Origin of the sequence: Arthrobacter sp. UYCu712, from assembly GCF_040547005.1 — a bacterium.
Classification (GTDB): domain Bacteria; phylum Actinomycetota; class Actinomycetes; order Actinomycetales; family Micrococcaceae; genus Arthrobacter.
In genome coordinates this window covers 1-57174 of sequence record NZ_JBEPOZ010000009.1, presented here as the reverse complement: position 1 = coordinate 57174, position 57174 = coordinate 1, and the positions used below count along the sequence as shown (strand labels likewise).

The 57174-nt window shown below is 67.9% G+C and carries 49 protein-coding genes and 4 pseudogenes (1 of these 53 only partly in view); 39 read left to right on the top strand and 14 right to left on the bottom strand.

Features of this window, described 5'->3' with window-relative positions; all coding sequences use genetic code 11:
- The 5 genes from ABIB51_RS10960 to ABIB51_RS10940 all read left to right on the top strand — a co-directional run.
- Nucleotides 1-553, top strand: the 3' end of a protein-coding gene (locus ABIB51_RS10960) for a CCA tRNA nucleotidyltransferase (RefSeq protein WP_354187968.1). 944 nt of this gene lie to the left of the window's left edge; the window shows 553 of its 1497 coding nt (coding positions 945-1497); its start codon lies beyond the left edge, outside the window; it ends in the stop codon at nt 551-553.
- Nucleotides 554-1138, top strand: a complete 585-nt coding sequence (locus ABIB51_RS10955; RefSeq protein ID WP_354187967.1) for a histidine phosphatase family protein — start codon at nt 554-556, stop codon at nt 1136-1138. It abuts the gene before it with no gap.
- Nucleotides 1139-1723: 585 nt separating this feature from the next.
- On the top strand, nt 1724-1960 hold the full coding sequence (locus ABIB51_RS10950; protein WP_354187966.1) for a hypothetical protein: 237 nt from the start codon (nt 1724-1726) through the stop codon (nt 1958-1960).
- A 257-nt stretch (nt 1961-2217) separates the two neighbouring features.
- Nucleotides 2218-3687, top strand: coding sequence for a glycosyltransferase family 87 protein (locus tag ABIB51_RS10945; RefSeq protein WP_354187965.1), 1470 nt, complete (start codon nt 2218-2220; stop codon nt 3685-3687).
- A complete protein-coding gene (locus tag ABIB51_RS10940; RefSeq protein ID WP_354187964.1) occupies nt 3680-5119 on the top strand; it encodes a phytoene desaturase family protein in 1440 nt (479 codons plus the stop codon). The genes ABIB51_RS10945 and ABIB51_RS10940 overlap by 8 nt, the downstream gene beginning before the upstream one ends.
- Here the strand turns inward: ABIB51_RS10940 and ABIB51_RS10935 are convergent.
- Both ABIB51_RS10935 and ABIB51_RS10930 read right to left on the bottom strand, forming a co-directional pair.
- Nucleotides 5116-5838 carry an ABC transporter ATP-binding protein gene (locus tag ABIB51_RS10935; RefSeq protein ID WP_354187963.1) on the bottom strand — a complete coding sequence of 241 codons (723 nt, stop codon included), beginning with the start codon at nt 5836-5838 and terminating at the stop codon, nt 5116-5118. The genes ABIB51_RS10940 and ABIB51_RS10935 overlap by 4 nt on opposite strands.
- A 42-nt stretch (nt 5839-5880) precedes the next feature.
- A complete protein-coding gene (locus tag ABIB51_RS10930; RefSeq protein WP_354187962.1) occupies nt 5881-6993 on the bottom strand; it encodes an ABC transporter permease in 1113 nt (370 codons plus the stop codon).
- Between the two features lie 185 nt (nt 6994-7178).
- On the opposite strand from ABIB51_RS10930, the gene ABIB51_RS10925 reads away from it, so the two are divergent.
- The 3 genes from ABIB51_RS10925 to ABIB51_RS10915 all read left to right on the top strand — a co-directional run bounded on the left by ABIB51_RS10925 (nt 7179) and on the right by ABIB51_RS10915 (nt 11298).
- The gene (locus tag ABIB51_RS10925) at nt 7179-8543 is read left to right on the top strand and encodes a sensor histidine kinase (protein ID WP_354188058.1); all 1365 of its coding nucleotides are present in this window, start codon (nt 7179-7181) and stop codon (nt 8541-8543) included.
- Complete coding sequence (locus ABIB51_RS10920; protein WP_354187961.1) at nt 8540-9196, top strand: response regulator; 657 nt, start codon at nt 8540-8542, stop codon at nt 9194-9196. Before ABIB51_RS10925 ends, ABIB51_RS10920 begins: the two co-directional genes overlap by 4 nt.
- A gap of 119 nt (nt 9197-9315) precedes the next feature.
- Nucleotides 9316-11298 carry a penicillin-binding transpeptidase domain-containing protein gene (locus ABIB51_RS10915; RefSeq protein ID WP_354187960.1) on the top strand — a complete coding sequence of 661 codons (1983 nt, stop codon included), beginning with the start codon at nt 9316-9318 and terminating at the stop codon, nt 11296-11298.
- A 102-nt stretch (nt 11299-11400) separates the two neighbouring features.
- Here ABIB51_RS10915 and ABIB51_RS10910 read toward each other — a convergent pair whose 3' ends face one another.
- Together ABIB51_RS10910 and ABIB51_RS10905 are read right to left on the bottom strand one after the other, a co-directional pair.
- Complete coding sequence (locus ABIB51_RS10910; protein WP_354187959.1) at nt 11401-12777, bottom strand: aspartate aminotransferase family protein; 1377 nt, start codon at nt 12775-12777, stop codon at nt 11401-11403.
- 27 nt (nt 12778-12804) lie between these two features.
- Entirely contained in the window at nt 12805-14292 is a 1488-nt protein-coding gene (locus ABIB51_RS10905) for a CoA-acylating methylmalonate-semialdehyde dehydrogenase (protein WP_354187958.1), read from the bottom strand.
- 111 nt (nt 14293-14403) lie between these two features.
- On the opposite strand from ABIB51_RS10905, the gene ABIB51_RS10900 reads away from it, so the two are divergent.
- The 16 genes from ABIB51_RS10900 to ABIB51_RS10825 all read left to right on the top strand — a co-directional run bounded on the left by ABIB51_RS10900 (nt 14404) and on the right by ABIB51_RS10825 (nt 35236).
- Nucleotides 14404-16068: a PucR family transcriptional regulator gene (locus ABIB51_RS10900; RefSeq protein ID WP_354187957.1), complete on the top strand. Its 1665-nt coding sequence runs from the start codon at nt 14404-14406 to the stop codon at nt 16066-16068.
- 35 nt (nt 16069-16103) lie between these two features.
- Nucleotides 16104-17021 carry a LysR family transcriptional regulator gene (locus ABIB51_RS10895; protein ID WP_354187956.1) on the top strand — a complete coding sequence of 306 codons (918 nt, stop codon included), beginning with the start codon at nt 16104-16106 and terminating at the stop codon, nt 17019-17021.
- Between the two features lie 379 nt (nt 17022-17400).
- Nucleotides 17401-18771: an MFS transporter gene (locus tag ABIB51_RS10890; protein ID WP_354187955.1), complete on the top strand. Its 1371-nt coding sequence runs from the start codon at nt 17401-17403 to the stop codon at nt 18769-18771.
- A gap of 45 nt (nt 18772-18816) precedes the next feature.
- Nucleotides 18817-20082, top strand: coding sequence for a M20 family metallo-hydrolase (locus tag ABIB51_RS10885; RefSeq protein WP_354187954.1), 1266 nt, complete (start codon nt 18817-18819; stop codon nt 20080-20082).
- On the top strand, nt 20079-21518 hold the full coding sequence (locus ABIB51_RS10880) for an amidase (protein WP_354187953.1): 1440 nt from the start codon (nt 20079-20081) through the stop codon (nt 21516-21518). Before ABIB51_RS10885 ends, ABIB51_RS10880 begins: the two co-directional genes overlap by 4 nt.
- Nucleotides 21519-21563: 45 nt before the next feature.
- Entirely contained in the window at nt 21564-23246 is a 1683-nt protein-coding gene (locus ABIB51_RS10875) for an ABC-F family ATP-binding cassette domain-containing protein (RefSeq protein WP_354187952.1), read from the top strand.
- Between the two features lie 130 nt (nt 23247-23376).
- Complete coding sequence (locus ABIB51_RS10870; RefSeq protein WP_354187951.1) at nt 23377-24147, top strand: DeoR/GlpR family DNA-binding transcription regulator; 771 nt, start codon at nt 23377-23379, stop codon at nt 24145-24147.
- Nucleotides 24144-25331: an MFS transporter gene (locus ABIB51_RS10865; RefSeq protein ID WP_354187950.1), complete on the top strand. Its 1188-nt coding sequence runs from the start codon at nt 24144-24146 to the stop codon at nt 25329-25331. Before ABIB51_RS10870 ends, ABIB51_RS10865 begins: the two co-directional genes overlap by 4 nt.
- A gap of 16 nt (nt 25332-25347) precedes the next feature.
- Nucleotides 25348-26844 carry a bifunctional phosphatase PAP2/diacylglycerol kinase family protein gene (locus ABIB51_RS10860; protein ID WP_354187949.1) on the top strand — a complete coding sequence of 499 codons (1497 nt, stop codon included), beginning with the start codon at nt 25348-25350 and terminating at the stop codon, nt 26842-26844.
- A gap of 154 nt (nt 26845-26998) precedes the next feature.
- Nucleotides 26999-27943, top strand: coding sequence for an ABC transporter ATP-binding protein (locus ABIB51_RS10855; protein WP_354187948.1), 945 nt, complete (start codon nt 26999-27001; stop codon nt 27941-27943).
- Between the two features lie 3 nt (nt 27944-27946).
- The gene (locus ABIB51_RS10850; protein ID WP_354187947.1) at nt 27947-28855 is read left to right on the top strand and encodes an ABC transporter permease; all 909 of its coding nucleotides are present in this window, start codon (nt 27947-27949) and stop codon (nt 28853-28855) included.
- A gap of 31 nt (nt 28856-28886) precedes the next feature.
- Nucleotides 28887-30170, top strand: coding sequence for a sensor histidine kinase (locus tag ABIB51_RS10845; RefSeq protein WP_354187946.1), 1284 nt, complete (start codon nt 28887-28889; stop codon nt 30168-30170).
- Nucleotides 30171-30184: 14 nt separating this feature from the next.
- A complete protein-coding gene (locus ABIB51_RS10840) occupies nt 30185-30973 on the top strand; it encodes a response regulator (RefSeq protein ID WP_354187945.1) in 789 nt (262 codons plus the stop codon).
- A 238-nt stretch (nt 30974-31211) separates the two neighbouring features.
- Nucleotides 31212-32633 carry an amino acid permease gene (locus ABIB51_RS10835; RefSeq protein WP_354187944.1) on the top strand — a complete coding sequence of 474 codons (1422 nt, stop codon included), beginning with the start codon at nt 31212-31214 and terminating at the stop codon, nt 32631-32633.
- Nucleotides 32634-32913: 280 nt separating this feature from the next.
- The gene (locus tag ABIB51_RS10830; RefSeq protein ID WP_354187943.1) at nt 32914-33813 is read left to right on the top strand and encodes an intradiol ring-cleavage dioxygenase; all 900 of its coding nucleotides are present in this window, start codon (nt 32914-32916) and stop codon (nt 33811-33813) included.
- Between the two features lie 109 nt (nt 33814-33922).
- The gene (locus ABIB51_RS10825) at nt 33923-35236 is read left to right on the top strand and encodes a M18 family aminopeptidase (protein WP_354187942.1); all 1314 of its coding nucleotides are present in this window, start codon (nt 33923-33925) and stop codon (nt 35234-35236) included.
- Here the strand turns inward: ABIB51_RS10825 and ABIB51_RS10820 are convergent.
- Nucleotides 35233-35919: a DUF1345 domain-containing protein gene (locus ABIB51_RS10820; RefSeq protein ID WP_354187941.1), complete on the bottom strand. Its 687-nt coding sequence runs from the start codon at nt 35917-35919 to the stop codon at nt 35233-35235. The genes ABIB51_RS10825 and ABIB51_RS10820 overlap by 4 nt on opposite strands.
- 279 nt (nt 35920-36198) lie before the next feature.
- Between ABIB51_RS10820 and rpsF the strand changes: the two genes are divergently transcribed.
- The 4 genes from rpsF to rplI all read left to right on the top strand — a co-directional run bounded on the left by rpsF (nt 36199) and on the right by rplI (nt 37982).
- Nucleotides 36199-36504 (top strand): 30S ribosomal protein S6, encoded by a 306-nt coding sequence (gene rpsF, locus ABIB51_RS10815; RefSeq protein WP_232084085.1) that lies wholly within the window; start codon nt 36199-36201, stop codon nt 36502-36504.
- A 55-nt stretch (nt 36505-36559) separates the two neighbouring features.
- Complete coding sequence (locus ABIB51_RS10810; protein WP_354187940.1) at nt 36560-37147, top strand: single-stranded DNA-binding protein; 588 nt, start codon at nt 36560-36562, stop codon at nt 37145-37147.
- A gap of 125 nt (nt 37148-37272) precedes the next feature.
- The gene (gene rpsR / locus ABIB51_RS10805) at nt 37273-37512 is read left to right on the top strand and encodes a 30S ribosomal protein S18 (RefSeq protein ID WP_003800144.1); all 240 of its coding nucleotides are present in this window, start codon (nt 37273-37275) and stop codon (nt 37510-37512) included.
- A gap of 17 nt (nt 37513-37529) precedes the next feature.
- Complete coding sequence (gene rplI / locus ABIB51_RS10800) at nt 37530-37982, top strand: 50S ribosomal protein L9 (RefSeq protein ID WP_354187939.1); 453 nt, start codon at nt 37530-37532, stop codon at nt 37980-37982.
- 121 nt (nt 37983-38103) lie between these two features.
- Here rplI and ABIB51_RS10795 read toward each other — a convergent pair whose 3' ends face one another.
- Nucleotides 38104-38529: a DUF1801 domain-containing protein gene (locus ABIB51_RS10795; protein WP_354187938.1), complete on the bottom strand. Its 426-nt coding sequence runs from the start codon at nt 38527-38529 to the stop codon at nt 38104-38106.
- A gap of 66 nt (nt 38530-38595) precedes the next feature.
- On the opposite strand from ABIB51_RS10795, the pseudogene ABIB51_RS10790 reads away from it, so the two are divergent.
- The 4 genes and pseudogenes from ABIB51_RS10790 to ABIB51_RS10775 all read left to right on the top strand — a co-directional run.
- Nucleotides 38596-39337 (top strand): annotated as a pseudogene (locus tag ABIB51_RS10790) (PhzF family phenazine biosynthesis protein).
- A 267-nt stretch (nt 39338-39604) separates the two neighbouring features.
- A complete protein-coding gene (locus ABIB51_RS10785) occupies nt 39605-40231 on the top strand; it encodes an FMN reductase (RefSeq protein WP_354187937.1) in 627 nt (208 codons plus the stop codon).
- Nucleotides 40232-40537: 306 nt separating this feature from the next.
- Nucleotides 40538-41743 (top strand): annotated as a pseudogene (locus ABIB51_RS10780) (IS110 family RNA-guided transposase).
- Nucleotides 41744-42424: 681 nt separating this feature from the next.
- Nucleotides 42425-42694, top strand: a pseudogene (locus ABIB51_RS10775) (IS110 family transposase); the annotation flags it as partial.
- Nucleotides 42695-43030: 336 nt separating this feature from the next.
- Here the strand turns inward: ABIB51_RS10775 and ABIB51_RS10770 are convergent.
- From ABIB51_RS10770 to ABIB51_RS10760, 3 genes are read right to left on the bottom strand one after another with little or no spacing between them, the layout of a single operon-like run.
- Nucleotides 43031-44134 (bottom strand): glycoside hydrolase family 26 protein, encoded by a 1104-nt coding sequence (locus ABIB51_RS10770; RefSeq protein WP_354187936.1) that lies wholly within the window; start codon nt 44132-44134, stop codon nt 43031-43033.
- Between the two features lie 42 nt (nt 44135-44176).
- Nucleotides 44177-44515 (bottom strand): hypothetical protein, encoded by a 339-nt coding sequence (locus tag ABIB51_RS10765; protein WP_354187935.1) that lies wholly within the window; start codon nt 44513-44515, stop codon nt 44177-44179.
- 3 nt (nt 44516-44518) lie between these two features.
- Nucleotides 44519-45946, bottom strand: a complete 1428-nt coding sequence (locus tag ABIB51_RS10760; RefSeq protein ID WP_354187934.1) for a glycosyltransferase family 2 protein — start codon at nt 45944-45946, stop codon at nt 44519-44521.
- A 1034-nt stretch (nt 45947-46980) separates the two neighbouring features.
- Here ABIB51_RS10760 and ABIB51_RS10755 point away from each other — a divergent pair.
- Complete coding sequence (locus tag ABIB51_RS10755; protein ID WP_354187933.1) at nt 46981-47409, top strand: hypothetical protein; 429 nt, start codon at nt 46981-46983, stop codon at nt 47407-47409.
- A gap of 84 nt (nt 47410-47493) precedes the next feature.
- Nucleotides 47494-47846: pseudogene (locus tag ABIB51_RS10750) on the top strand (TFIIB-type zinc ribbon-containing protein).
- A 48-nt stretch (nt 47847-47894) separates the two neighbouring features.
- Here ABIB51_RS10750 and ABIB51_RS10745 read toward each other — a convergent pair.
- Nucleotides 47895-48467 carry a hypothetical protein gene (locus tag ABIB51_RS10745; protein ID WP_354187932.1) on the bottom strand — a complete coding sequence of 191 codons (573 nt, stop codon included), beginning with the start codon at nt 48465-48467 and terminating at the stop codon, nt 47895-47897.
- 3 nt (nt 48468-48470) lie between these two features.
- Nucleotides 48471-48938, bottom strand: coding sequence for a hypothetical protein (locus tag ABIB51_RS10740; protein ID WP_354187931.1), 468 nt, complete (start codon nt 48936-48938; stop codon nt 48471-48473).
- 649 nt (nt 48939-49587) lie between these two features.
- Between ABIB51_RS10740 and dnaB the strand changes: the two genes are divergently transcribed.
- A complete protein-coding gene (dnaB, locus tag ABIB51_RS10735; RefSeq protein WP_354187930.1) occupies nt 49588-50970 on the top strand; it encodes a replicative DNA helicase in 1383 nt (460 codons plus the stop codon).
- On the opposite strand, the gene ABIB51_RS10730 is transcribed toward dnaB, so the two are convergent.
- Together ABIB51_RS10730 and ABIB51_RS10725 are read right to left on the bottom strand one after the other, a co-directional pair.
- Complete coding sequence (locus tag ABIB51_RS10730; RefSeq protein ID WP_354187929.1) at nt 50967-51980, bottom strand: acyl-CoA thioesterase; 1014 nt, start codon at nt 51978-51980, stop codon at nt 50967-50969. The genes dnaB and ABIB51_RS10730 overlap by 4 nt on opposite strands.
- A gap of 145 nt (nt 51981-52125) precedes the next feature.
- Complete coding sequence (locus ABIB51_RS10725) at nt 52126-52560, bottom strand: DoxX family protein (RefSeq protein WP_354187928.1); 435 nt, start codon at nt 52558-52560, stop codon at nt 52126-52128.
- 149 nt (nt 52561-52709) lie between these two features.
- Between ABIB51_RS10725 and ABIB51_RS10720 the strand changes: the two genes are divergently transcribed.
- The 3 genes from ABIB51_RS10720 to ABIB51_RS10710 all read left to right on the top strand — a co-directional run bounded on the left by ABIB51_RS10720 (nt 52710) and on the right by ABIB51_RS10710 (nt 55167).
- Nucleotides 52710-54065, top strand: a complete 1356-nt coding sequence (locus tag ABIB51_RS10720) for an MATE family efflux transporter (RefSeq protein ID WP_354187927.1) — start codon at nt 52710-52712, stop codon at nt 54063-54065.
- Nucleotides 54066-54132: 67 nt separating this feature from the next.
- On the top strand, nt 54133-54726 hold the full coding sequence (locus tag ABIB51_RS10715; protein WP_354187926.1) for a hypothetical protein: 594 nt from the start codon (nt 54133-54135) through the stop codon (nt 54724-54726).
- 84 nt (nt 54727-54810) lie between these two features.
- Nucleotides 54811-55167: a hypothetical protein gene (locus ABIB51_RS10710; protein ID WP_354187925.1), complete on the top strand. Its 357-nt coding sequence runs from the start codon at nt 54811-54813 to the stop codon at nt 55165-55167.
- A gap of 52 nt (nt 55168-55219) precedes the next feature.
- On the opposite strand, the gene ABIB51_RS10705 is transcribed toward ABIB51_RS10710, so the two are convergent.
- Nucleotides 55220-55762: a CGNR zinc finger domain-containing protein gene (locus ABIB51_RS10705; protein ID WP_354187924.1), complete on the bottom strand. Its 543-nt coding sequence runs from the start codon at nt 55760-55762 to the stop codon at nt 55220-55222.
- Between the two features lie 192 nt (nt 55763-55954).
- Here ABIB51_RS10705 and ABIB51_RS10700 point away from each other — a divergent pair, with 192 nt between their 5' ends.
- Nucleotides 55955-56914 (top strand): EamA family transporter, encoded by a 960-nt coding sequence (locus tag ABIB51_RS10700; RefSeq protein WP_354188057.1) that lies wholly within the window; start codon nt 55955-55957, stop codon nt 56912-56914.
- Nucleotides 56915-57174: the final 260 nt, after the last annotated feature.

Below are 57174 nucleotides of genomic sequence, written 5' to 3'. Positions count from 1 at the left end.
CCGGCACCACGACATGGTGGGCTCGAAGCTGACGTCAAAACGCATGAAGGCGCTCCGCTTCGACAACGACACGACCAAGGCGGTGGCCCGCCTTGTCGAGCTGCACATGCGGTTCTACGGCTACGGGGAGGCCGGCTGGAGCGACTCTGCCGTCCGCCGTTACGTCACCGACGCGGGACCCCTGCTGGAGCGGCTGCACCGGCTCACCCGCTCCGACGTGACCACCCGCAACCAGCGCAAGGCGGAGCGGCTGTCCTTCGCCTACGACGACCTGGAAGCCCGGATCGCGGCGCTGCGGGAGCAGGAATCCCTCGAGGCCGTCCGTCCCGATCTGGACGGCGGTCAGATCATGGCGCTGCTGGGACTCAAACCCGGCCCCGTAGTGGGCCGGGCGTACAAGTTCCTGCTCGAGGAACGGATGGACCACGGCCCCCTGGACCCAGGCGTGGCCGAGGCCAAACTCCGCGAGTGGTGGGCCGGGCAGCCGGAGTCCACCCAAGGCGATGCCGGCACCGGTCCCGGCGTCGAACCGTCCACTACTGAGGAGTCCTAAGTGATTGCACCGTCGAACGGCCCGCGCCCGCAGTTGTGGATCCTGAGGCACGGTGAAACCGAGTGGTCCAAGAGCGGGCAATACACCGGCCTCACCGACCTTCCCCTCACGGTGGAAGGCGAACAGCAGGCGGTCGAGGCGCGTAAGGTGCTGGACCCCGTCGACTTCGACCTGGTGCTGACCTCCCCCCTGCGCCGGGCACGCCGGACGGCGGAGCTGGCCGGCTTCCCGAACGCCGAACAGGAACCGCTGGCGGTGGAGTGGGATTACGGCGATTACGAGGGCATCAGTTCGGATCTCATCCGCAAGGACAACCCGGCGTACCTGATCTGGACGGACGGCGTGCCGAACGGTGAATCGCTTGACGACGTCGCTGCCCGCGCGGACAAGATTGTGGCCCGCGTGCTCGAATCCGGCCTGGACAACGTGCTGATTGTGGCCCACGGCCACTTCTCCCGGATCCTGACGGCCCGATGGCTGGGACTGGATGCCCACGAAGGGCGGCATTTCGTGCTGGGGACGGCGAAAGTCTGCACCCTGGGCTGGGACAAGAAGACTCCCGCCGTCGTCCGCTGGGGCCTATAAACACGGTTTAGAAAAGAAGTTCAGGAAAGTTTATGAATTCGGTAGTCAACTGCTGCATTCATAGTGTATTTTTATTTTGACCCCAGGGCGATTTGCCTTCGGTCACGGCGCGCGTCGCCCGGCCAGTCAGCCGGAGCCACGGCAGGACAGAAAAGGAGGTTGGGAAAATGAATACTTTGACTAGCGGATGGATGTCTATTGGCACCGCCACCCCGGCCTCTGTCGCTGATCCGCGCCCAAATTTCGGCCTGACTGTCTCCTGACCCCTCCGCCCCCGGCCTAGTGTCTTTGACCTAGGGCCCGGAGCCGAGACGATACCGGACCTCCGTTCCACGGAGGTCGCTGACAGCTGGCCGAGCAGGCGGAACCACGCGGTTGCGCAGCCTCCCCATAGTTCGGAACCCAGCTTCTTGTTGGGGCTGCGGCGCTCTCGCGTCAAGGGGCCTTTCTTCGCTTTTGCGAATCCACTGAATTGCTTCGGGCATTTCCATGCCCAATGAGGCCTTTTCTTCCTCAATTTACAGAGGCCTTAATTGGCGTGCCCAATTCCCTTTCCATTTCCACAAAATCCACGAAAGGTCCACCGTGACTATTGCCGGCACCACCCCAGCCCGTCCCCACGGCGCGAAACCCCAGACCACCAACCAGCGCAGCATCAGGCACCGACGGGAGGTGACCACCATGATGCAGAAGCTCCAGGGACTCCTGTCCTTCAGCCGGAAGCCGGCCCCGCGGCAGACGACGCTGTTCAACGGCCCACTCCTTGACCAGAAGCGCGAGGACGTATTCGTCGCTTTGCACCGGATGGGCAACCTCCGCTGACACCAGGTACTTCCGGTCCGCCGCCCGCCAGGGACGCCGGACCACGATCACGAAGGACCAGGCCAGTCGACGGAGGACCTGATGTGTGACATCGGAACTGATCCCCAGGGAGCCCACGCGGCGACGCGTGGGCTCCCCCCATTTAGCCGCAAGACTTTTAGCCGCAGGAGTGACGGCGATGGGCCGCGTGGACCCCCGGTACACCGTGGCAAGGAGGCTCGGCGTGATCAGGGTGCGGCCCCGGTAAGCTCGGAGGCATGCAGGAGACAAAGCCGCCGGAACACCGCAAGCGGGTCCGACTGGTGATCCCGAGTCGCAGCGACCTGTTGCTGAGAAACTTCACGGAGCTCATCGGCGGTCCCATGGGCCACCGGGCGGCCCCGGGAGTGGTCCCGCCGGGATTCTTCACCGTGGAACGCGTCCTGATCATGCTCACCGTGCTGGCAGCCCTGCTGGGGATCCTCCTCAAGTCCTACTGCCGGGGCAACGGCTGGGAAACGCCGGGGCAGTTCTACTCCACCTGCTACTCGGATTTCCCCGAACTCTTCAGGAACCGCGGCCTCGGCAACGGCGCCTTCCCGTTCCTGACCAAGGAAACGTTCTTCGAATACCCCGTGCTGATGGGACTCGTCGCCGGCGCGACGGCGCTCCTGGTCCCCGGCGAGGGCATCACCAGCGACCGCGTCCTGGCCTACTTCGATGTCAACGCCGCCCTGATCGTGGTCGCCTGGATGGTCACGGTGCTGGCCACGGCCCGGATGACCCGGCGCCGGCCCTGGGACGCGGCCATGGTGGCAGTCGCCCCGGGCATCATCCTGGCGGGCACCATCAACTGGGACATGTGGGCCGTTGCGCTGCTGGCCCTCGGCATGTACTTCTTCTCCCGCAACAAGCTGGTGCTCGCGGGAATCTTCATCGGCCTGGGCACCGCAACCAAGCTCTACCCCATGCTGATCCTCGGCGCCATCCTGCTGCTTGCCCTCCGCACGGGACGCTTCCGTGCCCTGTTGGTCACCGCCGTGTCCGCCGCGGCAGCGTGGCTGGCCGTCAACCTGCCGGTCGCGGCCCTCAACCCGGAAGGCTGGAAGTACTTCTACCAGTTCACCCAGGAGCGGCCGGCCGGCTACAGCTCGCCCTGGTTTGCCTACAACCTCGTGGCCGGCAGGCTGGGCTGGCTTCCGCTGGAGGCCGAAGCCATCAACACTTTGGCCCTGAACCTCTTTGTCCTGGCCTGCGTCCTGATCGGCATACTGGCCATGGCCGCACCCCGGCGGCCCCGCCTGGCGCAGCTGGCATTCCTCATCGTGGCGGCATTCATCCTGACCAACAAGGTGTACTCCCCGCAGTTCGTCCTGTGGCTCATTCCGCTGCTGGCCCTCGCCCGCCCGCGGTGGCGGGACTTCCTGATCTGGCAGACAATCGAGGGCCTGCACTGGGCCGCCATCTGGATGTATCTTGGGCAGGTGACGAGCGGCGGAGTGTCCCAGCACAACATCGACATGCCGTACTACGTCCTGGCCGTGGTGTTCCATATGCTCGCTACCGCGTACCTGATGGCACGGGTGGCCTGGGACATCTTGGACCCCGGCTATGACATCATCCGGCGCCACGACATGGACGACCCGCACGGCGGGCCCTTCGACCATGCTCCGGACTGGCTGCGGCTCGACCCGCTCCGGCCCTTGGCATCCGTGCTGCCCTGGCGGAAAGCCGCAGCGGATGCCTGACGTCGCCGTCGTCGGCTCGGGCCCCAACGGACTCGCCGCTGCCGTCACCCTGGCCCGGGCCGGACTCAAGGTGCACGTCTACGAGGCGGCCGTTAGCGCGGGCGGCGGCCTGCGCACGGCGGAACTGATGGAACCGGGACACTTTCACGACGTCTGTTCCGCGGTGCACCCGATGGTGCTGGCCTCCCCCTTCTTCCGGCAGTTCGGGCTGGCCCGGCGGGTCCGTCTGGAGGTACCGGAGATTTCGTACGGAACCCCGCTCGACGGCGGCCGCGCGGCCCTGGCCTACCGCTCGCTTGACCGGACCGCGGCCGGGCTGGGACGGGACGGCGACGCCTTCCGCAGGCTCATGGCCCCACTCGTGGACCGTGTGGAGGGCATCGCGGACCTCACCCTGAACCAGTTGCTGCGGGTGCCGCGCGACCCCGTCGCGGCCGGGCTGTTCGGACTCCGCACCCTGGAACAGGGTTCCCCGCTGTGGGGGGCAAGGTTCCGCGAAGACCTCGCGCCCGCACTGCTGACCGGTGTTGCGGCCCATGCCGTCTCGCCGCTGCCCGCGCTTGCCGCGGCGGGCGCCGGGCTCATGCTGGGGGCGCTGGCGCATGCCGACGGCTGGCCGGTACCGATCGGCGGATCCGCGGCCATCGCCGACGCCATGGTGGCCGACCTCGAGGCCCACGGCGGAGTGGTGGAAACGGAGGCCCGGATCGGCTCCCTGGCGGACCTCCCGCCCGTCCGTGCCACACTGCTGGACATCGCCCCGGCCGGCCTGCTCCGGCTGGCGGAGGGGCGACTCCCCGGCAAGTACCGGAGCGCGCTCGAGGCATTCCGCTTCGGGAACGGTGCCTGCAAGGTCGACTTCATCCTTTCCGGACCGGTGCCTTGGGCCGCTCCCGGGCTCGCGGACGCCGGCACCGTGCACGTTGGCGGCACGCGGGCCGAAATGGCCGAGGCGGAAAACCTCGTGGCAGCGGGTCGACATCCCGAGCGGCCCTACGTGCTGGTCTCCCAGCCGTCCCGCTTCGATGCCGGACGCGCCCCGGCCGGCGGGCACATCCTGTGGAGCTACTGCCACGTCCCTGCCGGCTCCACGGTGGACATGGGTGAGGCCGTCATGGCCCAGCTGGAGCGCTTTGCCCCCGGATTCCGGGACCTCGTGGTCCGCTACCGGGTGACGACAGCCGCCGGTTTGGCCGAGTACAACGAAAACTACGTCGGCGGCGACTTCGGTGCCGGCCTGATGGATCTCCGGGGACTGCTCCGGCGTCCCGTCGCCGGCCCCGTGCCGTGGCGGACCCCGCTCCGCGGTGTGTACCTCTGCTCCTCCTCCACACCCCCGGGCCCCGGCGTCACCGGCATGCCCGGATTCCACGCCGCAAGATATGCCTTGAAGGACATATTCGGCCTGCCCGTGCCGCCCCTCGGGACTTAGGGCTGCGGAGCCTGACCTGAGGCCAGCGCCGGGCTGACAGGCTGCGCGGCGGAGAGCCTGCCATCGAGCATGCCGGCGACCATGTCCGTCAGCGGGACGAAGCCGGTGTCGTGGGTGACCATCACCGTCCCCACCGAAAATTCGTCCGTGACCCGGCGCAGCAGCCGCACGATTGCCTCGCTCCGTTCCTGGTCCAGGGCTGCCGTCGGTTCGTCCACCAGCAGCACGGCCGGGTCCCCCATCAGGGCCCGGGCGATATTGACCCGCTGCCTCTGCCCGCCGGAAAGCTGGTGGGGCCGTTTGCCGGCCGCCGGGGCCAGTCCGACGAGGTCCAGCAGTGCGGCGGCGCGGCGGGCAGCCTCCCGCGCCGGCTTGCCACGCAGGTGCTCCCCGATTACCAGCTGCTCCAGGGCTGTCAGGGAAGGCAGCAGGTTGGGCTGCTGGAAGATGATGCCGATCTTGTCCCGGCGCAGGGTTGTGCGGCCGTTCTCGGAGAGTCCGCCGGCGTCGATCCCGTCGACCAGCACGAGGCCCGCCGTGGGCCTGACGAGCGTGGCGGCGACGGCCAGAAGGGAGGACTTTCCCGATCCGGAGGGGCCCACAAGGGTCAGGAATTCCCCGGAGCCGACTTTGAGGTTCACGTCGTCGAGGGCCTTGAGGGTGCCGCCGCCGTCGGGGTACTCGAGCGTGACGTTGACGAGGTTTAGAGCGGTGTTCACAATGTATGCCTTTCAGGGAATGTTTAGTTCGGGTGCCGGAAGTCAGTTGCCGCCGAGGGCCAGGAGCGGATCGACCCTGGTGATGCTGCGGACAGCCAGCGCGGCCCCGGCCAGCCCGAGCACCACGATTCCCGCAACCGGCAGGAGGGTGGTCTGCGGGGTCAGCAGGAACGGGGCAACCCTGGCCGCGAGGAACCCGCCGGCAATACCGGCCGCACCGCCGGCCGCGGCCCCGGCGAGCAGCACGATGGAGGCCTGCACCATGGCGTCCTTGAGGACGTAGCGGGAGGATCCGCCGAGCGCCTTGAGGACCGCGACGTCCCGGGTGCGCTGGACGGTCCACACCGTCAGGAAGGCCACGATGACCAGGGCAGAGATCCCGTACAGGAAGGCCTGCATGAGCAGCAGGGAGCCGTTCTCGCTTTTGTAGGAGCCTAGGGCCTGGAAGGAACCGTCGCGGCTGGCGCTGACCGTCCCGGCGGCCTGGTTGGCGGCGTCGACGTCGGGCTCCTGTCCGCCGCCGGAGGTCACGGCGATGACAGTCGCGGCGGCCTCGTTGCCGGTGATGTGGGCCAGCTTCCTCCAGTCGGCGAGGGTGGTCCAGACGACGCCGGTATGGGAGTACCACTGGTCCGGAACGACGGCGGACACTGTCAATTCGGTGCCGCCCACGGCGGCGCGGCTTCCCACCTGCAGGTCAAGCTCCTGGGCGAGGCTGGTGCCGATCACGACCGTTCCCTCGGCAGCCGGGGCGGGCGACAGGGCTGTCCCGGCGGAACCCTCGGGGGGCTCCGTCCCGAAGACTGCCACGCTGGCCGTCCCGGAGGCAGTGCCGGAGGGGCCAACCGCCTGGAAACGGCTCTGGCTGATGCCCAGCAGTTCGGCGTGCGCAATGCCGTCCCGGGCGGCCCACTCCGACAATTGTCCGCGGGTGACCTCTGACTCGGTGAACGACGCCTTGGCGTTCTCGCCGGCGGGCGCCCCGAAGACGATCTGGTCCGCGGGCAGGGCGGCGAGGGCCGACGTCGACTGGTTGCCGAGCCCGGCGGTGAGCCCGGAGAGCAGCACCAGCAGCAGGGTGATGAGCGCGACGACTCCGCCCATCAGGGCGAAGCGGCCTTTGGCGAAGCGGAGATCGCGGAGAGCGAGGTACATGGAGTCCCTTTCAACGGGTTGTGGCCTTGATTCAAGCCTCCCGCCGCGGCGCCGAGCCGGCATCGCCTGCGTGGCTGAGCCTGCCGGGCGGCGTGGTTGACCCGGGGGTCAACCAAATGGTTGATAGTGGCGCGGCGGCAGGGATTTCGGCCGGCACCGGCCTGGCCCGGCACTACGCTGAAAGCATGGATGGCAAGGCTCACGGCACACCGGCAGGGACCGCCGCGGCAGGCACAACGGGTGCTGCCGTGATTCTGCGCGTCCTCCGGGTGTGCCTTCACAGCGGATTCGCCGTGCTGCTGCTCGTCGCCGTTGTGCGGCTGCTCGGAGCAGGGCCCGGGTCCGGGGACGTGGACTGGCCGGCCCTGGGCCTGGCGCCGGTTCTCGCCGCCGTCTACGTCCTGGGTACCGTCCTGGAAAAACACCACTCCGCGGATCCGTCCCGGTTCGATCCGCGGCCCTATTCAGCCTGGTGGCTGGGCGCTGTGTGCCTGCTCTGGCTGCTGCTGATCTGGGCCAGCGCCGACTTCGTGTGGCTGGCCTTCCCGCTCTTCTTCCTGCAGCTGCATGTGCTGCCGCTGCGGCTGGCGCTGCCGGCGATCGCCCTGAGCACCCTGCTGGTCATCGTGGCGCTGTGGTTCCACAACGCCGGAGCGGATGGCGGCGCCCTGCAGCTTCCGATGGTGCTGGGGCCGGCCTTCGGGGCCGCCTTTGCCGTGGTCACCGGCCTGGCCTACCGGGCGCTCTATCTAGAGGCCGAAAACCAGCGGCTCGCCGCCGAGGAACTGCGCCGCACCCGCGCCGAACTGGCCCGCAGCCAGCACGACGCCGGCGCGCTGGCCGAGCGGGCACGGCTGGCCCGCGAAATCCACGACACGCTTGCCCAGGGCTTCTCCAGCATCGTGCTGATGGGCCGCTCCGCGGAAAAGGCCCTTGACGACGCGGATACGGCCCGGGCCAGGGACCGGCTCCGGACAGTCCAGGAGACGGCCTCGGCCAACCTGGCCGAGGCCCGGAACTTTGTCCGCGGCCTGCAGCCCCCCGCCCTGGCCGAGAGCTCAGCGGAGAACTCAGCTGAGAACCCTGAGGAGAACCCGCCCGAGGACCCCCTGGTGAACAGCCTGCGCCGACTCTGCGAAAAGACCGAAACCGAGGCAGCCGCCCGCGGCGCCCGCCTCCGCTGCCGCTTCGACCTGGAGGGAGCCCCGGTGGAACTGCCCAACCCCTACCGGACCACCCTGCTGCGGGCGGCACAGGCAAGCCTCGCGAACGTGTGGGTGCACGCCCGGGCGGGCACCGCCGTCGTGACCCTGTCCTTCCTGGGCAGCGAAGTCGCGATGGACATTTACGACGACGGCGCGGGCTTCGAACCCTCGGCGGTCACAGACCCCGCCGGACGCCCCGACGGCTCGGGCTACGGGCTGAAGTCCCTCCAGGAACGGGTGGCCGCGCTGGCCGGCAGCCTCGACATCGAGTCCGCGCCCGGCGAGGGAACGGTGGTGGCCATCCGGCTCCCGCTCGGGGACTCCCCGGCAAGGAATGAACCGTGACCGATGTCCGCGTGCTGCTGGTCGATGACCACCCGGTGGTGCGGGCCGGGCTGAGGGCCATGCTGAGCGAATTTGAGGGCATCACCGTCGTCGCCGAGGCGGCCGACGGCGGCGCGGCCCTGGCCGAGCTGTCCCGGCTCCATACCCTCGGCGAGCCGGTCGACGTCGTGCTCATGGATCTGCAGATGGGCACCGGCATGGACGGTGTCACCGCGACCGGCAGAATCAAGGCCGGCGGGGCCGGAGAGCCCGCCCCGCCGGTGCTCATCCTCACCACCTACGATTCCGATGCCGATATCCTCGCCGCGGTGGAAGCCGGAGCCAGCGGCTACATGCTCAAGGACGCGCCGCCGGAACAGATCCGCCAGGCTGTCTTCTCCGCAGCGGCGGGCCAGACGGCGCTGGCACCCGAGGTGGCCGCCCGGCTGATGGGCCGGATCCGCAATCCCGGACCCGCCCTCTCCGCCCGCGAGATCCAGTTGCTGGAACTGCTCGCCACCGGTCTGGGCAACCGGGCCATCGCCAAGCAGCTGTTCATTTCCGAGGCAACGGTCAAGACCCATCTGGTGCACATCTACGGCAAACTCGGGGTGGACAACCGCACCGCCGCGATTTCCGTGGCCGCGCAGCGCAGGATCATCCGGCGCTTCTGAGCGGCAACCGGGTCATGCGCCGCTGCGCTTCGTCCCGGTGGCCTGGACCGGTGCACATCGTGTCGGCCGCGGGCCCGTGTGACTCGGGCAATGTCGGCGGCTCGGGGCATAATGGCGCGGTGGGGAACTCTTCGAAACTTTCACTTGTCCTTGTTGGTCTAATTCTCGGCGCCGCCCTGGTGGGCTGCGACGACGGCCGCGCCGGCGCGCAGGATGCCGCGAAACAGCTCGCGTCCGCCGTTGCGGCGCTCGACGTCGGCTCGGTCGCCTTCGACGGGAAGGACTCCGGCGCCGCGAACGAGCAGCTCCAGGAGGTGTTCAAGGCACTGGCACCGGACAAGCCTTCGGTGGAGGCGGGCGAGCTGACGCTGGACTCGGGGACGGCCACGGTGCCGCTGAACTACCGCTGGACCGTCGGCCCGGAAGAGTGGAAGTACACCGTGTACGCCCAGTTCAAGAAGTCGGGCGACAAGTGGCTGACCGTCTGGAACCCTGCGATGCTGGTGCCCGAACTGGCCGAAGGGGAAGTGCTCAGCATGGCGGCCGAATCACCGCAGCGCGCTGCCATCCTGGGCGCCGGCGACGTCCCCCTGGTGACTTACCGGCCGGTGGTGAACGTCGGCATCGACAAGCCCCTGCTGGGCACGGGAGACGCAGCGGAGGCGGCCACCAGGATGGCCGAGCTCGTGGGCGTCGACCCGGCCGCCTATGCGCAGCAGGTGGAGGCATCCGGACCCCGAGCGTTCGTTGCCGCCATCACCCTGCGCGCGGACGGCCGCACCATCACCGACGAACAGATTGCCGCGATTCCCGGTGGCCGGGCCGTCGCGGACTCGCTCCCGCTGGCACCCACCCGCACCTTTGCGCGTGCCCTGCTGGGCACGGCGGCCGCTGCCAGCGCGGAGCAGATCGAAAAGTCCGATGGAACGCTGAAACCTGGTGACACCACCGGTACAGGCGGCCTCCAGCAGCAGTACGATGCCCAGTTGCGGGGCACCGATTCGACCGTGATCCGCGCCCAGAAGGCAGGGCTCACCGCCGAAGAACTCAAGGCGGCGTCCCCCGACTCGCGCCGGATCCTGTTCCAGGTCCAGGGGAAACCGGGAACGCCCCTGCAGACCACCCTGGATGTGAACCTCCAACAGCTGGCCGAGGATGTCCTGGCCAAGGTGGGGCCGGCATCGGCGATCGTCGCACTCCGACCGTCCACCGGCGCCGTCCTCGCGGCCGCGTCCGGTCCCGGCAGCAACGGATACGACACGGCCATGCTGGGACAGTACGCCCCTGGCTCGATCTTCAAGATCGTGGACTCGCTGGCCATGATCCGCAACGACATGACCCCGGAATCCATGGTCAATTGCCCCGAGACGCTCACCGTGGACGGCCGGACATTTAAGAACGCCGAAGGCTACCCGGCGTCCTCGCTGGGTTCGGTGAGCCTCCGGGACGCCTTCGCGCACTCCTGCAACACGGCCTTCATCAGCGCCCGGGACGCCGTCAGCCAGGCGCAGCTCGAAAGTGCCGCCACGTCGCTGGGCGTCGCCGTCGAAGCTCCCGCCCTGGGCGCCGCCGCGTTCCTCGGTTCTGTCCCCGGCGAGGCCGCGGGCACCGAACATGCGGCCTCGATGATCGGCCAGGGCAAGGTGCTGTTGTCCCCGCTGTCGGCGGCAGTCATGGCCGGCTCGGTCGCCAAGGGCGCCCCCGTGTCCCCGCAGCTGGTGTTGAACCCGAACGCCGGCGGTGCGGACCCGGCAGCCACGCCGTCGCCGACGGCGGCCGGGACCACACCGACTGTGTCGGCCGAGCCGCCCGCGAAGTCCTCCGGAGCACCGGTCACCGCAGCGGAAGCGGGAGCGCTCGGGAACATGATGCGCGCCGTCGTGACCTCAGGCCATGCCGGCTTCCTCGCCGCGGTGCCCGGCGCCCCGGTCGGCGCCAAGACCGGTACCGCCGAATTCGGCAAGGACGACCCGCCCAAGACCCATGCATGGATCGTGGCGGTGCACGGCGACCTCGCCGTTGCCGTGTTCGTCGAGGACGGCGGGCTCGGCGCCACCACCTCCGGTCCGCTGCTGAAGGAGTTCCTCACCGCCGCGGGCTGACGCTCCTGCCGCAGGCTGATGACGGCGGTTCCCGAGACAAAAGGACGCTCCCTCTCACCAGAGAGGGAGCGTCCGTCTATTTCGTGGGACGGGCGGGCCTGCTCAGGCCGCGAATCCGTCGGCGATGGTGAGTACTTCGTCCAGGATGCCGAGCCCGGCCCGGGCATCTTCCACGCTGGTGTTGCAGGGCGGGACCACATGGATGCGGTTGAAGTTGGCGAAGGGCAGGAGGCCGCGCGACTTGCAGGCTGCCACCAGCTGGTTCATCTCCGGACTGGAGCTGCCATAGGGAGCCAGGGGTTCGCGCGTTGCGCGGTCCTTGACCAGCTCGATGGCCCAGAACACGCCCGTGCCGCGCACTTCACCGACCGAGACGTGGTTTTCGGCGAAGCCGGCGAGGGCCGGACCGATCACGTCCGCGCCGAGGAACGCCGCGTGTTCCACGATCTTCTCGTCCGCCATGGCGTTGATCGTGGCAACGGCTGCCGCGGTCGCGAGCGGGTGGCCGGAGTAGGTCAGTCCGCCCGGGTAGACCCGCTGTCCGAATGTTGCCGCGATCTCGGGGCTGATGGCCACGCCCCCGAGCGGGACGTATCCGGAGTTCACGCCCTTGGCGAAGGTCAGCAGGTCCGGGACGACGTCGAAGTGCTCGACGGCGAACCACTTGCCGGTCCTGCCGAAGCCGGCCATCACCTCGTCGGCGATGAGGACGATGCCGTGCCGCGTGCATAGTTCCCGCACGCCCTGCAGATACCCCGGCGGCGGCATGTAGATGCCGGCGGTCCCGGGAATGGATTCCAGGATCAGTGCCGCAATGGTGGACGGGCCCTCGAAGCTGACCATCTGCTCCAGGTGCTCGAGCGCCCGCTGGCTTTCCTCTTCCTGCGTCGTGGAGTGGAAAGCCGTGCGGTACAGGTACGGCGGGAAAAAGTGGACCGTGCCGCTGCTGCCGTTGTCGCTGGCCCAGCGGCGCGGGTCGCCCGTGAGGTTGACGGCGAGCTGCGTCCCGCCATGGTACGAGCGGTAGGCCGAGAGGACCTTGTGCCGGCCGGTGTGCAGCCGCGCCATCCGGACGGCGTGCTCATTGGCGTCGGCGCCCCCGTTGGTGAAGAAAATCTTGTCCAGTTCGCCGGGCGTCCGTTCGGCAATCAGGCGCGCTGCCTCCGAGCGGGCGTCGTTGACGTAGCTCGGCGCGATGGTGCACAGCTTGGTGGCCTGGGCCGCGATTGCGGAGACGACGGCGGGGTGCTGGTGGCCGATGTTGGTGTTGACCAGCTGGGACGAGAAGTCCAGATACTTGTTCCCCTCACCGTCCCAGACGTGCGATCCGGCGGCCGCGGTGATCACCATGGGGTCCAGGAGGTCCTGGGCGGACCAGGAGTGGAAGACGTGCTTTCGGTCCAGTTCGTAGGCGCGCCGGGCGCCGTCGGCGGCCTCCTGCCGCTGCGGGAGGGTTTCGTTTTCAAGGGTCGAGGTCATGTCAGCTTCCTTTCGGATCCGGGGGGCTCAGGCGTTCTGCGGGAAGCCGAGGTTGATGCCGCCGTGGCTGGGGTCCAGCCAGCGGGAGGTGACCGCCTTGCCGCGGGTGAAGAAGCCGACTCCCTCGGTGCCGTGGGCGTGGGTGTCCCCGAACAGTGAGTTCTTCCAGCCGCCGAAGGAGTAGTAGGCCATGGGGACCGGGACGGGGACGTTGATGCCCACCATGCCCACCTCCACTTCGTTCTCGAAGCGCCGCGCCGCGCCGCCGTCGTTGGTGAAGATGGCGGTGCCGTTCCCGTACGGGTTGTCGTTGATCAGCTTGAGCGCCTCGTCGTAGCTGTCCACGCGGAGCACGGACAGGACCGGGCCGAAGATCTCATCCTGATAAATGGACATGTCCGGTGTCACCTTGTCGAACAGCGTGGGTCCGACGAAGAAGCCGTCACCTTCCGCGTCGGCCGCGATCCCTCGCCCGTCCACCACCAGGGTGGCACCGGCAGCCTCGCCGGCGTCGATGTAGCCGGCAACCTTGTCCCGGTGCTGGGCCGTCACCAGCGGGCCCATGTCGCAGCCGCGCAGCCCGTCGCCGGTGCGCAGGGAAGCCGCGCGCCGGGCGATCTTGTCCACCAGTTCATCAGCGATCTCGCCCACCGCGAGCAGGGCCGAGATGGCCATGCAGCGTTCGCCCGCCGACCCGAATCCGGCATTGATGGCGGCGTCGGCGGCGAGGTCAAGGTCGGCGTCGGGCAGCACGATCATGTGGTTCTTGGCTCCGCCAAGGGCCTGGACGCGTTTCCCGTTGGCCGTCGCGGTCTGATAGACGTACTTGGCGATCGGGGTGGAGCCGACGAAGGAGACAGCCTTGATGTCGGGGTGCGTGAGCAGGGCGTCGACGGCCACCTTGTCGCCGTGCAGGACGTTGAAGACGCCGTCCGGCAGGCCGGCTTCCTTCCAGAGCTCGGCCATCCAGTTCACCGCCGTGGGGTCCTTTTCGCTGGGCTTGATGACGACGGTGTTGCCGGCGGCGATGGCGAGCGGGAAGAACCACATCGGTACCATGGCCGGGAAGTTGAACGGGCTGATGACTGCGACCGGGCCCAGGGCCTGGCGGATGGAGTGGACGTCCACGTTGGTGGACGCGTTCTCGGTGTAGCTGCCCTTGAGCAGATGGGGGATGCCGCAGGCGAACTCGACAACTTCCTGGCCCCGGCTGACCTCGCCGAGGGCATCGTCCAGGACTTTTCCGTGCTCGGAGGTGATGATGGCGGCGAGTTCGCCCTTGCGGGAGTTGAGCAGTTCACGGAAGGCGAAGAGGATCTGGGTGCGGCGGGCAATCGAGGTGTCCCGCCAGGCGGGGAACGCGGCCTTGGCGGCGGCAATGGCGGTGTGGCTTTCGTCCTGGCTCGCCAGCGAAACCTGGCCGGTGACCTTGCCCGTGGCCGGATTGGTCACCGCGGCCGTGCGCGGGCCGGCCGGGACGTAGCTGCCGTCGATCCAATGCTCGATGATGTTCAAGGTTTCTCCTCATGCGGTCTTCGGGGGCGTTGAGTCCAGTGTCCCTGCCGGGAGACGGCACCATAAGTGCCGGTGTGTAAGGATAATTGCCCATTGGTTTACACTGTGTAAATGTTGCCCACCGTCGGCTCGATCCTTGACCTTCCCGTCCTCCGCGTGGCCGGTCCGGTCCTGCTCGGCGGCGCCGGGGCCCTCGAGAACCCCGTGCGTTGGGTCCACGTGAGCGAACTGCTCGACATTTCCGGGCTGCTGTCGGGCGGGGAGCTGGTGCTGACCACCGGACTGGAGCTGGAAAAGGAACCCGGGCTGACGGCGTCGTTCATCAGGTCCCTGGAGGAGGCGTCAGCGTCCGGCCTGATTGTTGAACTCATCGGCGACAGGAAGCGCAGTATGGATGCGCTCCGCGCGGCCGCGCCGGCCACGGGCATGCCCGTGATCGTGGTGCAACGCCGGGTGCGGTTCGTGCAGGTCACCGAAATTGTGCACCGGATCATCGTCGCCGAACAGCTGGAGCGGGTGGAACGCGCCCGCGACGTCCACGAGGCCTTCACGGTGCTGAGCCTGGAAAGCGCAGGGACCGGGCAGGTGGTGGAGCAGGCAGCCGCAATGATCGGAGCCCCGGTGGTCCTGGAGGATCTCTCGCACCTCGTCCTCGCGTACTCGGCCCGGCAGCTCCGGACCACCGACCTGCTGGAGGACTGGGAACGGCGGTCGCGGACCACGCCGGCGCCGCCCGGGACGGGCCGCACCGGGCCCGAGGCCTGGCTGCAGACGCCCGTCGGCGTGCGCGGGAACGTCTGGGGGCGGCTGGTGGTGCCGGTCCCCCTCGACGACGACGACGGTGCGGCCATGGTGCTGGAACGCGCGGCCCAGACCCTGGCGATCAACCGGCTCGCCGAACGGGACCGGCGGGAGCTGAGCCACCAGGCGCAGGCGGGGCTCCTCAACGCCCTGCGCCAGCCGCGCGGGCTGGGCGAGGACGAGGCGCAGGCCCGCGCCGCCGCGCTGGGACTCAGGCGGTCGCCGTACTACCTGCCGATTGTGTTCCGAAGCGGCGGAGCAGCACATGTTCACTCGACAGGGGCAATGGAAGCCGGCACCGATCCGCTGGCCGGGCAACAGGAGGAACGTGCACTGCTGGAACAGCTCGCCCGGGCCCTCAAAGCCGCCTCAGGCAGTGCTTTGACCGCTAGCATCCGGTCCGGATCGGTCGGCATGATCCTGGCCGTTCCCGCGAAGCAACTGGAGGATCCGACCCTCCAGCGTCTCGCCGATGCCCTCGCGGGCGCAGACATGCCGCCCGGCGGAGGCTTGCCCGGCCCGGCGAAGGCGTCATGGAGCATCGGGGTGGGGCACCTGAGGGCTTCCTTGCTCGAAGCGGCCGCGGGCATTGACGAAGCCTCCCACGTCGCCGAAACCGCGGCGACGCTGCGGGGTGACCGGAAGCCGTTCTACCGGGCGACCGACGTCCGGCTTCGCGGCCTGCTGGCCCTGCTCCGCAAGGATCCGCGGGTGCAGCAGTTCGCGGAGTCGGAACTGGAGGGTGTCCTGCAGAACGACGCCCGGGACGGCGGCGGGCACCTGGAGCTGCTGGGCCAGTACCTCGAGTCCGGCGGCAACAAAGCGGCCCTGGCCCGCACCGGCTACCTCAGCCGCCCGACGCTGTACGCGCGGCTGGCCCGCCTTGAAGAGCTCCTCGGGGTGGACCTAGACGACGCGGAATCCCGGACGTCGCTGCACGTGGCCCTGCTCCTGCACCGGCTCCGGGGACTGTGACCGCGCGGATCCGCGCAGAAAGCGAGCATTGACGAATGGCGAAGCCCTTTACCTTGACCCAGCTGCGGTATTTCGCGGTGGTGGCCGAGCTCGAAAACATGACCGCGGCAGCCGAACGGCTGCTCGTGACGCAGTCCACGCTGTCCACCGCCATGGCCCAGCTCGAAGCAAGTCTGTCGACCCAGCTGTTCGTCCGGCTCAGGACCCGCGGCCTGCGGCTGACGCCGTCCGGCCGGCAGCTGGCCCAGGACATCAAGGTGTTGCTGGAGCATGCGGATTCGCTGTACGAGTCCGCCCGGGGGCTTGCGACAAGCCTGGTCGGCGAGCTCAAGGTGGGCGTTTTTTCGCCCCTGGCGCCCTTCCGGCTTCCCGCCATCCTGCAGACCTTCGAAGTCCAGCATCCGGGCGTTGAGGTCTCCTTCCTGGAGGCCGATCTGGCGAGCCTGCAGACCGCCCTCCTCGAGGGGCAGTGCGATGTCGCGCTGATGTACGGCCTGGGCCTGGGCCGGGGCTTCACGCACACGGTGCTCGAGCGCGTGCCCCCGCATGTGCTGGTCCATGCCGGACACCCTGCGGCGTCCCGGCCTGAGCGGAGCATCGCGCTGAAGGATCTCGACGGCGAACCCGCGGTGGTGCTGGATCTGCCGCACAGCCGGGACTACTACGAGCAGCTGTACGCGATCGCCGGGGTGGTTCCCAACGTCCGGCACCGCTTTGCCGGGTACGAGACGGTGCGCTCGTTTGTGGCGAAGGGGCACGGCTACGCCATGCTGAACCAGCGGCTCCACAGCGACCTGACGTATTCCGGCGGCCGGGTGGTGGCCCTGACCCTGACGGATGACTTCCCGCCGATCGAGGTGATGCTGGTCCGTCCCGAGGGGGTGCAGCCCACCCGCCGGGCACTCGCCTTCGAGGAAACCTGCATCCGTCTCTACGGTGCCGCCCGGCAATAACTGCGCGGATTCCCCTGACCCATCGCTGGCTGTGAGCCCGCAAAACCGGAGTAGTTGGCATTGGCAAAATCAATCACCTCGGCCAAAACAATCAATTGGACAGATGTGAACCGGATCACACACAGTTGGTGCAGTGCGGTGGTGCCGACGGGAGTCCAACGGCAAGTCCCGCGCAATGACGGCCCCCGGCCGAGTCCCGAAGCGCGACAACCATGTTGATCAAAGGAGATTCAATGGTTCCGATTCACGCCCCATGTGTCCGACGTATGTCCGGACCGTGGCTTGCCGGCAACACGGCGGCAACATCAGCAGAATTCATTTCCCGGGCCCGTAACACGGCAGGGAATTTCGGAAACACGGCGCCTCTAGCGTGGCTGTCATGACGATCAACGACATCAAGGACCAGCCGGTGTCCGCTTCCCAGCCCACACCGTCCGCCCCGGCACTGGACAAGGATGCTTCGCGGTCCGGGCCCCTAGGCATCACCAAGATGCAGAAGCGGGTCCTCTTAGGCGGCAGCATCGGGCAGTTCATCGAATTCTACGATTTCACCCTCTACGGCCTCACCGCCGTCATCTTCTCCCAGCTGTTCTTCCCCGGCAGCAACCCGGTTACGGCCATGCTCGCCACTTTCGCCACCTTCGGCGTCGCCTTCGTGGTCCGTCCCGTCGGCGGGTTGTTCTTCGGCGCGCTCGGTGACCGGATCGGCCGCCGCCGGGTCCTGACCATCACGCTCGTCGCCATCGGCGGGGCAACCGCCCTGATGGGGCTGCTGCCGACCTACGGCCAGATCGGCGCCTGGGCACCCGTGTTGCTGGTCCTCTGCCGGCTGATCCAGGGCTTCTCCGCCGGCGGCGAATCCGTGGGAGCGCCGTCGTTCGTCTTCGAGCATGCCCCGGTCAGCCGCCGCGGGTTCTGGCTCAACATCACCATCGCCGCCACCGCGCTGCCCTCCGTCGTCGCCGGTTCGATGATCCTCATCCTTAGCCAGTCCATGCCCAACGAGGCCTTCATGGCGTGGGGCTGGCGCCTGCCGTTCCTGCTGGCCCTGCCGCTCGCCCTGTTCGGCGTCTGGATCCGCAGCCGGACGGTGGAAAGCGATGCGTTCAACGAGGCCAAGGCCGCCCGGACCAAGGAATTCAGCCCGGTCCGCGAGGCCTTCCGCGAAAACCGGCTCCGGATGGTCCAGGTCATCTTCGTTATGGGCCTCACCGCAATGGGCTTCTACTTCCTCTCGGCCTACTTCGTCTCCTATGTCCAGACCACGGGCCGCCTGAGCCGCGAGCAGTCCCTCCTCGTCAACGCCGCCGCCCTCGCGCTCTACGCCGTCCTGCTTCCTATCGGTGGCCGGCTGGGCGACCGCTTCGGCCGCAAACCAATGCTCATTGCCGGTTCGGCCGCGCTGGCCCTGCTTTCAGTGCCGAGCTTCATGCTGGTGACCAGCGGAAGCCTCCCCCTCGCGCTCCTGGGCCAGTCCCTCTTCGTGGTGGCGCTCTGCATATACGGCGGAGGCTGCTACACCTTCTTCGTTGAAATCTTCACTACCCGCACCCGTTTCACGTCGGCGGCCATCAGCTACAACGGCGCCTACGCGCTCTTCGGCGGCACCGCACCGTTCATCGGGACCGCCCTCGTCGGCGGCACCGGGGTACCCCACGCGCCGGGCTTCTACATGGCCGCGGCAGCCGCCGTCGTGCTCCTCCTGGTGCTGTTCACCAAGGTTCCCGAGACCCGCGGCCGCATGGGCTGAGCCCGCCGCCCCACCCTCTCCACCGCGACATATAAAGGATTTCCCATGACCTCAGCAGCTTTCCTCGAAGACTTCCACCACGTGGCCACCATCGGTGCCACCCCCGACAACGGCGTGGACCGCCAGGCGGCGACCCCGGAGGACGCGCAGACACGCCACTGGTTTGCCGGGTGGGTGCGCGACGCCGGCTGGGAACTCCGGGTGGACGGGATCGGCAACATGTTCGGGCTGCTGGAGTGGACGCCGGGGGCGCCTTACGTGCTGGTCGGATCCCACCTGGACAGCCAGCCGCTCGGCGGCCGGTTCGACGGCGCGTACGGTGTGGTCGCCGCCCTCCACGCGGCCCGGCGGCTGGACGCCGAGGTTGCCGCGGGCGGGGCCGCGCCGCGGTTCAACCTGGCGGTGGTGAATTGGTTCAACGAGGAGGGCGGCCGGTTCGCCCCGAGCATCATGGGAAGTTCGGTGTTTGCCGGACTCCTGCAGCGCGAACAAATGCTGGATGTGGCGGACCTGCAAGGCATCACGGTCCGTGAAGCGCTGGGAGGCATCGGGTACCTCGGCACGTCCGAGGGGCCCGAGGCCGCCGGCTACGCCGAGATCCACATCGAGCAGGGCCGGATCCTGGAACGCGAGGGCATCTCCATCGGCCTGGTGGACAGCAGCTGGTACACCCAGAAACTGGACATCGAAGTAATCGGCGAACAGTCGCATACCGGAGCGACGGCCATGGCCGACCGGCACGACGCCCTGGTGGCAGCCGCCAAGATCATCCTGATGGTGCACGACGTCACGGCGGAATTCGCCGAGGAAGCCCTCGTCTCATCGGTCGGGCAGCTGACCCTCGAACCGAACTCGCCCATCGTGGTGGCCCGAAGGGTCCACCTCGTCGCCGACCTCCGCTCCGGCGATCCGGACATCGTCAAGGCTGCCCGCACCAAACTCATTGAAGACATTGACGTGCTGGCGCGCGAACACGACATCAAAGTCAATGTGAACGACTTCGACATCCGGCCGATCCGCCGCTTCCCCGAAGGCGGACTTGAACTCGCCGACAAGGTGGCCGCAGACCTGGGCCTTTCCGCCCGGCGGATCCAGACCATGGCCGGCCACGATTCCGTCGCCATGAACACGGTGGCGCCCTCTGTCATGCTCTTCATCCCCAGCGTGGACGGCGTCTCGCACTGCGAACGCGAATTCAGCACCGACGAGGACATGGTTGCCGGCGTGGACATGCTCACCGGTGTGGCCCGGGAGCTGGTTGCCGGCGCCCTGGAAGAAGCCTCATCCCGGCCGGCAGCGGCCCTGGCATGACCGGGCTGCACTACCTCGACGCCGGCACGGCGCTGCGGCTCTTCCGCTCCCGGGAGCTCTCGCCCGTGGAGCTCATGGAAGCGGTGATTACCCGGACCGAGGCCGTCAACGGCGGGATCAACGCCCTGACGGAAACCCTGTTCGACGAGGCGCTGCCGGCGGCACGGCAGGCCGCTGCCAGGTATGCGCGGGGCAGGGACCTCACGCCCCTGCTGGGGCTGCCGGTGGCCGCCAAGGAAAAGCACGGACTCAGGGGACGCACCCTTTCGCAGGGGCTCGTGGCCCGCAAAGCGGAGCTCGCGACGGCGGACCACCCAGTCGTCGACCGGATCCGGCGTGCCGGCGGCATCATCCATGCCCGCACCACCACGCCCGAATACAGCTGTGCCACCGTCACGCACAGTCCCCTGTGGGGCGTCACCCGCAATCCCTGGAACCGGCAGTATTCCCCGGGCGGCTCCTCCGGCGGTTCCGGGGCGGCGCTGGCCGCCGGTCTGGCGCCGCTCGCCACCGCGTCCGACATTGCCGGTTCAACCCGCCTGCCGGCGTCGTTCACCGGGACAGTCGGCTACAAGGCACCGTACGGGAGGATTCCCGGCCTGGCCCCGCTCTCCGCGGACCACTACCGCGGTGACGGCCCGATGGCGCGGACGGTGGCGGACGCGGCCCTGCTGGCGAACGTCATGGCCGGCCGTCATCCGGGCGACCACACGTCCCTCGCCGGGAGTCCGGCATTGGCCTGCCCGCCGGGTGCCGATGCCGCCGCGGCAGTGGCGGGCATGCGCATCGCGCTGTGCATCCGGCTGGGGAACTATCCCGTCGCCGCCGACATCGAGGCCAATACGCGGGCCGTGGCAGCGGCCCTGCGCGACGCCGGTGCCGTGGTGGACGAGATCGAGCTGCCCTGGACCAAGGAGGACATCAGCCGGACCATGTTCACGCATTTCGGCTACCTGCTGGGTCCGGCCATGGAGGACGAGACCGCAGGGTCTCCGGAGCTGCTGGCCCCCTACACGCGGCGGTTCATGGCGGACGCGCGGAAAGCCGCAGCCGAAAACCGGTTCTTCGACGGGATCCGGGCCGAAACCCGCATCCAGGCCGAGCTTGCCGCGGCGATGTCCGGTTTCGACGCCCTGCTCTGCCCGGCCTCGGCCGTGGCCGCACTGGACGCGGACGGCATGTACCTGGACGGCATCGACGCCGGCGGGGTGCGGCTCGGGCACTACTGGCAGGGGCACATGACGGCGCCCTTCAACATCAACAACCGCTGCCCCGTCCTCGCCGTGCCGAGCGGCATGGCCGACTGCGGCATACCCACCGGCGTGCAGATCGTGGGCCATCCGTTCGATGACGCCACAGTCTTCACCGTGGGCGCCGCCGTGGAGGCGGTGCGGCCCTGGGCAGGGCGCCGTCCGGACCTCCTGGTGAACAGCTAGGCGCCAGCCCCGGGCGGCCCGTCCGTCCGTGGGAAGATTGACTGCGTGGCTCATATTGACGTTTCCAACATCGATTACTTCCTCTCCGACGGCACCCAGCTGCTCAACGGGGTGACGTTCAAGGTCCCGGACGGCAGCAAGACGGCGCTGATCGGGCCCAACGGAACCGGGAAAACGACGTTGTTCCGGATCATCTCCGGCGACCTCGTCCCGGACGAAGGCGTGATCGGACGCTCCGGAAACATGGGCATCATGCGCCAGTTTGTCGGCCAGGTCCGGGACGACTCCACCGTCCGCGACCTGCTGGTCTCCGCCGCGCCGCCCGCTTTGGCCGCGGCCGCCCGCACCGTGGATGAGGCCGAGCTGGCCATGGTGGAGCACGACGACGAGCCCACCCAGATGGCCTATGCCCAGGCGATCGTGGACTGGGGAGACGCCGGCGGCTACGACGTCGAGACTGTCTGGGACGAGGTCTGCATGGCCGCGCTGGGACTCCCGTTCGACCGCGCGCAGCACCGTCCGGCGTCGAGCCTCTCCGGCGGCGAGCAGAAGCGGCTGGTGCTCGAGGCACTCTTCGCCGGCCCGGACCAGCTGCTGCTCCTCGACGAGCCGGACAACTACCTCGACGTCCCGGGCAAACGCTGGCTGGAGGCCAAGCTCAACGAGTCGAAAAAGACCGTGTTCTTCATCAGCCACGACCGCGAGCTGCTCAACAACGCCGCCGGCCGCATCGTCACGCTCGAGCCCGGCATCAACGGCGCCGGCGCCTGGATCCACGGCGGCGGCTTCGGCTCCTACGTGGACGCCCGGGCCGACCGGAACGCCCGCTTCGAGGAGCTGCGCAAACGCTGGGACGAGGAGCACGTAAAACTCAAGGAACTCGTCAACATGTACAAGAACAAGGCCGCGTTCCGGTCCGACATGGCCAACCGCTACCACGCGGCGCAGACCCGGCTGGCGAAGTTCCTCGAGGCCGGTCCACCCGAGGCCCTGCCGATCGAGCAGAACGTGCAGATGCGGCTCAAGGGCGGCCGGACCGCCAAGCGGGCCATTGTGGCCGAGAAGCTGGAACTGACCGGGCTCATGAAACCGTTCTCCACTGAGGTGTGGTTCGGCGACCGCGTGGGCGTGCTCGGCTCCAACGGCTCCGGCAAGAGCCACTTCCTGCGCCTGCTCGCCACCGGCGGCACCGACCCGGAACGCGAGCACCTGCCGGTGTCCGACGTCGAGATCGCCGAAGTCCCGCACGACGGCACCGTGAAACTGGGCGCCCGGATCCGGCCCGGCTTCTTCGCGCAGACCCACGTCCGGCCCGACCTGCTGGGCAAGACCCTGCTGGAAATCCTGCACCGCGGCGACGAACACCGCTCCGGGATGGGCCGCGAAGCCGCCGCCGGGGCGCTGGACGGCTACGGCCTGGCCCCGCAGTCGGAGCAGAAGTACGAATCCCTCTCCGGCGGCCAGCAGGCGCGGTTCCAGATCCTGCTGCTGCAGCTCTCGGGCGCCACCCTGCTGCTGCTCGATGAGCCTACGGACAACCTGGACCTGCACTCCGCCGAGGCCCTGGAACGGGCGATTGACCACTTCGAGGGCACCGTCCTCGCAGTCACCCACGACCGCTGGTTCGCCCGGACCTTCGACCGCTTCCTCGTCTTCGGCTCCGACGGCAAGGTCTACGAGTCCGCCGAACCCGTCTGGGACGAAAAGCGCGTCGTGCGCGCCCGCTAGGTCTTTGAAGGCCTTCCGCTTCGCCTCCGTGCCGTCCGGGGCGTAGCTGGTCCCAGCCGCCGTCGGGCCGGCCGCAGACCGCAACCGTGCACGGGATGATTAAATGATCACGAAGCGTTAGCATTTGATCATGAATACTGATGAGCGGCACCGCCTGATCGGCGAACTGCTGCGCAGCCGGGAGCAAGTGACGGTGGGCGAGCTGATGGCCGCCTGTGGCGCCTCCGGTGCCACCATCCGGCGCGACCTCGACGTCCTGGCCCTGCACGGCGTGCTGCGGAGGGTCCACGGCGGAGCCCGGAGCCTGCTGTTCGGCGGCGAGAACCCGGAGTACGGGCAGCGCGAGCTGGAAGAGCACGCCGTTAAGGTGCGGATTGCCGCCGGTGTTGCCGCGCTGCTCAAGGACCGCGGTCACGTCTGGCTGGACAGCGGCACCACGGCCACGGAAATCGCCCGCCAGCTGAGGCAGCGCGAGATGACGATCATGCCGATGTCCTTGCGGGCGGTCGGCGCGCTGACCGCGGATTCCCCGGCCGGACGCCACCCCGAGCTGTTGCTTCCGGGCGGAAGCCTGGTCCCGCGAGAGCAGTCCTTCCGCGGACCCATGGCCGAAGCCAACATCCGCTCCCTGCGCTTCGACACCGCCGTGGTCACCCCCTGCGCGGTGAACTTCCAGGACGGCCTGCTGGCCCACGACCTCGACGACGCCGCCGTGAAACGCGCTGGGCTTGAATCCGCGGCCCGGGTGATCATCGCCTGCTCCGGCTCCAAATGGAACGCCAGTGCCGTGGCCCTCGTAGCGCCGCTCGATGCCGTGGACGCCATTGTCACGGACAAGGCGTTCAGCCCCGAAGAACTCGACCAACTTGCCCAACACTCGGTGGAAGCAGTGACCGTATGACCAAAACAGCAACCCGCCCGCAGCTCAAGGCCGCGGCCGCCGCCACATTCCTGATTTTCGGCATCAACGGACTCGTATTCGCCAGCTGGGCCGCCCGCATCCCCGCGGTCACTGAGATCCTGCACATCACCTCCGGACAGATGGGAACATTGCTCCTCTGCGTGGCGGTCGGTTCGCTGATTGCCCTGCCCACCGCCGGCCACGTCGTCGGCAGGATCGGAACGGCGAACACCGTCCGCGCCGCCGGGCTCCTGGCCGCGGCTGCCGGAGTCGGCATCGCGCTGTCGCTCGCGGCCGAAGCCGTCCCGGGGACCGCGATCTCGCTGTTTTTCTTCGGCATCGGCATCGGGCTGTGGGACGTGTCCCAGAACATCGAAGGGGCCGACGTCGAGCACAGGCTGGGCCGCACCATCATGCCGCAGTTCCACGCGGCCTTCAGCGGCGGCGCCTTCGTCGGGGCCCTGATCGGCGCCGGGCTGTCCAACATCGGCGTCGGACTTCCGGCCCACCTGCTGGTGATCGTTGCCGTCGTGGCGGCGGCCACCCTGCTGGCGCCGAAGTACTTCCTCGAGCACGTCCCGGCGGCCGCACCGCTGGCCGGGGAGGCCAAGCAGCCCCGGGCCGCGAGTGCCTGGCGGGATGGCCGAACCCTGCTGATCGGCGTAGTGGTCCTCGGCGCCACCCTCACCGAAGGTGCGGGAAACGACTGGATCGCCAAGGCCGCCGTGGACGGGCTCGGCGCCACGGAGTCCACCGGCGCCCTGCTGTTTGCCGCGTTTGTCCTGGCCATGACCGCCATGCGCTTCTTCGGCGGCCGGGCGATCGACGCCTACGGCCGGGTGGCCGTCCTCCGGGCCAGCATGGCCGCGGCGGCCCTGGGCCTGGGACTCTTTGTGTTTGCCGGCGACATCTGGCTCGCCACGGCCGGCGCCGCGCTGTGGGGCGCCGGGGCGGCCCTCGCGTTCCCGGTCGGAATGTCCGCGGCGGCGGATGATCCGAAGCACGCCGCGGCCCGCGTCTCGGTGGTGTCCACCCTGGGCTACATCGCCTTCCTCGCCGGACCGCCGTTGCTGGGCTACCTGGGCGACGTGACGGGCATCAGGATGGCCCTGCTGGCGATCGGGATCCCGATTATGGGTGCGCTTCTGCTCGCCGGCGCCGCGAAGCCCCTGCGCGCCAGGTGAGCAGTAGGGTGGTCAGATGCGAAGCACACTGAGGAAAGCGCCGGGGCGGCTGGCCAGATTCGACCGGAAACTTGTGCGGGCCGTATCCGCCTTCCCGGGCGGCGGCCATGACGAGTTCTTCCGGCAGCTTTCCGCGGCGGCGAACAAGGGAAAACTGTGGTTCGGCATTGCCGCCGTGATGGCACTGGTTCCCGGCAGGACCCGGCGCGCATCCGTCCACGGCCTGCTGGCGCAGGGCGTCGCGTCCGGCATCACCAACCTGGGTTTCAAGACACTGCTGCCGCGGGCCCGGCCGCTTCCCGAGCACCTCCCCGCCTTCCGGTTTGTCCATCCCCAGCCCACAAGCTCCTCCATGCCCTCGGGACACTCCGCCTCCGCCGTGGCCTTCGCGCTCGGTGTGGGGCTGGTCCATCCGGCGATCGGCGCCGTGCTGGCCCCGCTTGCGGCGGGGGTCGCCTACTCCCGCGTGCACACCGGAGCCCACTGGCCCTCCGATGTTGTCTTCGGCTCGGCGATCGGCGCCGGCGCGGCCCTCGTGACGAGGAAGTGGTGGCCCGTCCGGCCCCCGTTCCCCGAGACCCGGCGCACGGCCGTGAAGGCCGCGGAACTGCCCGGCGGGCGGGGCCTCGGGATCGCCGTCAACACGCTCGGCGGCTCCTATGCCGCCGAGACCGCAGAGGCCCTCCAGAAAGTATTCCCGGAGGCGTATATACAGGAAATCGCCGGCAACGACGACGTGGCCGGCGAGATCACTGCCGTTGCCACCCGCCCCGGGACAGTCGCGCTGGGCGTCTGGGGCGGCGATGGAACCGTCGGCACCGCCGCGGCGGCGGCCGTCGAGCACTACCTCCCGCTGCTGGTCCTGCCCGGCGGCACGCTCAACCACTTCGCCCGGGATGCCGGCACCCCCACGCTGGAGGACGCCGTCATGGCAGCCGCCCGGGGCGAGGCGGCAGCAGCCGACATCGGCCAGGTCGCCGTGGAGCGCGGGCTTCCCGGCAGCCCCGAGCGGCTCCAGCTCAGCATGCTCAACACGGCCAGCATCGGGCTCTACCCGAACCTTGTCCGCCGCCGGGAACAGCTCCAGCCGGCGCTGGGCAAACCGCTCGCCGGTGTGGTCGCCATGCTGCGCACCTTCGCCGCCGGGACCCCGACCACGCTGATCGTGGACGGGGTGCGGCACAAGCTCTGGATCCTCTACATCGGGCGGGGCCGCTACTACCCCCGCGACCACGCCCCGCTCGTGCGGCCGGTGCTGGACGACGGCGTCTTCGACCTGCGGATGATCACGGCCGACGAGTCCTTTGCGCGGCTGCGCCTGCTGTGGGCGGTGCTGACCGGGACCGTGGCCTCCTCCCGGATCACGCACCTGAGCGAAAGCACCCGGATCCGGGTGGAACCGGCGGACTCGACCATGGTCCTGGCGGTCGACGGCGAAGTCATGCCTGCCGTTCGTGCCGTCGAATTCTCGGTGCAGCCGGCGGCCCTCACGTATTACTCCCCGGCGCGCTGATCGGCTGTCATCCTCCCGGACTACCCTGATTCGACCCTGAATCATCCCTGAGACCGGCGAAATCCGGCGTGCGCATCGGTAGCGTGGGGTGTGCACCCGGATCTGGACCCAACGCCGGGTCCTGACAACCCACCGCTACCAAAGGATCGCTTCCATGATCGAAGCACGAGGCCTGACCAAGGTTTACGGCGAAAAGACTGCCGTCGCCGGTGTCAATTTCACTGTCGAAGCCGGCCGGGTCACCGGTTTCCTGGGCCCGAACGGCGCCGGCAAATCCACCACCATGCGCATGATCATGGGGCTGGACCGCCCGACGTCGGGCACTGTCACCGTCAACGGTGCCCCGTTCGCCAAGCACGCCGCGCCGCTGCGCGACGTCGGCGCGCTCCTCGATGCCAAGGCCGTGCACACCAGCCGCTCGGCGTACAACCACCTGCTGGCCATGGCCGCGACGCACAGCATCGCCAAGAAGCGCGTCCACGACGTCATCGAGATGACCGGCCTGGCCGACGTGGCGAAGAAGAAGGTCGGCGGATTCTCGCTCGGCATGGGCCAGCGGCTCGGGATCGCCGCGGCGCTGCTGGGCGACCCGCAGACCATCATCCTGGACGAGCCGGTCAACGGCCTCGACCCGGAGGGTGTGGTCTGGGTCCGCAACCTGGTCAAATATCTGGCCTCGGAAGGCCGCACGGTGTTCCTCTCCAGCCACCTCATGAGCGAAATGGCCGTCACCGCGGACCACCTGATCGTGATCGGACGCGGCCGGATCATCGCCGATGCGCCCATCCAGGACATCATCAACGGCAAGGGGCAGGGCCGCACCCGCGTCCGCACCGACCGGCCCGAACAGCTCATGAACCTGCTGGCCGGCACCGGAGTGTCCGTCGAGATGCAGGAAAACGAGCTCTTGGAGGTCAAGGGCCTGGATCCGCGGCAGATTGCCCGGGCCGCGCTTGAGAGCCGCGTCATGATCTACGAACTCACCCCGCTCCAGGCCAGCCTCGAGGAGGCCTACATGGAGCTGACCAAGGATGAGGTCGAATACCACTCGCTGATCACCACGGGCGCGCCCGCCCCCGTCCAGTCCGGAGGCAACTAAGCCATGAGTTCAACCACCCTCGAACCCACTCCCGCCCGCCGCGGCGGGCACGCCGGACCCGGCGACGCCCCTGCCCCCAAGCTGTCCGGCGACGGCATCAGCGCCGGTCCCGGCCCGTCCTTCCTTCATGTGCTGAACTCCGAATTCATCAAGTTCCGCACCCTGCTGTCCACCCTGATCCTGCTCGGCTCCACCGTGCTCGTCGTGGTGGGCTTCGGCGCGCTCTCCGCCTGGGGAACGGGACAGTTTGCCGAGGCCGCGTCCTCGGATCCGCAGGCGGCGGCCGCGTTTGCCGCGCAGGGCGGGGACCTCGCCGTCGGCGTCCCGACCTCCGGCATCGCTTTCGCCCAGCTGATCCTCGGTTCGCTCGGCGTGCTGCTGATGAGCTCGGAGTTCACCACCGGCATGGCCCGCTCCACCTTCGCGGCCGTGCCCCGGCGGACGCCGGCGTTCGCTGCCAAGCTGCTCGTGGTGATGGTGATTGCCTTCGCCCTCACCGCCGCCTCCGTGTTCCTGGCCGGCCTGGTGTCCCTGCCGATCCTGGACAACTACAACCTCAAGCTGGATCTCGCCAGTTCGCAGTCAGTCAAGCTCCTCCTGGTCAACAGCCTCTATGTGGCCGCCGTCGCCGCCATCGGCATGTCCCTGGGTGCGCTGGTCCGCAACTCCGCGGGCGGCATCATGAGCCTCGTGGGTCTCTTCTTCGTGGCCCCGATCGCGTTCCAGCTGATTCCGGGCGACTTCTTCGTGGAGGCCCGGAAATACCTGCCCGGCAACACCGTGGAGCCGCTGACTGCCCTGCAGCACGTCCCGGACACCCTCGAAGCCTGGCAGGCCGCCCTCGTCCTGGGCGCCTGGGTGGTCATCCCGGTGGTCCTCGCCGCTGTCCTGCTGAAGAAGCGGGACGTCTAGGCCCCCGGACTGCACCGTGCAGGCTCAGAGCATGATCGAAGCACCCGTGAAGGACGCGCCAGCCAGCCAGGCTGACGCGTCCTTCGCTGAAATCACCGCCCGGCGGCGCGGCCGGCTCCGGCGCTACCTCTTCCAGCGTCCGCGGGTCATGGACGCCGTGGTGGTCCTCTGCTATCTGCTCCTCGTCACCCCCACCGCGGTGGAATCAGTGACCGACGGCGCCTGGCCGGCCGCCGTGTTCCTCGCGGCGGCAGGCGCGGCCCTGGCCTACCGGCGGACCCGCCCGGTGACGGTGGTCGCGGTGGTCGCGGTGCTGGAGGTGGCCGTCACCCTGCTGCACCCCTGGGGCTCCAACGTCTCGGCCGGGCTCTGGTTCTCGCTGTACGCCGTGGGCGTGCTCCGGTCCCGGCGTTCCGCCCTCATCAGCCTGGCCGCGGCCACGGCGCCGCTGGCGCTGCTCTACTTCCTGATGGCGGTGGGCCCGTTGGACGGCCGCCTCCCGGACACGGCCGTCAGTTCGCCGGAAAACTTCCAGCTCATGACCAGCATCGCGGCCGGCATCGGCATCACGCTCTCCAACGTCATCGCGACCGGCCTCGGCATCTCGGTCCGCCAGCGGCGCGAGCACGAGCACGAGATCGCCGCCTGGGCCGCGCGGACCGCGCAGCTGGGCTCCGTCAACGAGCGCAACCGCATCGCCCGGGAGATGCATGACGTCGTGGCGCACACACTCACGGTGATGGTCAGCCTCTCCGACGGGGCCGCCGTCGTGGTCCGGAAGAACCCGGAACGGGCCGCCGAAGTGCTCGGCGAACTCTCCCGCACGGGGCGCGCGGCGCTGGCGGACATGCGGCGCGTGCTCGGGGTTCTGCGGGACGACTCGGCCGCGGGACATGCCCCCCGCGAGCCGCTCGTGTCCGACGGCAACCTGGCCAAACTGCTTGAGGGATTCCGCACCGCCGGCATGCCGCTGCACTACACCCACACCGGACCGTCGCTGCCGGAGGACGCCGCCTTCCAGCTGACGGTGTACCGGATCGTGCAGGAATCGCTGACGAACGTGCTGCGCTACGGCCGCTCGCTGGGGCGCGTGGTTGTGGGTATTGCGCGCGACGGCGGCACCGTCACCATTGACGTGTCCGACGACGGCAGGGGCACCCTGGACCGGGGCGGGTCCGTGGGCACCGGCCAAGGCCTGGCCGGGATGCGGGAACGGGCCCGCATCTACGCAGGTAGCGTGGAGGCCGGGCACACCGTCGACGGCGGCTGGCGCGTGCGCGCCGTCCTGAACTGCAACGGCGGCACCGGGAAATGACACAAGGGGACCTGATGAGCGAAACCGTACCGATCCGCGTCCTGCTGGTGGACGACCAGCCGCTGCTCCGGATGGGCTTCCGGCTGATCCTGGAGGGCGAGGCCGAGCTGCGCGTCGTGGGCGAGGCCTCGGACGGGGCCGAAGCGGTGCGCCGGGTACGGGAGCTCAGTCCCGACGTCGTGCTGATGGACGTCCGGATGCCGGTGCTGGACGGCATCGAGGCGACACGAGCCATCACCGCCTCCGGGGCGGGCGCGAAAATCATCATCCTGACCACCTTCGACCTCGATGAATACGCCTTTGCCGGGCTGCAGGCGGGCGCTTCGGCCTTCCTGCTCAAGGACGTGGCGCCGGCCGAACTGGTCAGCGCCGTCCGCGTCGTGGCGAGCGGCGACGCCGTCGTGGCCCCGCGGATCACCCAGCGGCTGCTGGAGACCTACGTCCGGGGCGGGGGCGCCGGTTTGGGTGCTGGTGCGGACGCTGGTTCGGGAGCCGGGCTTGCCGGCGGAGTGGCCGGAGGACCGTGCAGCGAGGCCGGGCCGGGTGCCGGCGCAGGTGCCGGTGCGCTCCCGGCCAAGGACCCGCTGCTGGATGACCTCACGCCGCGCGAGACGGAAATGCTCGGGGCGATGGCCGAGGGGCTCTCCAACTCCGAGATCGCGCACCGGTACTTCCTCTCCGAGGCCACCGTCAAAACCCATGTGCGCAGGATCCTGACCAAGCTCCACCTCCGCGACAGGGTGCAGGCCGTGGTCTATGCCTATGAAACCGGCCTCGTGGTGCCGAGCAACCCGGACTACTGACGCCGAGAGCCTGAAGCAGTGGTTTCAGGCACATTGCGGAATTGCCCCTGGGGCAACTTTTATTGCCCTTTAGGCTTCCTAGCTGGAGTCCCGCCCGGTCTGGCCCGGCGTCAACTGTGGGATTGCACAGAACAGGGGGGCGGCGGCCCGGTCTAGGGTGAAACGACACTGTGGCCCGCCGCACATCATGCCAGGCATGACGGACGGGCCGACACCCCCCCACGAAGGACGGCGCTTGATGCAGGCTGACCAGCAACTCTCGAAATCCCTGAAACCCAGGCACCTGTCCATGATCGCCATCGCCGGCGTGATCGGCGCAGGCCTCTTTGTGGGGTCCGGCGCCGCCATCCAGCAGGCCGGTCCCGGCATCCTCCTTGCCTACACGGCGGCGGGCCTCGTGGTCATCCTGGTCATGCGCATGCTCGGTGAAATGGCCGCGGCCAACCCGGAGACCGGCTCCTTCTCGACCTACGCTGACAAGGCGCTGGGCCGCTGGGCCGGTTTCAGCATCGGCTGGCTTTATGCCTGGTTCTGGATCATCGTGCTCGGCATCGAGGCCACGGCCGGGGCGGCCATCATGCACCGCTGGGTGCCGGGCATCGACCAGTGGGTCTGGGCCCTCATCCTGATGGTGCTGCTGACGCTCACCAACCTGGGGTCCGTGAAGTCCTATGGCGAGTTCGAATTCTGGTTCGCCTCCATCAAGGTTGCCGCGATCGCGCTGTTCCTGCTCTTCGGCGCCGCGGCGATCCTCGGCCTGGTCCCCGGTGTCCCCGCCCCGGGACTGAGCAACCTGGTCGAAAACGGCGGATTCCTGCCCAACGGTCCGGGTGCTGTCCTGGCCGGCATCCTGGTAGTGGTGTTCTCCTTCTTCGGCGCCGAGATCGCCACCATTGCCGCCGGTGAATCCGAGAACCCGGTCGATGCCGTCAAGAAGGCCGTCAAGTCCACCGTCTGGCGCATCCTGGTGTTCTACATCGGCTCCATCGCCATCGTGGTCACCCTGCTGCCCTGGAACTCCGCCTCCGTGGCGAAGAGCCCGTACGTCGCCGTGATCGAACTCTTCGGCATCCCCGGCGCCGGCACCATCATGGACATCGTGGTGCTGACCTCCGTGCTGTCCTGCCTGAACTCCGGCCTGTACACGGCCAGCCGCATGCTCTTCTCGCTCTCCCGCCGCGGCGACGCCCCCAAGTCCTGGATGCGCATCTCCAAGCGCGGCGTCCCGGCCGCCGCGGTCCTGGCCTCCACGGTGGTCGGCTTCGTCACCGTCGGGCTGAACTACATCGCCCCGAACACGGTGTTCCTGTTCCTGGTCAACACCTCCGGCGCCATCGCCCTGTTTGTCTGGCTCGTCATTGCCAGCTCACAGCTGATCCTGCGCCGCCGGATGGGCGCGGCCGCCAAGGACCTCCAGCTGAAGATGTGGCTCTTCCCGTACCTGACCTGGGTATCCATCGTCAGCATCGTCGCCCTGCTGATCGGCATGGTGATCCTGGAATCGACCCGGGAGTCGCTGCTGCTCTCGCTCGCCCTCGCGGCCGTCGTCGTCGGCATTGGCCTCTGGCGCTACCGGGCGGGCGGCGGGAAGTCCGCGGTCCGCCCCGGCGAAGAAGTTGCCGCCGAGGAAGTCAGCGTCGGAGCCGGCACGGGGTCCTAGCCTCCCGGCCCCACGCACCGCGGGACATGCCCAGTCCATGATTCGGGGGATGGACATAGTGCCACTATGTCCAGTCCTGCCGGCCAGGGGAGGGCATGTCCGGTGGGCGGGGCCAGGGACTTGAACACCGCACATGGGGACATGCCCAGTCCATGATTCGGGGGATGGACATAGTGCCACTATGTCCAGTCCTGCCGGCCAGGGGAGGGCATGTCCCGGGCACAGCTTCCTCACAGGAAGGCCCTAGTTGCGGCATAGTCCGCTGGGGTTACATGGGTGCATGACCACGCCAACCCAGCCCCCGCACGAGCCGCACCCCAATCACGACCGCGGCCTGGAATTCGATCTCTCGACGCTCCTGAGCCGGCGCCGCTCCTTGGGCATGATCCTGGGCGCCGGGGCAGCGGCGGCACTCGCGGCGTGCTCCCCGGGCGGTTCCTCCGGATCCGCAAGCACAACGGCCGCGGCGGGATCGACGACGGCGGCAGCCACCGGCACCGCGACTGCCACGGCCTCCGCCTCGCCCACGCTGACCCGGGCAATCGCCGAGTGCGGCGTCGATATCCCGAAGGAAACCGCCGGGCCGTATCCCGGCGACGGTTCCAACGGCCCCAACGTGCTGGCGGCATCCGGCGTCGTCCGGCAGGACATCACTGCGAGCTTCGGCACCTCCACCAGCACGGCCGACGGCGTGCCCCTGACCGTCACGCTGACCCTCCTGGATAACGCCAATGGCTGCACGCCGCTGGCCGGCGCCGCGGTCTACGCCTGGCACTGCGACAAGGACGGCAAATACTCCATGTACGATTCCGGCCTCAAGAACGAGAACTACCTCCGCGGCGTCCAGGAGGCCGACGCCAACGGCCAGGTCACCTTCAAGACCATCTATCCTGGCGCCTACAGCGGCCGCTGGCCGCATATCCACTTTGAAGTCTTTGAATCCATGAACAACGCCACGGCGGCGGGGCAGGTCCTCGCCGTCTCGCAGATCGCGCTGACGGAGGCGGCCTGTAAGGAGGTCTACGCCTCGGCCGGCTACGAGTCCAGCACGGCGAACTTCCCGCGGACCACGCTGAAGTCGGACAACGTCTTTGGCAACGACGGCGGGATCTACCAGCTGGCCACCATGGCGGGCTCGGTGCCGGAAGGCTACACGGCCGGGCTCAACGTCACGGTTTAGTCCCGCGCGGATCGACCGCGCGGATCCACCGGGCAGCCCCCGGCGGGACCGGGGGACGGGCCCGGCAGGACCGGGGGACGGCCCCGGGCGCGGCGCTAGACTCGGTGCCATGCCTTCACACGCCACTGCTGCAGCCCACATCCAGGACCTCGGCGCGTACGTCACCGCGTCCCCCTCCAGTTTCCACGCCGTCCAGGAGGCCGCCCGCCGGCTGGACCGGGCCGGGTTCACCCGCCTGGAGGAGCTGCAGTCCTGGGACAGTGCGGCAGATCAGGCCGGCAAGCACTACGTGGTCCGCGACGGCGCCCTCATCGCCTGGGTGCGGCCCGGAACGGCCGGCCCCACCACCGGGTTCAACATCCTGGGCGCCCACACCGATTCGCCGTCGTTTAAACTCAAGCCCAAACCCACCACCGGCAAGTTCGGCTGGCTGCAGGCCGGCGTCGAGGTCTACGGCGGGCCCCTGCTCAACTCCTGGCTGGACCGCGAACTCCAGCTGGCCGGCCGCCTCGTGATGCTCGACGGCACCCAGCACCTCACCGCCACCGGGCCGCTGCTGCGCTTCCCCCAGTTGGCCATCCACCTGGACCGCGCCGTGAACGATGGCCTGGCCCTGGACAAGCAGCAACACATGAACCCGGTCTTCGGGCTCGGCGACCCCGCGGACTGGGACCTTCTCGCGCTGCTCGCCGGACGCGTCCCGGGTGCGAAGGTCGATCCGGCGCAGATCGGCGGCTACGACGTCGTCATTGCGGACACGCAGGCGCCGGCAGTATTCGGGGCGAAGGGTGAGTTTTTCGCATCCGGCCGGCTGGACAATCTCTCCGCGACGCATGCCGGGCTCGAGGCGCTGATCGCCCACGCCGGCTCGCCCCTGCCGGCGGGCTCGCCGATCGCCGTCCTGGCGGCATTCGACCACGAGGAAATCGGCTCCGCGTCGCGCTCGGGCGCCTGCGGACCCGTCCTCGAGGACGTCCTGGTGCGAATCTCCGACGGGCTCGGCGCGTCGGCGAGCCAGCGGCGGCAGGCGTTTGCGGCGTCGTTCTGCGTCTCCGCCGACGCCGGCCACGCCGTGCACCCGAACTACCCCGAGCGGCACGACCCCGCCAACCGACCGGCGCTCAACGGCGGCCCGCTGCTGAAGATCAACGCCAACCAGCGCTACGCCACGGACGCCCCGGGCGCCGCCCTCTGGGCACGGCTGTGTGCCGGTGCCGGCATCCCGTACCAGGAGTTCGTGTCCAACAACGTGATGCCGTGCGGGTCCACGATCGGTCCCCTGACGGCCACCCGGCTCGGCATCCGGACGGTCGACGTCGGTGTGCCACTGCTGTCGATGCACTCCGCCCGTGAGCTGTGCGGCGTCGAGGACCCCTACCGGCTGGCGCGGGTCACTGAACTGTTCTTCCGCACCGCAGCCTAGGAGCCGGCGACCCCGACCACGAGGTTGATGGTGGCGGCCAGGATGATGGTGCCGAAGAGGTAGGACAGCAGGCTGTGCTTGAGCGCCTCGGCCCTGATGCCGTGGTTCTGCAGGGCGGTGTCCGAGACCTGGTAGGTCATGCCGAGGCTGGTGGCCAGGTAGGCGAAGTCGGTGTACTGCGGCGGCCGGCTCTGGTTGAAGTCGATGCCGCCCACCCCCGGGCCGGCCTTCGCGCCCGTGCCGTAGTACAGCTGGGCGTAGCGCAGGGTGAAAAGCGTCTGGACCAGCATCCAGGACAGGGCCACCGAGGCCAGCGCGAGCAGGCCGCCGCCGATCCGGGACGCGGTGTCGGTGTTGTTGTGGGAGTCGACGATGACCGCGGCCACCGCCACGAGGCTGGCGACGTTGGCGGCCAGGATGAGCAGGTCGGTGGTGCTCCGGGACGGGTCCTCCGTGGTGGCGTGCCGCCGGGTGTCCGCCGGATCCAGGCGCCGGATGACGAGCCAGACCCAGGCTATGTAGGTCAGGGCGGTCGCGCACCAGCCGATCGTGGGAGCCTGCACCCAGTGCCCGGCCAGCCCTGCAGCGACTGCGGCGAGCAGGCCTGCCAGCAGCATGACGGCGAAACGCAGGCGGCTCCGCCGGATGCGCACGGTACCTCGGGACGGGGATCCGGTGTTCATTCCCTGATCATGGCATGCCACAGCCGTCCGCCATGCCACAGCCGTCCGCCCCGCCGTGGCGGTTGTCCACATGCCTGACCGTGCTCTTCCGGTGCCGGCAGGGCGGCCCTTACCGTGGGGTAAGGAATCGCGGAAACCGGTCCGGATGCACTAAGCTGTTGAAGTCTGTGCTGCGCCCTGCCTCCGTTCCGGGGGCTACGTGGGGCACATGGCACCGCAAATGAACCTCCTGTTACGGAAATGCCGTAACCGCTTAGCCCAAAGGAGGTGGGTTCACATATGCGTCCTTATGAATTGATGGTAATCATCGACCCCGAGGTCGAAGAGCGTACCGTTGAGCCAACGCTTCAGAAGTTCCTGAGTGTCATCACCAACGATGGTGGAACCATCGAAAAGGTTGACATCTGGGGCCGTCGTCGCCTGGCTTACGAAATCCAGAAGAAGTCTGAAGGTATCTACGCCGTGGTGAACTTCACCGCTGAGCCGGCTACCGCCAAGGAACTTGACCGCCAGCTGAGTCTCAATGAGACCATCATGCGCACCAAGATCACCCGCCCCGAAGTACAGAAGGTCGTTGCTGAGTAATTCAGCTCCCGATCTTTATTCTTCACCCCCGCAGGAACGAACAAGGAGGCAGTAGATGGCAGGCGAAACCACTATTACGGTCATCGGTAATCTCACCAATGACCCCGAACTGAGGTTCACACCGTCAGGTTCGGCCGTGGCGAATTTCACCATCGCTTCTACTCCCCGCACCTTCGACCGCCAGTCCAACGAGTGGAAGGACGGGGAAACCCTGTTCCTCCGCGCGTCGGTTTGGCGTGAAGCAGCCGAGAACGTCGCCGAATCCCTGACAAAGGGTATGCGCGTGATCGTTTCCGGCCGCCTGAAGAGCCGTTCCTACGAAACAAAAGAAGGCGAAAAGCGCACCGTCATCGAGCTTGAGGTCGACGAGATCGGCCCGAGCCTGCGCTATGCCAACGCCAAGGTCAACCGTACCCAGCGCTCCGGCGGTGGGGGCGCCGGCAGCGGTGCCCAGGGCGGCTTCGGCGGCGGCAACAGCGGCGGTGGCTTCGGCGGCGGCTCTGGTGCAAACCAGGGCGGCAACTCCGGCGGAACCTGGGGCGGCAACCAGCCCGCACAGCAGGATGACCCCTGGGCTACGCCCGGTGTCAGCCCTGCAGGCGGCGGCTGGGGCAACGGCCCGGATTCCGAACCTCCCTTCTAAACAACATCTAAGGTTCGACGCCGAACCTGACGGGCCGCCGCGAGGCGGACCTTCACACCCCGACGTCGGATCACCACCATCCCGTGGATCAATATCCACGGGCTCCATCGAATAGGAGCTCCACGATGGCTAAGGCTGAACTCCGTAAGCCCAAACCAAAGTCCAACCCCTTGAAGGCCGCTGACATCACTGTCATCGACTACAAGGACGTAGCATTGCTGCGCAAGTTCATCTCCGACCGCGGAAAGATCCGCGCCCGTCGCGTCACTGGCGTCACGGTGCAGGAACAGCGCAAGATCGCCCAGGCAATCAAGAACGCCCGCGAAGTTGCTCTGCTGCCTTACTCCGGCGCTGGCCGCGGCTAAGGAAGGGATTAACTAACATGGCAAAGCTCATTCTGACCCACGAAGTAACCGGTCTCGGTGCTGCTGGCGATGTTGTCGAGGTCAAGGACGGTTACGCACGTAACTACCTGCTGCCCCGCAACTTCGCCCTGACCTGGTCCAAGGGCGGCGAGAAGCAGGTTGAGTCCATCAAGGCTGCCCGCGCTGCCCGCGAGCACGCTTCCCTGGAAGACGCTCAGAAGCAGGCCGCTGCACTCTCCGCCAAGCCGGTCAAGCTCATCGTCAAGGCTGGCGAGACCGGACGCCTGTTCGGCACCGTCAAGCAGGGCGACGTAGCCGACGCTGTTGAGGCCGCTGGCCTTGGCCGCATCGACAAGCGCAAGGTTGAACTGCCGACACACATCAAGTCGGTTGGTTCCTACCAGGCCAACGTCCGTCTTCACGCCGACGTTGCCGCTGTGATCGAACTCGACGTAGTCGCAGGCAAGTAGCCCTCACCGGCTATGCGGTCCTGAACTGCTGGAAGGCCCCCGCCTTCGGATTCCTCTAAGGAACCGGACGCGGGGGCCTTTTTTTCGCGGTTTTTCGGGGCGGCCGTTTTTCAGGTGCCGGTCAGCCGTGGTGCAGCACCGTGGTCACGTGCCGGTATCCGAGCCGGACCAGTTCGGTGAGGACTCCTTCGTCGACGTCGGCGAGTGTGTTGACGTAGAGGCAACCCGCGCCGGTCTTTTGCTTGCCCAGCAGCCCGGCCGCTTCCGGGCCGTACGTCAGGCCGTACAGCGAGAGACTGGCTTTGCGGGGCGAGAACCCGACGGCCGCGGCGTCCCCCTCGCGTCCACTGTCGTACTTGTAGTGGTCCTGGCCGAATCCGACAATCGTCGGCCCCAACATTTCCGCGTGCTCGCCCGTGACGGCCGTCATCAGTTCCAGCAGGCGGTAACCATCCTGACGGCGGACCGGATGCTCCACGGCGGCAAGGAACTCCTCCACGGAATACCCGGTGGCCTGCGTCTTGTTCTGGGTCTCGTTTTCCGTCATGACGGCAGTCTGGCAGACGTCGGCCGTCATGTCAGCCTCGGCGCGCGCCGGCGATAGCCTGCTGCGGTGACCCCGAATCCAGCCCCTGAACCGCGCCTCCGTCCCTTCACGCAGGTGGACGTGTTCTCCGCCGAGCAGTACCTCGGCAACCCGCTGGCCGTCGTCGTCGGCGCGAAGGCCTCTCCACGGACCGGATGCAGCACTTCGCCAACTGGACCAACCTCTCGGAGACCACCTTCCTGCATCCCCAAGCGGGACGGGCTGCTGGTCCAGGAGTGCGCGGCGGGCCTGGTCCGGGTCAAAGCGCGACGGCGGCCGGCTGGCCTTTGCGGCACCGCCGCTGACCCGCTCGGGGCCGGTGGCAGGGGAGGACCTCAGCCGCATCGCCGCCGGCCTGGGGATGCCGCGGGAAGCGATGCTGGATGCTTCCTGGCTGGTCAACGGGCCGGACTGGATCGGGGTGCTGCTGCAGTCCGCCGCGCAGGTCCTCGCCATCAGGCCCGACTATGCGGCAATGGCCGGACTCAAGGTCGGCGTCATTGCTCCGCACGCCGCCGGATCCGCCGTCGACTATGAGGTCCGCACCTTCATCCCGGGCGACGCCGCGGCCGAAGACCCCGTCACAGGCAGCTTCAACGCCGGAGCCGCCCAGTGGCTGATCCGGAGCGGGCGGGCGCCGGAATCCTACATGGCGGCGCAGGGGACCGCGCTGGGCCGGTCAGGCCGGATCCACATCGATGCCGTGGGCGAGGACATCTGGGTCGGCGGAGACTCTGTGAGCTGCATCGAGGGGTTTGTCCTGCTCTGAGGTGCCCCCGACCCGTTGCCCTGTCAGTTGCGGCTGCCATTCCCGCCCTCAACCTCGAGACCCCAGCCAACCGGCTGAACCAGCTGCTGTACGCAGCCTAAACCCCCCCGCGTTGCCCCAACCAGTTGACTTTGCCCGCCCCTGTGGGGCCCAAAAGTGATAGCGCAACGGGGGGCGGGAATAAACGGTGCGGGCACAACCTTCTACAGGTAGATGCAAACGCATGTAGTAGGGCCGGAGAGGCCCAGACCCACCCAAGGAGCACCCGTGGAAGCCCGCCGCATCACCGTTCTCTCCGCCGGACTCGGCGTCCCGTCCTCGAGCCGCCTGCTGGCAGACCAGCTGGCAGCCTCGGCTGAGCGCCAGCTCGCGGCGTCGGGCTACGCCGTCACCGTCGAGATTCTGGAACTCCGGGACCTCGCGGTCGATGTCGCCAACAACTTCGTGACCGGCTATGCGGCGCCGCGCTTGGCCGAGGTGATCGCCGGCGTCGAGGCCTCCGACGGAATCATTGCCGTCAGCCCGGTCTTCAGCGCCTCTTACAGCGGACTGTTCAAGTCGTTCATCGACGTCCTGGATCCCAAGTCGCTGGAGGGCAAGGCCGTCCTGCTTGCTGCCACCGCCGGCACGGACCGTCACCAGATGGTCCTGGACTTCGCCATGCGTCCGCTGTTCACCTACCTGCGTACCCGGATCGCGCCCACCGCGGTGTTCGCGGGCCCGCAGGACTGGGGCCAGAACGACGACGGCGGCTCGCCCCTCTCGGCGCGGATCGACCGTGCGGCGGGGGAGTTTGCCGGCCTGCTCCAGGGCACCCGGGCGCCGCAGCTGCCGGCCGCGCTGGAGTCGCTGCCCTTCGAGCAGCTGCTCGCCGGTATCTCCGCCGGCCACTAGCCGGGAACCCGCGCCGGGCGGCCCGAACGATTCCGGCCGCCCGCTCGTTGTCCGGTCATGTTGTGTCCTTATGGTGTTGACGGGTGGTTCCGTGGCCGTTGTAGGGTCGTGGCTACCCAGGGGAGGCGGGTATGGCTTTGGTTGCTGTGCCGGACGGATTCTCCGTGACGGCTTCGCAGGATTGGCCGCCCGCCGCCCCGCGATGACCCGACCGCTGATTGAGAGACGCGACATGATCGCCGGATAAGGACACGACGGCGCGGTTATCTGCTGGGATTTGACCCATCCGACAGAATGGAGGCTGTTCTGGTGCACCTATGGGCCGGTATCGATGCCGGCAAAGCCCATCACCACTGCGTCGTGATCGACGCCGACGGAACCCGGCTGCTCTCGCAGAAAATCCCCAACGACGAACCGGCCCTGCTGGACCTCATCGCCAACGTCCTGAAACTGGCCGACGGGGATGATGTGCTCTGGGCGACGGATTTGAACCACGGGGGATCGGCGCTGCTGATCGCCCTGCTGGTGGCCCACGGCCAGAACATCCTGTATATCCCGGGCCGGATCGTGCATCACGCCTCCCGCCTTTACCGCGGGGAGGGCAAAACGGACGCGAAAGACGCCGCCGTGATCGCTGACCAGGCGAGGATGTACCGGGATCTGCAGCCCCTGCGGGCCGGGGATGAGATCAGCATGCGCCTTCGGATCCTCACCTCCCGGCGGGCCGATAAATCCGCGGACCGGGTCCGGGCGATCAACCGGCTGCAGGCACAGCTGCTGGAGTAATTCCCGGCCCTGGAGCGGGCCTTTGACTACAGCCGCTCCAAAGCCGCCCTGTTGCTGCTCACCAAACACCGGACCCCGGACGGGATCCGCAGAACCGGGCAGGCCAGGCTGCAGGCGTGGCTGAAGAAACACGGCACCCGCTCCTCCGCCGCGGTCGCCCAGGCCGCGGTCGAGGCCGCGAAATCCCAGCACACCACCGTGCCCGCCTAGCACGTCGGCGAGCTGATCGTCGCCGCCCTCGCCCGGGAAATCCTGACATTGAACAAGGAACTGGCCGACCCCGATGCGCTGATCAGCGAGAAAGTCACGGAACACCGGCACGCCCAGGTGCTGCTGAGCATGCCCGGCTTCGGGCCCGTCCTGGCCGCCGAGTTCCTCGGCGCCACCGGCGGAGACCTCACCGTCTTTCAAACGGCGGACCGGTTCGCCGGCGTCGCCGGACTCGCACCGGTCCCCAAAGACTCGGGCAGGATCACCGGCAACCACCACCGGCCCCGGCGTTACGACCGGCGGCTGCTGCGGGTCTTCTAACTCTTTGGGCTTTCGGCCCTGAAAAGCTGCCCCGCCTCCCGGACCTACTACGACCGAGAACGCGGTGAAGGCAAAACCCACATCCAGGCGATGCTGTCCCTGGCCCGGCGCCGCCTGAACATTCTCTGGGCCATGCTCCGCGACGGCACCACGTACACCCCGCCCCGGGCTCCGGCAGCCCGGCTGGCTGCCTGAGAGCGCGTACGTGCCCGATCGACCGGTTCCTCTGTCCTGCGGACGGCGGCGCTGCCGGCCCTCAGGAGGAACCACCGGACCGGGGCGCAGCCCCAGGCGGCAATGAATCACCGCCTCTGCCCGGACCTGTGCTTCGCAAAAACCCCGGACCGAAGGAACACTCCGATGAGCGCAGCGAAGAAGAGACGGTCGGCGGCCATGCGACGCCGAAAGCAGGAGGAAGCCACGGGCCGAGCAGCGGCCAGCGTCCCACGATGCTGGCGCAACCATCAAGACGAAGAAGACCAAACAAGAACCTCATCCGCGCCAGCCGGTCACCGGCATGAAATCCGGAACGGGATCCCGAAGCAAAGCCAGGGAAGCCACCAGCAGGACCAGCCGGATGCCCACACCGCGCGGCACGGACCTCTCAGCCGCCATCTGATGGATCACCTGCACATGAGGTAGCGGGTGGAGCCGGCGTGGGAGACGGTGGGGTTCTGGTCCCTCGCTGAGCTGCGCCGTGGCGGCGTAGACGCGCTCTTTGCTGACTGGGATATCGGCGGAACTTCGTAAAAGTAGTAGGAGGAGTAGTACTCCTACTACCACTCGGCTTTCTTACCGCCTTATCCGCGGCAGTCGTGGGGCCACTTCGAACGTCTAAACGCCCTTAAGTGGGGCCATTTCGGAATGCCATCCTCATCCGGTACCTCCATCCGAGGCGGCGCACGCCTCCAGGAGAGGCACCAAGGCACTCGAACGCGTCCTTTCCTCTCCGCCTTCGCCTCCCTCAAAGACCCTGACTGCCGCGCCTACTACGACTGAAAACGAAACGAAGGTAAACGCCATAACCAGGCCCTCGTAGGGCTGGCCCGACGACGCTGCAATACCCTCTACGCCATGCTCCGTGGCGGCACCCTCTACCCACCACGCAGCACCGCGGCATGCGGGGAAGCAGAGACGGTGTCTTGAAAAGTCTGACATGGCCCCATCGTGGTAATCACAATGGCTCTGGTCCTGTCCGGGAGGCCCGGAGGGGGCCGACGGTGCCTGCCTTCGGGGTGTACCGGTGTGCGGCTCCGTCGGCCCCGCCCTGCTGCCAGCCGGTCCATGATCCGGCGGCCCGCCGGCGGCGGCCATGCCGCCGGGCGATTCAGAAGAAGCTCCGCGAGGCAACGGGTGCAGGCCTGGTCGTGGCGGCCCGTTGCGCGGGGCTCCTTCAAGGTGACCGGCGCGTCATGTCTCATGCGCAGCGGCCGGCACGGCGTTTGGATTCGCTGGGTCGGCCGGGGACAGGTCACCTTTTGTTTATTTCAGCGGCGCCGTGGCGAAGCGGCTGGGGAGCGCCCGCGTGAAGGCGTCCCTGATCTGTGGATCTGTCGTGGTTCTCCAGTCGACCACGGGATTTCCGGGCTGGTTTTCCTGTTTGGAGAATTCGAACCAGACGGCGAGTTTGAGCTGGGGGAATCTGGCCTGCAATCCGGGGTCGAAGAGCTGGTTCCACCAGGCTTCCTTGATCGCCAGGGACGGTGCACCGTCGCTGCGCGAGGTGTTGTAGAAAGCCCCCGTCTCGGAGATCGCGAACGGTTTGTGGTGTCCGGCCGCGTAGGTGGCGTAGAAGTCAGGCAGCACGGTTTCGTCGACGTAGCCGCTCGTGTACGTCCCCGAAATCTTGCCGGCGAGCTTTCCCGGTTCCGGGATAATGTTCTCTCCCCAGGGGTAGGAATTGCCGAAGTGGTAGACGGACAGTCCGACCCAGTCCACGGCGTCGTCCCCTGGCCAGTACGGGGAGTAGGGGTCATCGTCCATGGTGAGTTTCCCGTCATGGTTGGTGTCCAGGACCTGGAAGTCCGGGCTGCCCGGCTGGACTCCGTGGGGTCCGCCTTCGAAGGGGTAACCGCCGCCCTCGTTCGGGGACCAGAGCATCGCCGACGCGGGGGCCTTGTGGACGGCGGCGGCGACCCGGCGGAACTTCTCGATGTAGGCCGCCGGCTGCTGGGCCCACGGGTACCAGGAGCCGTTCATTTCATGTCCGAACCGGACCATGACCGGTACGCCCTTGCGGTTCCAGGCGGTCAGGTCCCGTGTCAGGTCCGTCAGGGACTGCGGGGTGACGGCGCTGAGGTCCTTCCTCGGTTCGATGGTGAGCATCAGCGACGAATGGTGGTCTGCGAGGTCCTGGACCTCCTGGCTGATGAGTCCCTCATCGTAGGCGCTCAGCGGGAAGTTGACGTAGCGCCCGTAGAGGGCGGGCGTGGCTCCCAGACGGGCGGCGTAGGCTCCCACCTTGTCAAATTCTGAATCCAGCTGGATTCCGAAGTAGGTCCGGCCGTCCTCGGGGACGGGAAACCGGCCGGGTACCTCGTTGAACGCGGCTGTAAGGCTCCCGGTGGTCAGGGCGATCGCTGACATCAAAAGTGTGAGATTCCTGAAGGTTGTGGGCTGGTGCATCGCTTACTCCGCTGGGCCTTCGGTTTTCAGGACGATGAACGTTACGATCAACGCGAGTTCGGTCAGGACCGCGGCCGCGATCACCAGGGTCAGGGGGACCGGGTGCACAGCGGAGTGCACGGCCAGTGCCAGGGGGATGAGGATGTAGGCTGCCGCGACGACCAGCGCGGCGAAGATCAAGGCAACGCAGCTGACCTGCGCCCCGAGGATGGCCCGTCGCCGGACGGAGGGTGCGAGCAGATTGACCACTGCCAAGGGCGGGTGGACGTTCGCCTCTGCGAGGAAGTTCCTGTCGGCAGCTCTCTGCTGGGTGTTTATGAGGACTGGTGTGCTGTGTTCCATGGGCTATTCACCGCTCCTGATGCTTTGAAGGTCTGCTTTTTTGGTTTTGGGCGTGGGCACCCAGCTGACTCCGCGTTTCCCGCCGGCCCATTGGAGCACCGCCCAGAGCGCGGCGGAGCTTTCAATGAATCCCGCAACGGGAGCGCAGACGAGGGCGCGGGCTATCTCCGCGGCGCGGGTCCACCGGTCCAGGCCCGCGTCGGCGACGTTGTGGCAGGCACCGATGAAGACCGAGCCCATCCACATGATTCCCACGAGCGCGAGCCAGGCGCTGCCCGGAGCCGGCAAGGGGGCCTCATCGTTCAGGAGCAGCGACTCCATTGCGAGGATCAGAAACACGGGAAAGATGACCGCGGACAGGACGCCGACGACTGCCCCGAGCGCGAAGGTGCCGATCCGGTACCGGGTGCCCCACACCAGACCCGTTCGGGTCCTCCAGGGCAGCAACGCAAAGAGGGGGTTGCGGCTCATTGCCGTCAAGCCCTGAAGTACACCGAAAATCCAGCGGTAGCGTTGCTTGAACGCGCTGTGGACGGAGAACGGAGGCTGTTCGAGCATGACGCATCCGTGCCAGCCGAACACGTCCTTCCCGTACCCGGTGAACGCTTTCATGCCGAACACATAGTCCTCGGCGATGAACGGCTGGCCGTCCAGGCAGCCGATGTCCCAGCCGATGTCGTTCTCCAGCGACTCCTCGATCACCAGGTTGGACCCGTGCAGATGCAGGGGCACTCCGGATTCCATGACATGGCGGCACTCGTAGCATCCGATCGGCCGGTTGGCTTCCATCGCCCGGCAGAGCGCGGAGGCATGCATGTACTCGAGCGGATAATAGATGGGGCCCTCGAGGATTTTCTTGTCTGTCGTGGCCAGACAGCCAATGAGTTTGCGGAGCTCGGACGGGACCATGACGCTTTCCTCGTCGTAATGGACGATAAACGTGCGTCCCGGTTTCCTTTTCCACAGCGCGCGACGCTGCTCCACGACATAATGCAGCCCACGGGCCTTGAGCTTCGTGCCGTTCGGGGTTTCGTAGTCCTGCGACACCACCAGGACGTCGACCGGGACCGGTGAACCATCGAAGACCTGCTGGAGGTTTTCGGACTGGTCCGCCGATTCGGTGACAACTTCAACGGACAGGAACCGGCCATAGAATGCCGGATCCTCAAGAGCCAGGGCGACGACGTTCCGGATTCCCCGGACAATCACCTCAGTGCTGCCCGCCGATCCACGCGTAGTGATCTGGATTTTGACAAACGGCACCTCAAGGGCACGGAGTGCGCTGGTTGAAACCGCTTCGCGGCGCCGGTAGCGCCTCCACCGGAAGAGAAAACTCCACCAGGAGGAGGCCATCCGCACGCCGATAATCGAAACACCGACGAACACAACAGGGCCAAGGATGGACAGGACAAGGCTGATCGAATCGGGCATGGGGCACCGTTCCAGAGGGTGGGCAGCATTGCAGGGCACGAGGAAGACGCTCAGATGCACCCGCCACCGGATGGCCGCCGGTCAGCGGGGATCGATACCGCACGGGAATACGATGAACGCCAGAAACAAAAGAGCGGCCCGACACTTACATCCCCGCCGTCTCGGCCGGGAACCATGTATCGGGACTCGCTCCGCTTCTGCCACCCGGCCGCTTCCTCAATACACACGACCCTAGGGAAGAGAACCGCACGAGCACACGGGTAGCGACTACTCGAAAAATCGATCAAGGCACTCAGTTTCCGGGTCCGAAACCACGTAGGTTCGCCTGAGCGCCGCTGATGCCCCTGCGGCCACTCCTCGTAAGCTTGCCCGCCAGGACCTGAGACCCAGGCAGCCGGGGAATCCTCATGCAGCTCCAGAAGCCACCAGCAGGACCAGCCGGATGCCCACACCGGCCGGCACGGACCTTTCAGGCGCCATCTGATGGATCACCTGCACATGAGGTAGCGGGTGGAGCCGGCGTTGGAGACGTTGGGGTTCTGGTCCCTCGCTGATTTGCGCCGTGGCGGCGTGGACGCGCTCTTTGCTGACAGGGACATCGGCGGAATTCCGCAAATGTAGTAGGAAGAGTAGTACTCCTACTACTGGTCGCTCTCTTACCGCCTTATCCGGGAACACCTCCAGGAACGGCCATGGAGGGTCGGCCGCGGGCCGCGTCAGGCCACGGATAAGGGCCTCGCTGCGCTCGGGCAGCACAAGCCTTTTTCTTGTCCTTTTTTGCTGCTGTCCGGTGGATCGTACGGGCCCGCTCCACCGGCTCAACCGTCCTGCGGACGGCTGCGCAGCGGATGGGTTGTGTTCGGCGCTGCGCTTATTTCCTCCCGCAACCCCTCCGCTGCTTGCCCTTCGGGTTGCCCCGGCTCCGTCGGGCACAGCTCCGCGATGCTCTGCCAGCAGGCAAAAAACATGGTGGGGGAGAGGGAAGCCCGTTCGTCAGGCACCCGCCCCGCCCGAGCGAAACGGAGCACCACCTCATGAGCACAACAACCATGAGCCACAGTCTCACCGCCGATACCGCCGAAGCGGTGACCGCCCCGGTCCTGCCCGCGGACACCACGGCAGGGGACGGGTACGACTGGATGGACACCCTCGAGGGCACCGCCTGGTCGGTCCTGCCGAACTGGGGCAGCGAGGGATGGGACGCCGGATCCTGGCCCTACATCATTCTCGCCGTCGCCCGCACCCGCGACGGGAACGGGGAACTGTTCGGCTACGGAACCTACGTCGAAGGCGACACCTCCACCTACTGGTTCCGGTCCCAGGACGCCTGCTTCAAAGCGATCAGCGCCGAAGTGTTCTTCCACTGGACCTCTGGCCAGTCCGACGGCCCGGACAACCTCCCCGCCACCGCCGCCGGACTGCCCGCCAAGGACCGGAAACCGAACCCAGGCTGGACCGACTAGCCACCAGCGCGGGTGCCCCGGCCGCCAAGCGGCCGGGGCGCGGGGCGGCACGACAAAACCGTTGACAACATCATTGAGATTCCTGTGGATTCTATTGACCTGATCATGAGCGAACGAAGCGGCGTGGAGATTGACTACTGCCCGCAATGCCGGGGAGTGTGGCTGGACCGCGGCGAGCTCGACAAAATCATCGACCGTGCGGCTGACTCGCTGGGCCCCGCGGCTCCGGCTCCCCCGGTGGCCCCGCCGCCCCTGCCCACGTCGCCCGGGCATATTCCGCCGCCGCTCTATGACCTGGATCCGCGCCGGGATACCCGCCGCCCGGATGACCGCCGCTACGACTCCCGGGACCGGCCGCGGTATGACCAGCCCGGTACGACGACCGCCGCCGCCCCAAAAAGAAGGAAGGCTGGCTCGGCGAACTGTTCGACTTCTGACCGTCAGCCCCCGGGGACGTCGGCCGCCGGAGCGTCAGCCGGCCGGACTCAGTCGCCCAGCAGGGCGATGAACTCGCGGGCCTGTTTCATGGAGATGTCCGAGTGGCGGGTCAGCGCCGTCGCGGCGGCCTCCGTGTCGCCGCTCTTGGCGAGCGTGCGGATCCTGCCGTAGATCTCGTCGTTGAGCATGTTGCTGCTGACCTCGCGCGTGACGTCGCCCTTGCTGGCGATCGCACGGTAGCGGTAGGGGAAGCGCTGCGGGGTGTCGTCGTCCTCGTCGAGGGGGGCCTGCTCGGGCGCTGCCGGCCGGAACGCCTGGGGATGTGCCGCAAGGGCACCGACGGCGTCGCGAGAGGCCCTCAGACCTTCGCCGGTGCTCTCGAAGTAGAGCTTGATGGCGGCCATCGCCTGGCCCTGCGCGATCAGCGCGTACAGCCGGCGGTGCTGCTCCTGGTTGAGCTTGGCCGCGGCGGTGCGGGCCAGCTCGACGGGATCGCGGCTGGGCGGCGGTGCCGACCCGGGCCGGTCCTTGGCCTCGCGGCGGCCCAGGGCACGGGCGGCCAGCAGCACCCCGGCTCCGACGAGTGCCAGGATCAGGATGGGGATGATCAGGGATTCCATGTACTACAGCCGATCTACATAATTCTTTGCGGTCAAGAGATCTGAATGAGTTGCCTGCCTCAGCAGCCTGATGGCCTGGATCTTCTTGCCACTCCGGGCCAGCGACTGCAGCTGGAGGGCAAACTGGGGGTTCAGCTGTCCGCCGGGCAGGACCGAACCTTGGTAGCCGTGCTGTCCGACGGCCGGTGCCGCGCCGCTCTGCCGGCGCAGGGCCGCCCGGGCGTGGTCCTCCTGCTGTGACTGCTGTTGTTCGTTCTGGCTGGGACGGGTGACGGCGTCAACGCGAGCCCGTGCCGCAGTGGCCGCCTGCACCTGCGCCGCGTAGTGCGCCTGCGAGCGGACGGCCAGCTCGTGCTGATAGCGCTCCGCATCCGACATGCCGAAGTCACGGGGTTTAAGGGCCGTCACAAACGCCCAGAGGACTGCCGCCAGAATGAGGGCAGGCAGTATAACCAGCAATACATCGCCCATGCCTAGAGCTTATGCCAGATTGCAGTTATCCACAGCATATTCTGCGCCATGCATACAGCCCGCCGCCGAAGTCGTCAATTCCCCGCGTTCCCGTGAGGCTCATCACGAAATGTGAATATTTCACGCCTAATGTGCGGGTCCGCTTTGTGATGTATCCCCAGCCGCAAGGTGCAAGCTGTGGATGAAACTTCGCGAAAATAGTTTTGTGTCCACAAGGTAAACCCAATGTTTCTGCAGGTCAGCGCGGTATTTCGGCATGAACAATTTTTCTATCCACAGCTGTTCCCACAGGCTGTGCACAAGCACGGGGCGGTAGTGCACAGGTTATCCACAGGGCCGGTGCATGGCCGGGTTGGTGCCGGTCCGATGGGGCGATAACGTTGCTGGATATCGAGCCTTGGATGCGGAATCCGATGATCGCCCCTCGATGCCAACCACAATTTCCGGTCCGCGCACCGCATGGATCGACACATGGATCGACGCTGTGGATAACGGCATTACGGACGGGCAGGCAAAGACTGTCGGAGCTGGCTGATAAGACTCAACAGGTCGGTAGAGGTCGGGATTCACGCCATGGGCACCAAAGCACATGGCTCACGCGCCGCCGGCGAGGATTTTCCGCCGCGGCACACAATGGAGGACGGCAGTTTTGTCAGTTACGCATCTGGACTCAGTCGAGGGCACGCGCGGATCCGAAGGCAGCCGCAAGCCGCCGCAGGACATTCCGGCGGAGCAGTCGGTCCTGGGCGGCATGATGCTGTCCAAGGACGCCATTGCCGACGTCGTCGAAATCCTGCGCGGCCAGGACTTCTACCGCCCGGCCCACGAGACGATCTATGAGGCCATCATCGACCTCTACGGCCGCGGCGAACCCGCCGACGCCGTCACCGTCTCGGACGAACTGACCAAACGCGGCGAGATCAACCGCATCGGCGGCCCCGCCTACCTGCACGAGCTGATCCAGACTGTCCCGACGGCCGCCAACGCCGGCTACTACGCCGAAATTGTCGGCGAGCGGGCGGTGTTGCGCCGCCTCGTGAATGCCGGCACCAAGATCGTCCAGCTCGGGTACGGCGCTGACGGCGAGGTCGAAGACCTGGTCAACCAGGCGCAGGCCGAGATCTACGCCGTGGCCGAGCGCCGCACCGCCGAGGACTACGTGGTCCTCAAGGACGTCATGGAATCCACGGTGGACGAGATCGAGGCCTCGGGCCACCGCGAGGAGGGAATGACCGGCGTGCCCACCGGCTTCTACGAACTCGACGAACTGACCCACGGCCTGCACCCGGGGCAGATGATTGTCATCGCCGCCCGCCCCGCCGTCGGTAAGTCGACCTTCGCCCTGGACTTCGCCCGCTCCGCCGCGATCAAGAACAACCTCGCGACCGTCATGTTCTCCCTCGAAATGGGCCGGAACGAAATCGCCATGCGCCTGCTGTCCGCGGAGGCGACCATCGGCCTCCAGGATCTGCGCAAGGGCACCATCAAGGACGAGCAGTGGTCCAAGATCGCCACCACCATGGGCCGGATGAACGATGCCCCGCTGTTCATCGATGACAGCCCCAACATGTCGCTGATGGAAATCCGGGCCAAGTGCCGCCGCCTCAAGCAGCAGCACGACCTCAAACTCGTGATCCTGGACTACCTGCAGCTCATGAGCTCGGGCAAGAAAGTGGAATCGCGCCAGCAGGAAGTCTCGGAATTCTCGCGTGCGCTGAAACTGCTCGCGAAGGAGCTGCAGGTCCCGGTGATCGCCCTCTCGCAGCTGAACCGTGGTTCCGAGCAGCGCCAGGACAAGCGGCCGATGGTCTCCGACCTCCGCGAATCCGGCTCCATCGAGCAGGACGCCGACATGGTCATCCTGCTGCACCGCGAAGACGTCTATGACAAGGAGTCCCCGCGCGCCGGCGAGGCGGACATCCTGATCGCCAAGCACCGCAACGGCCCGACCAAGGACATCGTGGTCGCCTTCCAGGGCCACTACTCACGCTTTGCCAACATGGCGGCCGACGCCGGCGGCGGCGGCTTCTAGGGCGCCGGTCCGGACGGACCGGCCCCTGCCGGGGGTTCCGTCCCGCCGGCCGGGAGCAGATGGTTGGGCAGACGGTTCCCGGGTGCCTGCCCGCGGATTTCCAGCAGCTCGCGGGCGTGGGCGTGCAGCCTTTTGTCCTCCCCGGACACCGGCACCCATTGCGGGATCGGGACGGAGGTGCCGCTCTCGTCGCGGGCCACCATCACCGTGAGGCAGTACGTCGTGAGGTTCAGTTCGCGTCCCTTCGGGTCTCCCGAGCGGACATGGACGGCGATGTGCATGCCCTTGGTGCCGGTGTACACCAGCCGGGCCTCCACCTCCACCACGTGCCCGATCAGCAGCGGCCGGTAGAACCGCACGCCGCCCGAGAAAACGGCCACCGTATCCCGCCCGCAATAGCGCGAGGCGCAGACGTAGGCCGCCTCGTCGATCCACTTCATCACGATCCCGCCGTGCACCTTGCCGCCCCAGTTCACATCCGTGGGGGCGGCCATGAACCGCAGGACCACACGTTCTGCGGTGCCCGCGTCGGTGTACTCCTGGCCGCTCATGGCCTGGACAATGGCCTCGCGGACCTTGATCCGGGCGAGTGCATGGTCGCGCTGTTCGATCCCGTCCGGCGTCACCGGCTCGAACTGCGGCACGGGAATCGGTTTCCCGTCCGCGCCGACGGCCACGAAAATCACCATGCACTGGCTGCGCATGGTGGCTCGGCCGCCCCGGGGATCACCCGAGGACACGACCGTGCGGATATGCATGGACGAGCGGCCCGTGTAGACGATGGTGGCTTCTACTTCCACCATGTCGCCGCTGTTGACCGGGTCCGCGAAGTGGATGTTCCCCACGTAGGCCGTGACGCAATACGACTTCGCCCAGCCGACGGCGGCGGCGTAGGCCGCTTTGTCCACCCATTCCAGCACCGTGCCGGCGTCGACGGATCCGCTGTGGCCGACGTCGGTGGGGGCCGCCAGGAAGCGCAGGGTCACGGAATTGGCGGCTGTCTCACTCATGCTGTGAGTTTACTGACCCTGCTCCGAACGGTCCCGGCCGAAGGACATAAACGCGGCGCCGGCCGCCATCTGCGGCCCGGGGACGACGGCGGGCGGCCCTCAGGAGGTGACCGCCCGCCGTCGCGCGCTTTTCAGGGAGTGGTGGTTAGGCCAGGACGCGGAGCTTCGAGTCGGCGCGGCCGAATAGCACCTTGTCCACGGAGACTGTGCCCGCGCCGACGAGGCCCACGGCCAGGGCGGCGGCGGCCAGCAGCAGCACCAGTTCGTAGCCACCGGTAGCGGCGAACACTCCGGCCGAGGCGTGGACCAGGAACAGGGCGCCGAGCATGTCGACGGCGAGGAGGACGGCGAACACGCGGGTCAGTACGCCCAGGATCAGGGCGATGCCGCCGACCAGTTCCAGGGTCGCGATGACGGGGGCGGCAACCTGGGCCGCCGGAACGCCCATCTGCGTGAAGGCGGCCTGGGTGCCGGGGATGGTGAACTCGTAGAACTTCTGCCAGCCGTGGGCGGCGAAGAGGAATCCGGTCACGATGCGCAGGATCGTGCGGGCCGAGGTGGTGAGGGCGGGCTGGTTCATGGGAAATACCGTTTCGTAGAGAGGGGGCGTCGCGGCTGCGTGCTGCCGCGGCTTCGGTTGCGTTCAGCGTCAAGTCTTCCCGAAATTTAGTTGAAATGTCAACTAATAACGAAAATGTGCGCCGCCGGGTGTGCCGCTAGGGTGGATCCGTGCCAGTCCCGCCCCCTCCTCCCGCCACCCTGCCCGCCGCGGCGGGCCGGAAGCGGGAAATCCTCCGTCTTGCCGTCCCGGCCTTCGGCGCCCTGATCGCCGAACCGCTGTTCCTGCTTGCCGATTCGGCAATCGTGGGCCACCTCGGCGTGGCCCAGCTCGCCGGCGTCGGGCTGGCCTCGGCGGTGCTGCACACGGCGGTGGGCCTTATGGTTTTCCTCGCCTACTCCACCACCCCGGCCGTGGCGCGGGCCATCGGCAACGGCCAGCTGCCCAAGGCCCTCGCGGCCGGCCGCGACGGCGTCTGGCTGGCCCTGCTGCTCGGGATCGTCCTGGCCGCGGCCGGGTTCGCCGCCGCCGGCCCGCTCCTGGAACTGATGGGCGCCCGTGGCGAGGTGCTGGTGTTCTCGGCGGACTATTTGCGCTGGTCGATGCCCGGACTCGTCGCGATGCTGCTGATCTTCGCGGGCACCGGTGTGCTGCGGGGGCTGCAGGACACCCGGACCCCGCTGATCGTCGCCGCCGCCGGTTTCACCCTGAACATCGCGCTGAACCTCCTCCTGGTCTACGGGCTCCAGCTCTCCGTCGCCGGCTCGGCGATCGGCACCAGCATCGCGCAATGGGCCATGGCGCTGGTCTATGTGGAGATGGTCCGGCGCAACGCCTGCAACCACGGGGTGCCCCTGCTGCCGGACTGGCTCGGCATCCGGGCTCTGACCCGGGTGGGCTCCTGGCTGATGCTGCGCACGCTGAGCCTGCGGATCGCGATCCTGGCGACGGTGGTGGTGGTCACGGCCCAGGGCCCGGTCAATCTCGCCGCCCACCAGCTCGCCATGACCGTCTTCACCTTCCTTGCCTTCGCGCTGGACGCCCTTGCCATTGCCGCGCAGGCCCTGATCGGGAAGGAACTCGGCGCGGGCCACCCGGCGGCGGCACGCGAACTCACCGGCACCATGGTCCGCTGGGGACTCGGCTTCGGGGTGCTCACCGGAGTGCTGCTCGCCGTCGCCGCGCCCTGGGCCGGGTACCTGTTCACCTCCGATCCGGAGGTCCAGGCGGCGCTCACGCTCGCCCTGTGGGTGCTCGCGGCCGGCCAGCCGATCGCCGGGTACGTCTTTGTCCTCGACGGTGTGCTCATCGGGGCGGGGGACGCGAAATATCTCGCGATCGCCGGCGTCGTCAATCTGGCCGTGTACCTGCCGCTGCTGTCCGCCGTCGGCTTGTCCGGGGCCGACGGCGGTGCGGGGCTGCTCTGGCTGTGGGCCGTCTTTTCGCTCGGCTACATGCTGGCCCGGGCAATCACGCTGGGCCTCCGCGCGCGGACGGACCGCTGGATGGTGCTCGGCGCGCACTGAGCGGCCAGCCCTGGCGGCGCCGGTGCCCACGGCACGCGCCGGAGCCGCATGACACTAAACTGGTCGGGTGACTCTCCCCGCAAGCCCTGACGTGCCCACCGCCATGCCCGCCGCCGCGGACCTTTGGAAGCCCGTGCTGGTCCGGGCCGCCCTCGCGCTCTGCTTCGGTGCGCTGACCGTGTTCTGGGCTTCCCCCTCGGTCGCCGGAATGGGCTGGGCCGGCGGACTCTACCTGCTGGCCACGGGCGTGGTCCTCATCTGGAGCGTCAAGAAGACCGGTTTCCCCGGCGTCTCTCGACCGGGGAAAATCCTTTCCGCCGCGGGGTCCGCGCTGGCCGGGACCGGCGCCGCCGTCGGGCTGATCAGCGGCAGCCTCGTGTTCGGCGTCCTCGCGGCCGTCGGGCTGGGACTGGCCGGCGCCGCGGAACTGTACCTCGGCGCCACGGTCCGGGGCCGGTCGGCACTGGCCAGGGACTGGATCGCCTCCGGCGTGATCGGGCTTGGCACCGCGGCAGCCCTGCCGTTCTTCATCGACCTGGGGCCGCACGCCCTCCTTGGCGTCGCCGGCGGCGGTGCCATCATCAGCGGCGTGCTGTGGATGCTGGCCGGCCTGACGCTCAAGCACGATGCGCGGCGCGATTCCGCGGAGGCCGTAAACTAGTACGGACAGGTTCTACCCTGCGTAGAACAATTGCGGCATAAAACTGCCACGCCTGCCGGGCGTCGGCTGCAGGAGGAAAGCACCTTGGCACAGCAGAAATCTGGAGAACCGCGCAGCCTGCGGACCTCGGTCAAGGGACCCCTGATGTTTTCCGCGTTCTGGGCAGTGCTGGCCTTCTTCGCCGTGCTGATCTTCGCCTCCGGCGGCAGCGCCAAAACGCCCCGGTTTGACCTGGCTTTCACGGGCGCCGGCATCGCCTTCATAGTCACCCTGGTGGTGGCTGCCATGCTTTCCATGAGCTACAAGGACAATGCCGAGCACCTGGGCAAGGGCTCCGGCGTGAACCTGAGCTCCAAGAAATCATCTTCCGGCCACGGCGGACACCCGGCGCAGCCGCATTCCGAAACCCCCGACGGCACCCCCCGCGACGACCTACGCTAGGCCCTCCGGCGGTCCCTGATGCCTGCGCCGGCCACGGATCGGGACGACACGTTCAGGACGCCGCCTTCCGCGCCCGATAGGCCGCCACATGCGCCCGGTTGGCGCAGTTCCCGGTGTCGCAGTATCGCTTGGACCGGTTGCGGCTGAGGTCCAGCACCACCGCGTCGCAGTCCTCTGCGGCGCAGACCAGCATCCGGTCCATCTCCTTGCTGCGGATCACATCGACCAGCGCCATCGCCGCCTCCGTGCTCATCCGGTCCGCCAGCGGGGCTTCGGGCGTCGTGGCGTGCAGGTGCCAGTCCCATTCATCGTGTTTGACCAGCTGGGGGAGCGCCCGGGCCTGCTGCAGCAGCCTGTTCAGCGTGTCCACAGCCGCCGACTCCCCGGCGATCCAGAGCTCGGCGAGTTCCGCGCGGAGGCGTTGCACACTGGCGAGCTCGGCCGCGTCCCGGGTCCGGGAACCCGTGAAGCCCTCGGTGGCCAGGAAGCGGTCCAGGTCCGCCGGTGTGGCCAGCTGCTCGTCACCGTTGGCGGAGGTGTTGATGAGGTTGACCACGGACCGCAGAGCGACCTCCGTGTCAGGGGCAAAAACCATCTTGACTCCTTACGTCTTGCTGGCGTACTGTCATGACCATAACCTTACTTTACTCCTGACAGGAGGCAGCCCGTGTCTGCCGCACGCAGCCCCGCCGATGCCCCGGTCCAGACTCCCCAGGGAGTCGATGACGCTGGTTCGCGCGCCCCCGGGAAACGGGGTAAGCCGGTGTCCGGCGCGGCAGCGGGCTTCATGGCCTCGGGCCTGGGAGTCGCACTGTTTTCGTCCGCGGTGTTCGGGCTCTCCGGATCGTTCGCCAAGGCGCTCCTGGAAACGGGCTGGACACCCGGTGCGGCCGTCACGGCCCGGCTCACCGGCGCGGCACTGATCCTGGCCATCCCCGCCATTCCCGCCCTGCGCGGGCGTTGGCACCAGCTCCGGGACAACTGGCTGACCGTCGTGCTGTTCGGATTCATCGGCGTCGCCGCGTGCCAGCTGTTCTACTTCAACGCCGTGTCCCGGCTCTCGGTCGGCGTCGCCCTGCTGCTGGAATACCTGGCCCCGGTCATCATCGTGCTCTGGCTCTGGGCCGCCAGCCGGAAACGGCCGCGGCCGCTGACCATCGCCGGGACGCTCCTGTCCCTCGGCGGGCTGGTCCTGGTCCTGGACCTCACAGGGGCCGTCAAGATCGACCTCATCGGCGTGCTTTGGGGGATCGCGGCCGCCGTCTGCCTCGCTATCTACTTCTTCATCACGGCCAAGGAAAACGACACCCTCCCGCCAATCGTCCTGGCCTCCGGCGGGCTGATGGTGGGCGCCATCGTCATGTGGCTTGCCGCGGCAACCGGGCTGCTGCCGATGGCCTTCAGTACCGCCGACACCCGCCTGGGCCCCTGGGTCACCCCATGGTGGGTGGCGCTGGGCGGCCTGGTGGTGCTGGCTACCGTGCTGGCGTATGTCTCCGGCATCGTGGCCGCGCGGGCCCTCGGCTCGAAGGTCGCGTCCTTTGTCTCGCTCACCGAGGTGCTGTTCGCCGTCATCTGGGCGTGGTTGTTGCTGGGCGAACTGCCTGGCCCCATCCAGCTCCTGGGCGGGCTGCTGATTGTCGGCGGGGTGGTGCTGGTCCGGCTGGATGAGCTCCGGACCCCCTCCCGCGCGGCTGTCCGGCAGGCCCCGCTGGACCACGCGAACGACGTCGAACCCGTTCCGTAGGCCGGGGGCCTAAACGGGGGCCTATACGGACCGGCCCGGACGCTGATGCGTCCGGGCCGGTCTCACGTGCAGGGGCTGCCTAGCGGGAAGCGCTCTCCTGCGCGGTGGCGTTGCGGCTGGCCTGCTTGCCGGCCTCCTGCAGCGCCTGGGAAACCCGAGCCAGCGCGTCGCGTGCTGGCCGTTCCACTCACTGCGGAACTTATCGGCGTCCGGGCCCTTCCAGTCGGTGCTCTCCAGCACCTTGGTCAGCGTCGACTTCT

What these genes read in the sequence shown, in the direction of transcription:
- ABIB51_RS10705 (WP_354187924.1), bottom strand. Translation starts at nt 55,762, where the DNA reads ATGGTTTTTGCCCCTGACACGGAGGTCGCTCTGCGGTCCGTGGTCAAC.
- ABIB51_RS10845 (WP_354187946.1), top strand. Translation starts at nt 28,887, where the DNA reads ATGATCGAAGCACCCGTGAAGGACGCGCCAGCCAGCCAGGCTGACGCG.
- ABIB51_RS10895 (WP_354187956.1), top strand. Translation starts at nt 16,104, where the DNA reads ATGGCGAAGCCCTTTACCTTGACCCAGCTGCGGTATTTCGCGGTGGTG.
- rplI (WP_354187939.1), top strand. Translation starts at nt 37,530, where the DNA reads ATGGCAAAGCTCATTCTGACCCACGAAGTAACCGGTCTCGGTGCTGCT.
- ABIB51_RS10870 (WP_354187951.1), top strand. Translation starts at nt 23,377, where the DNA reads ATGAATACTGATGAGCGGCACCGCCTGATCGGCGAACTGCTGCGCAGC.
- ABIB51_RS10825 (WP_354187942.1), top strand. Translation starts at nt 33,923, where the DNA reads ATGCCTTCACACGCCACTGCTGCAGCCCACATCCAGGACCTCGGCGCG.
- ABIB51_RS10745 (WP_354187932.1), bottom strand. Translation starts at nt 48,467, where the DNA reads ATGGAATCCCTGATCATCCCCATCCTGATCCTGGCACTCGTCGGAGCC.
- ABIB51_RS10945 (WP_354187965.1), top strand. Translation starts at nt 2,218, where the DNA reads ATGCAGGAGACAAAGCCGCCGGAACACCGCAAGCGGGTCCGACTGGTG.
- rpsR (WP_003800144.1), top strand. Translation starts at nt 37,273, where the DNA reads ATGGCTAAGGCTGAACTCCGTAAGCCCAAACCAAAGTCCAACCCCTTG.
- ABIB51_RS10765 (WP_354187935.1), bottom strand. Translation starts at nt 44,515, where the DNA reads ATGGAACACAGCACACCAGTCCTCATAAACACCCAGCAGAGAGCTGCC.
- ABIB51_RS10725 (WP_354187928.1), bottom strand. Translation starts at nt 52,560, where the DNA reads ATGAACCAGCCCGCCCTCACCACCTCGGCCCGCACGATCCTGCGCATC.
- ABIB51_RS10925 (WP_354188058.1), top strand. Translation starts at nt 7,179, where the DNA reads ATGGATGGCAAGGCTCACGGCACACCGGCAGGGACCGCCGCGGCAGGC.
- ABIB51_RS10900 (WP_354187957.1), top strand. Translation starts at nt 14,404, where the DNA reads ATGTTGCCCACCGTCGGCTCGATCCTTGACCTTCCCGTCCTCCGCGTG.
- ABIB51_RS10850 (WP_354187947.1), top strand. Translation starts at nt 27,947, where the DNA reads ATGAGTTCAACCACCCTCGAACCCACTCCCGCCCGCCGCGGCGGGCAC.
- ABIB51_RS10835 (WP_354187944.1), top strand. Translation starts at nt 31,212, where the DNA reads ATGCAGGCTGACCAGCAACTCTCGAAATCCCTGAAACCCAGGCACCTG.
- ABIB51_RS10760 (WP_354187934.1), bottom strand. Translation starts at nt 45,946, where the DNA reads ATGCCCGATTCGATCAGCCTTGTCCTGTCCATCCTTGGCCCTGTTGTG.
- rpsF (WP_232084085.1), top strand. Translation starts at nt 36,199, where the DNA reads ATGCGTCCTTATGAATTGATGGTAATCATCGACCCCGAGGTCGAAGAG.
- ABIB51_RS10940 (WP_354187964.1), top strand. Translation starts at nt 3,680, where the DNA reads ATGCCTGACGTCGCCGTCGTCGGCTCGGGCCCCAACGGACTCGCCGCT.
- ABIB51_RS10865 (WP_354187950.1), top strand. Translation starts at nt 24,144, where the DNA reads ATGACCAAAACAGCAACCCGCCCGCAGCTCAAGGCCGCGGCCGCCGCC.
- ABIB51_RS10890 (WP_354187955.1), top strand. Translation starts at nt 17,401, where the DNA reads ATGACGATCAACGACATCAAGGACCAGCCGGTGTCCGCTTCCCAGCCC.
- ABIB51_RS10910 (WP_354187959.1), bottom strand. Translation starts at nt 12,777, where the DNA reads ATGACCTCGACCCTTGAAAACGAAACCCTCCCGCAGCGGCAGGAGGCC.
- ABIB51_RS10795 (WP_354187938.1), bottom strand. Translation starts at nt 38,529, where the DNA reads ATGACGGAAAACGAGACCCAGAACAAGACGCAGGCCACCGGGTATTCC.
- ABIB51_RS10730 (WP_354187929.1), bottom strand. Translation starts at nt 51,980, where the DNA reads ATGAGTGAGACAGCCGCCAATTCCGTGACCCTGCGCTTCCTGGCGGCC.
- ABIB51_RS10755 (WP_354187933.1), top strand. Translation starts at nt 46,981, where the DNA reads ATGAGCACAACAACCATGAGCCACAGTCTCACCGCCGATACCGCCGAA.
- ABIB51_RS10860 (WP_354187949.1), top strand. Translation starts at nt 25,348, where the DNA reads ATGCGAAGCACACTGAGGAAAGCGCCGGGGCGGCTGGCCAGATTCGAC.
- ABIB51_RS10930 (WP_354187962.1), bottom strand. Translation starts at nt 6,993, where the DNA reads ATGTACCTCGCTCTCCGCGATCTCCGCTTCGCCAAAGGCCGCTTCGCC.
- ABIB51_RS10855 (WP_354187948.1), top strand. Translation starts at nt 26,999, where the DNA reads ATGATCGAAGCACGAGGCCTGACCAAGGTTTACGGCGAAAAGACTGCC.
- ABIB51_RS10740 (WP_354187931.1), bottom strand. Translation starts at nt 48,938, where the DNA reads ATGGGCGATGTATTGCTGGTTATACTGCCTGCCCTCATTCTGGCGGCA.
- ABIB51_RS10770 (WP_354187936.1), bottom strand. Translation starts at nt 44,134, where the DNA reads ATGTCAGCGATCGCCCTGACCACCGGGAGCCTTACAGCCGCGTTCAAC.
- ABIB51_RS10830 (WP_354187943.1), top strand. Translation starts at nt 32,914, where the DNA reads ATGACCACGCCAACCCAGCCCCCGCACGAGCCGCACCCCAATCACGAC.
- ABIB51_RS10880 (WP_354187953.1), top strand. Translation starts at nt 20,079, where the DNA reads ATGACCGGGCTGCACTACCTCGACGCCGGCACGGCGCTGCGGCTCTTC.
- ABIB51_RS10885 (WP_354187954.1), top strand. Translation starts at nt 18,817, where the DNA reads ATGACCTCAGCAGCTTTCCTCGAAGACTTCCACCACGTGGCCACCATC.
- ABIB51_RS10820 (WP_354187941.1), bottom strand. Translation starts at nt 35,919, where the DNA reads ATGAACACCGGATCCCCGTCCCGAGGTACCGTGCGCATCCGGCGGAGC.
- ABIB51_RS10810 (WP_354187940.1), top strand. Translation starts at nt 36,560, where the DNA reads ATGGCAGGCGAAACCACTATTACGGTCATCGGTAATCTCACCAATGAC.
- ABIB51_RS10840 (WP_354187945.1), top strand. Translation starts at nt 30,185, where the DNA reads ATGAGCGAAACCGTACCGATCCGCGTCCTGCTGGTGGACGACCAGCCG.
- ABIB51_RS10700 (WP_354188057.1), top strand. Translation starts at nt 55,955, where the DNA reads ATGGCCTCGGGCCTGGGAGTCGCACTGTTTTCGTCCGCGGTGTTCGGG.